Source organism: Mesorhizobium sp. M4B.F.Ca.ET.089.01.1.1 (assembly GCF_004022605.1).
Taxonomy (GTDB): Bacteria; Pseudomonadota; Alphaproteobacteria; order Rhizobiales; family Rhizobiaceae; genus Mesorhizobium; species Mesorhizobium abyssinicae.
The window spans coordinates 1-55,240 of the sequence record NZ_RZOS01000002.1 but is presented as its reverse complement, the minus strand read 5'-3'; the positions used below and the strand labels follow the sequence as shown (position 1 = coordinate 55,240).

General features: G+C 58.5%; 40 protein-coding genes and 10 pseudogenes. 16 read left to right on the top strand and 34 right to left on the bottom strand.

From position 1 onward, the window contains the following. Both EN780_RS00540 and EN780_RS41280 read right to left on the bottom strand, forming a co-directional pair. Positions 1–625 (bottom strand): hypothetical protein (locus tag EN780_RS00540; protein ID WP_133372567.1); only part of this gene is annotated, 625 nt, incomplete at its 3' end. Continuing rightward, on the bottom strand, positions 622–900 hold the full coding sequence (locus tag EN780_RS41280) for an AlpA family phage regulatory protein (RefSeq protein ID WP_063169289.1): 279 nt from the start codon (positions 898–900) through the stop codon (positions 622–624). The genes EN780_RS00540 and EN780_RS41280, both read right to left, overlap by 4 nt. A gap of 975 nt (positions 901–1,875) precedes the next feature. On the opposite strand from EN780_RS41280, the gene EN780_RS00530 reads away from it, so the two are divergent. After that, positions 1,876–3,807 (top strand): potassium transporter Kup, encoded by a 1,932-nt coding sequence (locus EN780_RS00530; protein ID WP_126080677.1) that lies wholly within the window; start codon positions 1,876–1,878, stop codon positions 3,805–3,807. 307 nt (positions 3,808–4,114) lie between these two features. Further along, positions 4,115–4,575 (top strand): annotated as a pseudogene (locus EN780_RS00525) (OB-fold nucleic acid binding domain-containing protein); the annotation flags it as partial. Between the two features lie 512 nt (positions 4,576–5,087). Here EN780_RS00525 and EN780_RS38595 read toward each other — a convergent pair. Continuing rightward, positions 5,088–5,584: pseudogene (locus tag EN780_RS38595) on the bottom strand (aldehyde dehydrogenase family protein); the annotation flags it as partial. A 611-nt stretch (positions 5,585–6,195) separates the two neighbouring features. Between EN780_RS38595 and EN780_RS00510 the strand changes: the two are divergent. Further along, positions 6,196–6,534, top strand: a complete 339-nt coding sequence (locus tag EN780_RS00510; protein ID WP_063169282.1) for a helix-turn-helix transcriptional regulator — start codon at positions 6,196–6,198, stop codon at positions 6,532–6,534. Continuing rightward, a complete protein-coding gene (locus EN780_RS00505; protein WP_063169281.1) occupies positions 6,524–7,840 on the top strand; it encodes a HipA domain-containing protein in 1,317 nt (438 codons plus the stop codon). The genes EN780_RS00510 and EN780_RS00505 overlap by 11 nt, the downstream gene beginning before the upstream one ends. 569 nt (positions 7,841–8,409) lie before the next feature. Here EN780_RS00505 and EN780_RS00500 read toward each other — a convergent pair. Continuing rightward, positions 8,410–8,766 carry a hypothetical protein gene (locus tag EN780_RS00500; protein WP_126080678.1) on the bottom strand — a complete coding sequence of 119 codons (357 nt, stop codon included), beginning with the start codon at positions 8,764–8,766 and terminating at the stop codon, positions 8,410–8,412. Positions 8,767–9,282: 516 nt separating this feature from the next. Between EN780_RS00500 and EN780_RS40315 the strand changes: the two are divergent. The 3 genes and pseudogenes from EN780_RS40315 to EN780_RS00485 all read left to right on the top strand — a co-directional run. Then, positions 9,283–9,815: pseudogene (locus EN780_RS40315) on the top strand (IS21 family transposase); the annotation flags it as partial. Between the two features lie 10 nt (positions 9,816–9,825). Next, positions 9,826–10,139 (top strand): annotated as a pseudogene (locus EN780_RS40310) (ATP-binding protein); the annotation flags it as partial. 192 nt (positions 10,140–10,331) lie between these two features. Further along, positions 10,332–10,961 carry a hypothetical protein gene (locus EN780_RS00485; RefSeq protein ID WP_126080679.1) on the top strand — a complete coding sequence of 210 codons (630 nt, stop codon included), beginning with the start codon at positions 10,332–10,334 and terminating at the stop codon, positions 10,959–10,961. Here EN780_RS00485 and EN780_RS00480 read toward each other — a convergent pair. Both EN780_RS00480 and EN780_RS00475 read right to left on the bottom strand, forming a co-directional pair. Next, a complete protein-coding gene (locus EN780_RS00480; protein WP_126080680.1) occupies positions 10,927–11,172 on the bottom strand; it encodes a tyrosine-type recombinase/integrase in 246 nt (81 codons plus the stop codon). The genes EN780_RS00485 and EN780_RS00480 overlap by 35 nt on opposite strands. Positions 11,173–11,935: 763 nt before the next feature. Beyond that, entirely contained in the window at positions 11,936–12,391 is a 456-nt protein-coding gene (locus EN780_RS00475) for a transposase (protein WP_256748481.1), read from the bottom strand. 793 nt (positions 12,392–13,184) lie between these two features. Here EN780_RS00475 and EN780_RS00470 point away from each other — a divergent pair. Further along, entirely contained in the window at positions 13,185–13,700 is a 516-nt protein-coding gene (locus tag EN780_RS00470) for a DUF2285 domain-containing protein (protein WP_224570032.1), read from the top strand. 786 nt (positions 13,701–14,486) lie between these two features. Here the strand turns inward: EN780_RS00470 and EN780_RS00465 are convergent. The 8 genes and pseudogenes from EN780_RS00465 to EN780_RS00430 form a co-directional block, all read right to left on the bottom strand. Continuing rightward, the gene (locus EN780_RS00465) at positions 14,487–15,962 is read right to left on the bottom strand and encodes an NAD-dependent succinate-semialdehyde dehydrogenase (protein WP_095486045.1); all 1,476 of its coding nucleotides are present in this window, start codon (positions 15,960–15,962) and stop codon (positions 14,487–14,489) included. Between the two features lie 412 nt (positions 15,963–16,374). Beyond that, positions 16,375–17,100 (bottom strand): annotated as a pseudogene (locus EN780_RS41485) (pitrilysin family protein); the annotation flags it as partial. Between the two features lie 549 nt (positions 17,101–17,649). Continuing rightward, positions 17,650–18,954 (bottom strand): annotated as a pseudogene (locus tag EN780_RS00455) (pitrilysin family protein); the annotation flags it as partial. 276 nt (positions 18,955–19,230) lie between these two features. Continuing rightward, positions 19,231–19,503, bottom strand: a complete 273-nt coding sequence (locus EN780_RS00450) for a hypothetical protein (RefSeq protein WP_024505391.1) — start codon at positions 19,501–19,503, stop codon at positions 19,231–19,233. A gap of 1,384 nt (positions 19,504–20,887) precedes the next feature. Next, positions 20,888–22,216 (bottom strand): HAMP domain-containing sensor histidine kinase, encoded by a 1,329-nt coding sequence (locus EN780_RS00445; RefSeq protein ID WP_128271527.1) that lies wholly within the window; start codon positions 22,214–22,216, stop codon positions 20,888–20,890. Beyond that, positions 22,213–22,872 (bottom strand): response regulator transcription factor, encoded by a 660-nt coding sequence (locus EN780_RS00440; protein WP_024505389.1) that lies wholly within the window; start codon positions 22,870–22,872, stop codon positions 22,213–22,215. Before EN780_RS00440 ends, EN780_RS00445 begins: the two co-directional genes overlap by 4 nt. 619 nt (positions 22,873–23,491) lie before the next feature. After that, positions 23,492–23,924 (bottom strand): annotated as a pseudogene (locus tag EN780_RS00435) (helix-turn-helix domain-containing protein); the annotation flags it as partial. A 244-nt stretch (positions 23,925–24,168) separates the two neighbouring features. After that, complete coding sequence (locus EN780_RS00430) at positions 24,169–24,627, bottom strand: response regulator transcription factor (RefSeq protein WP_224570033.1); 459 nt, start codon at positions 24,625–24,627, stop codon at positions 24,169–24,171. Between the two features lie 760 nt (positions 24,628–25,387). On the opposite strand from EN780_RS00430, the gene EN780_RS00425 reads away from it, so the two are divergent. Beyond that, positions 25,388–26,503 carry a DUF418 domain-containing protein gene (locus EN780_RS00425; protein ID WP_245454732.1) on the top strand — a complete coding sequence of 372 codons (1,116 nt, stop codon included), beginning with the start codon at positions 25,388–25,390 and terminating at the stop codon, positions 26,501–26,503. 794 nt (positions 26,504–27,297) lie between these two features. Here the strand turns inward: EN780_RS00425 and EN780_RS40305 are convergent. Continuing rightward, positions 27,298–27,514 (bottom strand): annotated as a pseudogene (locus tag EN780_RS40305) (transposase); the annotation flags it as partial. A 524-nt stretch (positions 27,515–28,038) separates the two neighbouring features. On the opposite strand from EN780_RS40305, the gene EN780_RS00420 reads away from it, so the two are divergent. Then, a complete protein-coding gene (locus EN780_RS00420; RefSeq protein ID WP_008874821.1) occupies positions 28,039–28,251 on the top strand; it encodes a cold-shock protein in 213 nt (70 codons plus the stop codon). Between the two features lie 228 nt (positions 28,252–28,479). On the opposite strand, the gene EN780_RS00415 is transcribed toward EN780_RS00420, so the two are convergent. The 6 genes from EN780_RS00415 to EN780_RS00390 all read right to left on the bottom strand — a co-directional run bounded on the left by EN780_RS00415 (position 28,480) and on the right by EN780_RS00390 (position 34,388). After that, on the bottom strand, positions 28,480–28,950 hold the full coding sequence (locus EN780_RS00415; RefSeq protein ID WP_024505385.1) for a MucR family transcriptional regulator: 471 nt from the start codon (positions 28,948–28,950) through the stop codon (positions 28,480–28,482). Between the two features lie 894 nt (positions 28,951–29,844). After that, positions 29,845–30,387, bottom strand: a complete 543-nt coding sequence (locus EN780_RS00410; RefSeq protein ID WP_081714429.1) for a tetratricopeptide repeat protein — start codon at positions 30,385–30,387, stop codon at positions 29,845–29,847. Positions 30,388–30,440: 53 nt separating this feature from the next. Next, entirely contained in the window at positions 30,441–32,504 is a 2,064-nt protein-coding gene (sctV, locus tag EN780_RS00405; RefSeq protein ID WP_024505383.1) for a type III secretion system export apparatus subunit SctV, read from the bottom strand. Positions 32,505–32,736: 232 nt separating this feature from the next. Further along, complete coding sequence (locus EN780_RS00400) at positions 32,737–33,627, bottom strand: hypothetical protein (protein WP_024505382.1); 891 nt, start codon at positions 33,625–33,627, stop codon at positions 32,737–32,739. A 117-nt stretch (positions 33,628–33,744) separates the two neighbouring features. Further along, a complete protein-coding gene (locus EN780_RS40300; RefSeq protein WP_224570034.1) occupies positions 33,745–33,987 on the bottom strand; it encodes a nodulation protein NopA in 243 nt (80 codons plus the stop codon). Positions 33,988–34,058: 71 nt separating this feature from the next. Further along, positions 34,059–34,388, bottom strand: a complete 330-nt coding sequence (locus EN780_RS00390; protein WP_081714433.1) for a hypothetical protein — start codon at positions 34,386–34,388, stop codon at positions 34,059–34,061. Between the two features lie 1,348 nt (positions 34,389–35,736). Between EN780_RS00390 and EN780_RS00385 the strand changes: the two genes are divergently transcribed. Then, positions 35,737–37,851, top strand: a complete 2,115-nt coding sequence (locus EN780_RS00385; protein WP_245454733.1) for a hypothetical protein — start codon at positions 35,737–35,739, stop codon at positions 37,849–37,851. Positions 37,852–38,376: 525 nt separating this feature from the next. Here EN780_RS00385 and EN780_RS00380 read toward each other — a convergent pair. From EN780_RS00380 to EN780_RS00325, 12 genes are all read right to left on the bottom strand, one after another. Continuing rightward, positions 38,377–39,180 carry a hypothetical protein gene (locus tag EN780_RS00380; RefSeq protein WP_024505378.1) on the bottom strand — a complete coding sequence of 268 codons (804 nt, stop codon included), beginning with the start codon at positions 39,178–39,180 and terminating at the stop codon, positions 38,377–38,379. A gap of 356 nt (positions 39,181–39,536) precedes the next feature. Then, the gene (locus EN780_RS00375; RefSeq protein ID WP_024505377.1) at positions 39,537–40,574 is read right to left on the bottom strand and encodes an EscU/YscU/HrcU family type III secretion system export apparatus switch protein; all 1,038 of its coding nucleotides are present in this window, start codon (positions 40,572–40,574) and stop codon (positions 39,537–39,539) included. Further along, entirely contained in the window at positions 40,571–41,389 is an 819-nt protein-coding gene (sctT, locus tag EN780_RS00370; RefSeq protein WP_024505376.1) for a type III secretion system export apparatus subunit SctT, read from the bottom strand. Before sctT ends, EN780_RS00375 begins: the two co-directional genes overlap by 4 nt. A gap of 8 nt (positions 41,390–41,397) precedes the next feature. Then, entirely contained in the window at positions 41,398–41,673 is a 276-nt protein-coding gene (locus EN780_RS00365) for an EscS/YscS/HrcS family type III secretion system export apparatus protein (RefSeq protein ID WP_024505375.1), read from the bottom strand. A gap of 2 nt (positions 41,674–41,675) precedes the next feature. Continuing rightward, entirely contained in the window at positions 41,676–42,341 is a 666-nt protein-coding gene (gene sctR, locus EN780_RS00360; protein ID WP_029354851.1) for a type III secretion system export apparatus subunit SctR, read from the bottom strand. Continuing rightward, positions 42,334–43,362 (bottom strand): type III secretion system cytoplasmic ring protein SctQ, encoded by a 1,029-nt coding sequence (gene sctQ, locus EN780_RS00355; protein ID WP_095769044.1) that lies wholly within the window; start codon positions 43,360–43,362, stop codon positions 42,334–42,336. The genes sctR and sctQ overlap by 8 nt, the downstream gene beginning before the upstream one ends. Before the next feature lie 89 nt (positions 43,363–43,451). Continuing rightward, a complete protein-coding gene (locus EN780_RS00350; RefSeq protein WP_032899688.1) occupies positions 43,452–43,964 on the bottom strand; it encodes a hypothetical protein in 513 nt (170 codons plus the stop codon). Further along, a complete protein-coding gene (sctN, locus tag EN780_RS00345) occupies positions 43,940–45,298 on the bottom strand; it encodes a type III secretion system ATPase SctN (protein ID WP_024505372.1) in 1,359 nt (452 codons plus the stop codon). Before sctN ends, EN780_RS00350 begins: the two co-directional genes overlap by 25 nt. Continuing rightward, positions 45,295–45,918, bottom strand: coding sequence for a type III secretion system stator protein SctL (gene sctL, locus EN780_RS00340; protein WP_024505371.1), 624 nt, complete (start codon positions 45,916–45,918; stop codon positions 45,295–45,297). The genes sctN and sctL overlap by 4 nt, the downstream gene beginning before the upstream one ends. Beyond that, the gene (locus EN780_RS00335) at positions 45,915–46,601 is read right to left on the bottom strand and encodes a nodulation protein NolU (protein ID WP_269470858.1); all 687 of its coding nucleotides are present in this window, start codon (positions 46,599–46,601) and stop codon (positions 45,915–45,917) included. The genes sctL and EN780_RS00335 overlap by 4 nt, the downstream gene beginning before the upstream one ends. Then, positions 46,546–47,409 carry a type III secretion inner membrane ring lipoprotein SctJ gene (sctJ, locus tag EN780_RS00330; RefSeq protein ID WP_024505369.1) on the bottom strand — a complete coding sequence of 288 codons (864 nt, stop codon included), beginning with the start codon at positions 47,407–47,409 and terminating at the stop codon, positions 46,546–46,548. The genes EN780_RS00335 and sctJ overlap by 56 nt, the downstream gene beginning before the upstream one ends. 9 nt (positions 47,410–47,418) lie before the next feature. Beyond that, positions 47,419–47,928 carry a nodulation protein NolB gene (locus EN780_RS00325; RefSeq protein ID WP_024505368.1) on the bottom strand — a complete coding sequence of 170 codons (510 nt, stop codon included), beginning with the start codon at positions 47,926–47,928 and terminating at the stop codon, positions 47,419–47,421. Positions 47,929–48,115: 187 nt separating this feature from the next. On the opposite strand from EN780_RS00325, the gene EN780_RS00320 reads away from it, so the two are divergent. Both EN780_RS00320 and EN780_RS00315 read left to right on the top strand, forming a co-directional pair. Further along, positions 48,116–48,814 carry a secretin N-terminal domain-containing protein gene (locus EN780_RS00320; RefSeq protein ID WP_024505367.1) on the top strand — a complete coding sequence of 233 codons (699 nt, stop codon included), beginning with the start codon at positions 48,116–48,118 and terminating at the stop codon, positions 48,812–48,814. A 301-nt stretch (positions 48,815–49,115) separates the two neighbouring features. Next, a complete protein-coding gene (locus tag EN780_RS00315; protein ID WP_024505366.1) occupies positions 49,116–51,050 on the top strand; it encodes an HrpF/NolX family T3SS translocon protein in 1,935 nt (644 codons plus the stop codon). A gap of 1,137 nt (positions 51,051–52,187) precedes the next feature. Here the strand turns inward: EN780_RS00315 and EN780_RS38585 are convergent. Beyond that, the gene (locus EN780_RS38585) at positions 52,188–52,388 is read right to left on the bottom strand and encodes a hypothetical protein (protein WP_024505365.1); all 201 of its coding nucleotides are present in this window, start codon (positions 52,386–52,388) and stop codon (positions 52,188–52,190) included. A 100-nt stretch (positions 52,389–52,488) separates the two neighbouring features. Between EN780_RS38585 and glyA the strand changes: the two are divergent. The 3 genes and pseudogenes from glyA to EN780_RS40295 all read left to right on the top strand — a co-directional run. Next, positions 52,489–53,809, top strand: a pseudogene (gene glyA / locus EN780_RS00300) (serine hydroxymethyltransferase). Between the two features lie 57 nt (positions 53,810–53,866). Next, entirely contained in the window at positions 53,867–55,042 is a 1,176-nt protein-coding gene (gene metK / locus EN780_RS00295; RefSeq protein WP_063169265.1) for a methionine adenosyltransferase, read from the top strand. A 100-nt stretch (positions 55,043–55,142) separates the two neighbouring features. Next, positions 55,143–55,240: pseudogene (locus EN780_RS40295) on the top strand (adenosine kinase); the annotation flags it as partial.

Here is a 55,240-nt window from a genome sequence, read left to right as displayed (position 1 = left end):
GCTGCGGATGACGCTCTGGCGGCGTAGCTGCTGGCATGGGCGGAAGATGCGGCGCAACAATCGTCAGAGCCTCATCGAATTGGAGATCATGCTTGACCAGCAAATGCGCGGCCAATGCTTCGATGGCTGACCAGTGATCGAGTACTAGCCGGGCCGTGCGATCTTCGATCCGCCTCCAACGGGGGCGGCGCGGCATCAGGAACCGCAACTCACCATAGATTCGCTTGGCATCCGCGTAGTCGCTGCTCCCCTCATTCCCATCGGACGCATTCATCGCCATATCGCGCGGGTCCAGATAGCCTTCGAATGCGGATTCTGCAAAAGGACCTGCCAGACACGCAACTATCTCTTGGATCGCTTCATCGCGTTGGAAATGTCGATCCATATCGTTCTCGAAAATCGGCTTTAGCTCCGAGGTGAATCCTTGCGCTGAATAGAAAACCGTGCCTTCGACAAAACCACCGCACTCTCCGTCACCGGCGTCGGGGTAAATACTAACACTTGAGAAAGCAGGGAGTTCACGGTCGTCGTCGAACATCTGACGGTGCAAAACGATGGCGGCCACCGCGTGCCCGGCTTCGTGATGCGCCACAGACGGGAGAAGATATTGGGAGGCTACATTCATGCGGTGCGGCTCTCAGATCTAGTTTCCATCCAAGCCCTGATATCGGATTCAAGCCATGCGACTCGGCCGGGGGAGATGCGACGCCGCTTAGGGAACAGGCCTGCCTTCAGAGTCGCGCGGTCGCGCTCGAACTGCGTTCCACTGAAGTGCTTCAGGGTCTTTGCCGACTGGCCGGCGGCCCAGGCAAGTGCCCGCTCGCCTTCCACATCTTCAAGCCAAAGATAGAGATCGTCGTCGGGAGCATCCAGCGTTGGACGGACATCAAATGCGTTCATGTCCGGACAGCCTTCAGAAAGAAGGGATAGAGGCTTCCGTTTGATCGGGAACGCTTAGTGTTGGTAGCGGCGCCCACATGTTCGAAAAGCGTGATCATTGATGAGTTCTTCCAGTCGGTGCGGCATCGCAGTGCTTTTGCGCATAGGACCGCAATTGTCGTGCCAACTGGGAAAATCGTTTCGGAACAACGTGATCGCTCTGGCAGCGTTGTGTCAGATGTCCGACATCGTCGAGAATCCGACAACGAGTGCTCCTCCTAATCACCGGATCAACCTCCGGCGCCAGTCGGTGACACCGCATTCCTCTGTCTTTCCAGGAGACGGCGTGGACATCAATGCCGTTCCTCACCGAACCCGCCTCCTAGCCCTTCGCCCATACGTCACGGCCGCCCCCCGGTTTGGCTTCAACCTGAAGGATTACGGCGTCCTCTTCGCAGAGAAGATCGGGTTGTTCGTGGCGCGCGCAGCGGAGCCCAAGGAGCTTTTCTGGGTTGCGGATACTGGCATGTCGATATTACGACCGTGTGTCCTTCGACAAGCTTGGTGGCTTCTTCAACCAGAATCTCGCCGCGGAGATCGAATCGTTATCTGCGCCGCAAAGTGCGGCCGGTGAGCGGCGTGGCCCTGCGTTCCAGTTGGCCACGGTCCTCGCTGGGACGAGCAAGTAAATGGCTTGCGCAGCAACGGTGCGATCACACCTGGAGCACGGCGTCATCAGGAAAGCGCCATCCTTGTGCGCCCACGACACCCTGGTCGCCATCGGCCGCATCGCGGGGGGGCACTGTGGGCGATAACCATTCATTGATCTGGGCGATTGAGGGTTCTGCCGGGGCGCTATTGCTGCTCGGTAGGGCTGCGGGCTGGCGAGTCTACCAAGGCGAGCAACGACAGGCGAGACGGCAGACATTACGTGACGGAACTTGATATTGCAGTGCAGCAAGCGTAGAGCACCGCGCGCTTATCGGAGTGTCGTCCATGGCCCTTACCAATGCTGGTAACGAGGCAGAACCTGTCGAACAATCGAGCCATTCTGAGGTCGAGCAGCACAGCACCAAGGCGCTGATGTCGGGCGCACTAGGTGTCGTTTATGGCGATATAGGCACCAGCCCGATCTATGCATTTCGCGAGGCGTTGCATGCATCAGCGGGTGGCAACGTCGCCAGCCGTGGCGACATCCTCGGCGTACTCTCGCTGATCATCTGGTCCCTGACGATCACCGTGACGATCAAATACATCATGTTCGTGCTCCGCGCCGACAATCGAGGCGAGGGCGGAGTGCTGTCGCTTATGGCGCTGGCGCGCAACAGTTTCCCGACCTGCTCTGCGGTGATCCTCGGCATCGGCATCGGCATCGGCATCGTCGGCGCGGCGCTTTTTTTTGGCGACGCCGTCATTACGCCGGCAATCTCGGTACTGTCGGCGGTCGAAGGTATGAATGTCGTCACGCCGACGTTCCAGCCCTATGTGGTGCCGCTGACACTGGCCATCCTGGCGATCGTGTTTGCGGTACAGCGGTTTGGCACCGGCGGCGTAGGATTGGTGTTCGGACCCGTTACCGCGCTGTGGTTCCTGGCCATCGGCCTTTCCGGGCTCAACCACATCATGGACGACCCGGAAATCCTGCTGGCAATCAGCCCGCATTACATCGTGTCGTTCCTGGTCAACTCGCCTGACGTCGCCTTCGTTACGGTTGGTGCAGTCTTCCTCGCCGTCACCGGAGCCGAGGCGCTCTACGCCGACCTCGGCCATTTCGGCCGCAAGCCGATCGTGCTCGCCTGGCTGGCGATCGTGTTCCCTTGTCTGTTGCTCAATTATGTCGGGCAAGGCGCCTTCGTGCTGGCAAATGGCGGCGTTGTCGGTCATCCGTTCTTCGAGATGAACCAGGGCTGGACGCTTATTCCGATGGTCGTGCTTGCCACGGCGGCGACCGTGATCGCCTGCCAGGCGGTGATCTCCGGCGCCTTTTCGCTGACCAGGCAAGCGGTACAGCTCAACATGCTGCCGCGTTTCGTCATCCAGCACACGTCGGAAAAACAGTCGGGCCAGATCTATCTGCCGCGCATCAACCTGATGCTGGCGCTGGTGGTGATGCTGCTGGTGGTCGGCTTCGGCGAATCCAGCCGGCTGGCCTCGGCCTACGGTATTTCGGTGACCGGCAATATGCTGGTGACGAACATACTGCTTTTTGTTGTGATGACGCGCATCTGGAAATGGCCGCTCGGCGTCGCGATAGCCTTAATGGCGGTGTTCGTCTTCATCGATACCGGCTTCTTTGCAGCTAACATCGTCAAGGTATTCGAAGGCGGCTGGGCCTCGCTTGCCATTGCCGCAGTGATCGTGATGACCATGTGGACTTGGATAAGAGGCAGCAGGTATCTATTTGACAAGACGCGCAGGAACCAGATTCCGCTCGATTTCCTTGCGGGCAATCTGTTGAAGAAGAAACCGCAGCTGGTGTCCGGTACGGCCGTGTTCCTGACCAGCGATCCCGCCAGTGCGCCGACCGCGTTGATGCACAGCCTGAAGCACTACAAGGCGCTGCACGAACAGAACGTCATCCTCTCTGTGGTGACGGCGCAGCAGCCCGTGGTGCCCGACAGCGAGCGGATCAAGATGGAAACGATCAATGAGCTGTTCATGCGGGTGACACTGACCTTCGGCTACATGGAACAGCCTAACATCCCGCGTGCGCTGGCGATCTGCCGCAAGCAGGGTTGGAAGTTCGACATCATGACGACGTCCTTCTTCCTGTCGCGTCGCTCGCTCAAGGCGTCACCCAACTCCGGCATGCCGGTGTGGCAGGACAAGCTGTTCATCGGCTTGGCGCGCACGGCCGCCGACGCGACGGAGTATTTCCAGATCCCGACCGGACGTGTGGTCGAGATCGGAACGCAAGTGGCCGTTTAGGTATGCCCGGTTAAGCAGAATCAATTGGCATTTCGCGAGCCGGTGAATGCCTGACCGGGCGGAGGCCACGATGCTTGCGCCAAACTGGGGTCCGGTTCCAGGCCTGAAGCTTCCGGCCCCGAAAGCCGTCCTTTACGCCTGCGATCATTTCCGTTCCGCATTGTCTTGCCGACCCACCAGTCGAGATGCGCTGAAACGACCTCGCCGGGCAGCAACTTATCATTTGAACCTAATCGATGTGCCGCAAGTCCGACCTTCATTCTTCAGTTCACAGGCTAGCGTTGCCAAAATCGGCGTGCCGCCTAACCGGCGCCGCACCGTGACCTGTCAGGATGCTATGCAGGCGCGAGGCAGAAGCTGGCTCGAGGCCGCCGGCCTGGTGCTGGTCCGGCAGCGGCCGGGCTCGGCCAAAGGCTTCATGTTCCTCTGGAGGATGAGACGGGTGCGGCAAACGTCGTCGTCTGGGTCAAGATCTCTCGAGAAATTCCGGCGCGTGCTTCTTGCTTCGGCCATGCTCGGCGTCCGCGGACGCATCCGACGGAAGAGGAGGTGGTGCACCTCGTCGCCCACGAGCTGACCGATCTGTCGGCCGGGCTGGCCAGCGTGGGAAACCGCAAGACGCCGTTTCCGTTGCCGCACGGCCGAGGGACGAGGCTCATCACGGCGGATCGGGCATCGATCCGCGCGGCATGCCGAAGGGGCGCGACATCGTCGATGCAGTATGACCATATCGACCCTATCAAGTTCAAGACGCGTAACTTCCGGTAGCGCTTCCGGAGGCCACTTCAGCAGCATGTTGTGCACACTTTTGTCGGACCCTGTTAACTGCCGATTGGCAGCAGGTCACCCCGTGCCGGATCCCAAATGTCGTCGCTCTCAAGCGCAACGACTGCCCGCACCCTTTTTAAGTCAGCGAGCACCTCCACCGCCGGACGCCGCCCCGTTTCCTGAGCCGCGGCGTAACGGGTGTATTTGTGACTGTCCGGCTCAAACCACTTCAACGATTCCAAAGTAGCCATGGCATCGCCCTTGCGGCTGCGCGCGATGCGAATGATCGTGATCCCATCCTAAGCGCTCGCGTCGAATGGAGACACGCTGCCAACGCTTCATCTGCTCTACCCCATCTTTGTTCCAAGGCGGTCGGATCATCTCAATGAGCCCTGCCTCGGGGTGGCCAAAGCATGCATATTTATCGTTCGGCCCCGCATCGAATTATCATCTGCGATGTGGGACTCGATCTTGGGTTGGCGACGGCTTCGCTCCGGGAGTAGACGTCGGACCACTGATAAGTGCCGGACCTTCTCCACAATTTCTCGGCGGACTCATCGTGAACGCTCGATTGGACGTAAATGCGGTTCGCGGAAACGCAGGTCTGGCCGGCATTGCGGAACTTCGCCTGGACCGCACCGTCAACAGCACCGTCAATGTCGGCATCATCGAAGATGATGAAAGGTGCATTGCCGCCGGTTTCAAGGCTGACCTTCTTGATCTGGTCAGAGCACTGACGCATCAGCAGCCGTCCGACCTCGTTCGAACCGGTAAAGCTGATCTTTGGAATTGGTGCAGAGTTCACGGCCCACGCGATCACCTTCGGACGCATAGATCAGGTTGACCACGCCATCGGGAAAGCCGGCCTGATGGCGAGAGCAAACATTGCACCTAGCCACGCCACGATAAGATCGAGCGCGGCTTCGTTGCGTGCGGGTCTGTGGTCAGTGGAGGGCGGAGGAAAAGCGCTCGGCGTGCTCGCCCTCGCGATACCACTGGTTCGCGCCGGCAAGCGCCAGTTTCTGAGGCAAATCGCCGAACAGCTGGTAGAGCCTTACTCTCAGGGCTTGGCATCTATGTCGCCTACGACCGCCACATGCAGCCCGTCGCGTGCGAAAGCGGCTTTGTGGAAGGCGCTTAGATCGGAGGGCGTTACGCTAGTCAGCCTCCCTTGGGCGGTCTCGAATACGGATGCGTGCGTAGATTCCGCGCCGCCAGGCCAGCTCGGCGATCGCATGAGGTTCGCGCTCATTGGCAATGATTTCGGAGAGAAGCTGGGCGCGTATGCGGTCGAAAAGTGCTGGTGTAGCCGGATGCGGGTCCCGCCGCCGAGAATGTCGGCCAGCAGTCGAGCGCCGCGGCCCCGCACCAGGGACCGCCCATGAATGACTCATGCGAGGCGTCTCAAGGCTGTCCGCGATCCAGCGCCAGATCTCCGCCTCGCCCGAGACGCGCAGAGCTGGCCGGTTGTGCAGGAGCCGTCGGCAATATCCGCCTTCCTCGTTCGGATGGGTAACGCTTGCGATACGGAGTCTTGACTTTGGCAGTCGCTCTGTGACATTACCTATATAAAGTTCGAAAGAAGGCGATATGGATCATGCATAGGTCACAGAGACCCGAATGAAGGCAACGTATAAACGCACCTATTCGCGCTACGCGATGGAAGCGCTTGGCCTTTTCGGTAAGACCATCCGGCTTGGCCGGATGCAGCACCGGTTAACCGCACAGGAGTTAGCCGAGAGAATCGGTGTTTCACGCAGCACCCTGCAGCGCATCGAGAAGGGCGATCCCAAAGTCGAAATCGGACTGATGTTCGAAGCTGCTGCCATTGTCGGTGTGAAGCTGTTCGATGCCGACGGCAATGGCATCACAGCCCTCACAGGCCGCATGGACGATCGCATCGCGCTGCTGCCGAAGCACGTCTACAAGGCCGGCAAGCAGATCGTCGATGAGTTCTAAGGTCCCCAAGTACGACGAAGCCTATGTCTGGGTCTGGCTGCCGGGCGAGACCGCGCCGGTTGTCGCCGGGCGGCTATATGCCCATGACGGACTCGTCAGCTTCAACTATGGCAGGAGCTTTCGTGAACTGGGAAGCGCGATCCCGCTTTATCTCCCGGAACTGCCCCTGAAGGCAGGCGAATTGCCTTTGCTTCCTGGCCTAACCATGCCGGGATGCATCCGCGATGCTGCCCCTGATGCCTGGGGACGACGGGTTATCCTAAACCGCAAATTCGGTGTGAAGGGCGATGAAATCGCGCGGCTCGATATTTCAGAACTGACGTTCTTGCTGGAATCAGGCTCGGACCGCATCGGCGCGCTCGATTTTCAGTTTTCGCCAATGCATTACGAGCCGCGCGCACTGGCCAATGCCACTCTCGAAGAGCTTGTCCAATCGGCGGAGCGGGTAGAGAAAGGTATTCCGCTCACCCCCGAATTAGATCAGGCGCTGCATCACGGCAGCTCGATCGGCGGCGCAAGGCCAAAGGCGCTGATCGAGGGTGACGCCGTCAAGCATGTCGCGAAATTTTCCTCGTCTGCCGACCTTTACAGCGTCGTCAAAGGAGAATTCATAGCCATGCGGCTTGCCGCCTTGTGCGGCATCAGAGCGGCATCCGTCTCGCTCGTTCGCGCCGCAGGCAACGACGTGTTGCTCGTCGAGCGATTCGACCGGATCAAGGTCACGGGCGGCTGGCAACGCAAATCCATGGTCTCAGCGCTGACGATGCTCGCGCTCGATGAGATGATGGCGCGTTACGCCAGCTACCAGGATTTGGCGGAGATCATTCGCCACCGATTCACCGCGCCGTCGGAAACTCTGCGCGAGTTGTTCAGCCGCATTGTCTTCAACATACTTTGCGGCAACACCGACGATCATGCCCGCAACCATGCGGCATTCTGGGACGGCGCTAAGCTCACCCTCACGCCTGCGTACGATATTTGTCCGCAGGCCCGCAGTGGCCAGGAGGCCAGCCAGGCCATGCTCATCAGCGGCAATAACCGCATGAGCCGGATAGCGTCCTGCCTTGAAGCGGCGCATCACTTCCTGCTCAGCGCGCCGGAAGCTCTTGCGATTGTTGAAGGCCAGCTCCGATGCATTGCGGAGAATTGGCCGCGTGTCAGCGAGGAAGCTACGCTATCCGGCACAGATCGCAATCTGTTCTGGGGCCGACAGTTCCTCAATCCCTACGCTTTTACGGCGCTGGAAGGAAGCGCCGACGTTCTCCGCGCTCTGGCTGACGAACTACGCAACAGTGTTCACGCCTGATCCGGCGCTGGATTTCGGACAAGCTCGGCAAGCGCAAGACGCCCACAATATCGACAACCCTTGCCGTGCCAGGACGAAGATTGAACAAACGGCTCTTCAACAGTGACAACGTGCACTGCGGAGAGATGTGGAGCTGACACCGCAAAAGCCCAAGACGCGCGACTTCCCGCGATACAACTCCACATAACTGAGCGTCTACAAGCGGTGCAGCCAGCCAAACATCCAGCCATCAAAGCGATGATCGTCTGATCTTTTGCCGATGACATCACGTCGGGGAAGCCTTGTTCGAGCGCTTGCCGCTTCATATCGATACCGGCCTGGGCGTAGCGCATCGTTAGTTCAGCCCGAGTGGCCTGGCCATCGACTGATGGTGGCGATGTCAACACCCGCCTTGACGAGGTGGATGGCCGTCGTGTCCCGCAAAGGGCGATGATGGATGCTTTTTTCCGCCATGGTGGTTCCTTCGCCCGCAGCCATGTGTGCGCAGCAAGTATGGAACACCGAACCGGGTGAGCAGTGTGGGGCGGTCGTTGCTTTGCTCAGCGGGACAGGGCGATACCAGACGAAGGTCACAATCGAAGATTCAGGATCCCTGAACTCGTGCATCCGTATTGAACATCAGCGAAAACAGAGCGTAATCCCGCTGTCCAGAAGGCGTGCGGCGGACGATACGCGCCAGGACGCTCTTGATTTCCGGGCTCATCGAGATATTCGACAGGTGCCACCCACGCGCCCTCTTGAAGGGAAGTGTCACCACCAGTTGCAGCGTATCCTAATATTCGGGGTGCTCCGAAATCAGGAACCGCGCAAAGGCATCCATCGCCGCCAGCCTTGCATTGCGGGTCGCAACTGCCACGCTCGACCTCAAGTGATGTGAGAAAGCTGCCCATCCTGTCGGTATTGATGTCGGAGACCGCTTCTTTCAAGAATATCTTCCCGCTCTCCCGCGGCATGAGCCCGTGGCATGCTTCGGCCCAATGCTGTGGATTGATGTTTCTTCATGCCACAACCTCGCTGACGAGACCGCCGAAAGCCCCTTCAAAGCGGTCGGTGGCGATCTCTCGCAGCTTTGGAAGGTAGTGCATTGATTTTTCGTGGAATGGGGACCCTGTTTAAAGGGTGATTTTCGTCCAAACGGGACCCTTTAACGATGGGGTCATCAAGATGCCTCCGGCTTGATCGGAGGCATTTGTGTTTTGGATGTTGGTTTTAGAGACGATTGCAAAGATACGTCGGCTGTCGCTGGTCCAGGGGAAGTCGATCAAGGCGATCTGCCGTGAGCTGAAGATCTCGCGCAAGGTGGTGCGCAAGGTCCTGCGTTCTGAGCAGACGGAGTTCCGCTACGAGCGCAAGCACCAGCCCTATCCCCGCATGGGAGCTCGGCGTGAGACGCGGGACCGGCTGCTGTCGGCGAATGCGGCCAAGCCGCAGCGGGAGCGGCTGCCGGTCGCTTCGACGGCTTCCACTGCATTCCCCCGTCGGTGTCGAAGACCTGCACGGTGCGCTTCGACAACAACAAATACTCGGTGCTGTCGAGTGCCGTCGGTCGGCCCGTCGAGATCCATGCTTATGTCGATCGGATCGCATCCGCCAGAGGATGGCGTGGTCGTGGGAGAACACGTTCGCTCCTTTGGCCGCAACGAGGTCGTCTACGATCCCTGGCACACGGCGCGCGCCGTTCCTTAGCTGGGTCGTGCGGTCGGCAATGGAGAAGGTGCGGCGCAGCTCAAGGCGGTTGATGACGTCGACCGGCAGATGGTGTTGATCCTCACCTGGGTGCTGACCGACGGATTGAGCGCGGTCGAGGCCGCCTGTCAGGAAGCCATCGAGCACGGTGCATCGTCGGCGCCGGTGATCCTCAACATCCTGGCCCGCAGCCGCGATCCGGCGCCGGGCACGATCCTTTCCATTCCCCAAGCGCTGAAGCTAGCTCACGAGTGTCGCCGACTGCACCCGCTATGACAGTCTCAGGAGGACAAACAGCCATGGAACGCACCGAGGTACTGGAACTGATGGGAGCGCTGAAGCTCTACGGAATGCGCAGAGCCTATGACGAGATCATGGGCGCGTCGCCATCAAGCGACGGCACGAGCCGCCCAGGATTGTCGGTGATCTCTTGCAGGCCGAGATATCGGAGAAGCAGGCCCGCTCCATCAAATACCAGTTCGCTGTCGCCAAGTTGCCGCTGGCCAAGGACATCGACGACTTCGACTTCGCCGACACGCCGGTCACCCCCTGATGCGCGATCTCGCCCGGCCGCGCCTTCGTCGCCGATCAGCGCAACATCGTCCTGGTCGGCCGCCTTCACGGGTCACCCAACTCGCGCGGAAGGTCGACCGCATTGCGACGGGCGCGTGTCGACTTCCCAACAATGTCAGACAGGAGACGCAACGCTATCGGAGCGATCGCATTGCCCGAAACGATTTTCCCAGTTGGCACGACAATTGCGGTCCTATGCGCAAAAGCAAACTAGACCTGAGAGCCGCACCGCATGAATGTAGCCTCCCAATATCTGCCGCTTGTGGCGCATCACGAAGCCGGGCACGCGGTGGCCGCCATCGTTTTGCACCGTCAGACGTTCGACGACGACCGTGAACTCCCTGCTTTCTCAAGTGTTAGTATTTACCCCGACGCCGGTGACGGAGAGTGCGGTGGTGTTGTCGAAGGCGCGGGTTTTTATTCAGCGCAAGGATTCACCTCGAAGCGAAAGCCGATTTTCGAGGACGATATGGATCGATGTTTGGAACGCGATGATGCGATCCGGGAGATAGTTGCGTGTCTGGCAGGTCCTTTTGCAGACTCCGCATTCGAAGGCTATCTGGACCCGCGCGATATGGCGATGAATGCGTCCGATGGGAATGAGGGGAGCTGCGACTACGCGGATGCCAAGCGAATCTATGGTGAGTTGCGGTTCCTGATGCCGCGCCGCCCCGATTGGGGGCGGATCGAAGATTGCACGGCCCGGCTAGTACTCGATCACTGGTCGGCCATCGAAGCATTGGCCGCGCATTTGCTGGTCAAGCATGATCTCCAATTCGATGAGGCTCTGACGATTGTTGCGCCGCATCTTCCGCCCATGCCAGCAGCTACGCCGCCAGAGCGTCATCCGCAGCCTGCTTGATCAGCCATTCGATGTGATTTGACCACATCTGCAACACCTCGCGCTTCTCCTTGACTTTGCTATAGAGATTGTAGATTTCGCCAATGTCTGTCAAGGACGCCGCCTTGTGATTCAGTATGTGCTCGATGACGTGTGGCAATACCTGCCGCCTGCCGAGATTTGTCGCGAGCGTCCTGCGCAGATCGTGAAGGGTCCAGTTCTCCAAAGCCACCCCGTCAGTATTGACCTTGCCGTCTAGAGCCTTCTTGCCCTTCGCGTAGCCTGAGAAGTGGCTTCTTTCGTTGCCCCTCGCAGGGAAAAAAACGTGTCATTGGTCTTCGGTACCGTCTGGGGGACCGACACCGCCAGTGTGGGCAGCGGAATAAGCGTAGGCTCTTCGTTCTTCGTGCGGTCACCCGATAGTTCCATGTTCCGGCTTCAAGGTTGAGGACCAACGCATCGCGGCAACTTCCGTACGCCTCTGTCCGGTCAGAATGAGCAGCTTGACGATGGAGCCGAACGAATAGCCGATATCGCCCGGTTCGGGCTCACAGCCCGTTCATATAGCCGCCAGTTCGGCATCGTTCACCACTCGCTTGCGCTTGACGATCGGGGCCGGATCCGGATTTTCCAATCCCTCGCGGGGAAACCGCGGATGAGCCGTTGCGGCGGTTTGCGACACCAGTTGAAAAATGCCCGCATACACCAGAAGGCCGTGTTAGCCGCTTGCGGGTGACCCCCGGCGACGATCTTCTTGGTGACGTTAGCAATGTCGGTGTCGATCACATGGTGGATAGAGCGACTCCCGAGGGCAGGCACAAGATACCGGTTCAGGCTGGCCTCGACCAGTGCGGTGTTTTGAGGGTCGTTACTCGGCGGCCTGGAGGTGACCGCCATCGCCGTCCTCGGTATCGTCAGCGCTGATATGCGCCTGATCGGCAAGGAAGGCTGGCAGTTCCGATGGAGCTATGCTGGAATTTGGGTGACGAGGCTGATCAAGCGGCGCTCTGCGGCTTCGTTTCGATGACCTGGATTCCGTCCAGGAACCTGGCACCTGCGATGAGTTTCGGCAACTGATTTTGTCCTTTCAATCGTCGCCACTTCCTGGCCGCGGCCAACAGCTTGAAGACCATCAGCTGGGCGGTTTTCGAGGATAGCGAGCCCTTGGTACGCACCGTGCGATAGCGAACGGTTGCAAAGACGCTTTCGATGGGATTGGACGTTCGCAGATGATCCCAGTGTTGGGCGGGGAAATCGTAGAGCGCCAGCGACGCAATATGATCTTTCGTCAGGCAGTCGACCGCCTTGGCATACGCCTCGGCCTCCATCTCGATCGCATGCGCAAGCAATTTGCGCGCGCCGCTGCGAAGTACATCCGTCAGGGTATCATCGATTTCGTCGGGCTGACGAAGGCGAACAATGTGTTGATAGTCTCGTTCATGGCGTATCACTCTCCTTGAGAGGTACTGGCAGGCTTCATCACCCGCCTCGATACGCCGCTCTCCTCAAGCCGCCATCATCCAGTTTCCGCCATGGCTCCCCCTGATTGATCCGCTTCACCTGTGCAACTGCACAGGCTGCCCTAGCGGGGAGATTGGCCTCCAATGGCGAAAGCTTGCCGCAGGAGACCCTCCGATGACCGTGCCTATGGCGCCGCCGCTACGACAACTTGCCGACAAGCAGCGTGCGATCCACTGCCGCGCTACTGCGCCTTCAAGGGACGTCTGGATCGCGACGCAGGAGCCGATGACTGTTACGGGATCAATTCCAGGTCGCGCTGGCCGTCGCTGTGCCAGTTCGACGGTCTGGTGGCAATTTGGGCACATCTTCTGTCGCCGACAGTGGCGATGGCTGACGCTTCAACGAAACGGGGTCTTCGACGTCTGCTGCCTACGCCGATGCTTTGCGAAGTGGCATAATGTTTCGACGCACGCAGGCGCGGGCAGGGGATGTCAGTCATGAATCTCCTGACTGGCGCGGATCAGGCCGATTGGCGGGATGAAAGATCATACGACTACACCGCTGGCCTGACGCTGCGGGAGTGGGCTTGGGAGTTCTTACGCCGCAATCCAGCGTTCCAGCGCGATCTGACCGCTGCGCGCCAGCATTGCAAGACTTGGTCTCTCCAATCCTTTCTCGATATGGTCGCGTCGGCCGGCGACCTGTCACGCTGGGGTGTTCTGTTTCGCGGAGTCTTGTGGCCGCGCTTCGGTCGTATTCTGGTGTCCGCTCTGGTGCGTCCATGTGCTGCCGGTCATTGCGGAACGGTTGCCTGCCTCGTCGCCGACACCGCCGTTCGAACTCTCGGCATTGCCCTGTCGTGCAATCGTCCTGCTGGCGCCCGACAAGAGCCAGCATGTTCTTCTTCGCAATGCGGACCACGCGCTGCAGCTCGCCGTCTCGGGCGCGAATATCCTCCACCCTGTTTGCCTGCATACGCAAGCCATCTGGCCCGCGGTGCTTTTAAAGCATCGACTGAGGGGACTGGAGTGCCTCAATGCTCTCAGTCTAGGGCAACAGTTGCCCCCCCGCTTGTTTGCGCCGGAAAAGCGCGGCGTTCGTTTGTCCTTCGTTCTTCGTGCGCTCGACGGTTCGCTCGCCGGAGCACCACATCGCGAGCTCGCCGAAGTTCTCATCGGTCAACGGCGCGTCCATGCCGACTGGGCGGATCCTCGCGATCATCTGCGCGACCGCATCCGTCGGGCCGTCTCGCGTGGCCGCGCGCTCATGAATGGTGGCTACAGAGATTTCCTAATTTGAAAAGCGACAGTCCGCGCTGTGCGTCGGTGGATGAACGTTCGCTCGCAGCTGTACCCGTCACCAACAGTTCGCCCGCCGACAGGACTGCATGGCGCCTTGCAAGTGCGCTCTGGTCTAGCTTGTCGATGCCGAAAATGAGATGGGCGAGGGTGCCAAGGCGGTGGTTCATTAGGGCCGGCCTCGACCTGGACGCACATCATTGGTCGGAAAGCGGCGTGCACCGCAATGTCGCCATAGCAGCCAAGATCCTTTGAGTCCGGACCTGCAGTCCTGTTGGACCGGCGGGTGCAACAATATGGAGGGATTTGAGGCCTCACACCGTTCCCTGGTCGACAGCTCGGTCAGACATAGCACCCACCGCTTGATTATGGAAATGGTGTGCCTGGAGTGCAGCGAGTAGCGGCTTGCTGCGCACTGTCCTAAGAATAGCAGTCATGACCCGTCTGGGGTTCTGCAACACGACGATTCAACCGCTTGGGCATTGTCGCATATCCCACAATGTAGAATGCGCAACAGGGCAAAAGCTGATCCATCGGCGGTTTATCAATGCTTTTTGGCTTGGCACGGCACATGCAACGCAATCGGCAAAAGGCGCACGAACTGAGTGGCCCATCGGCCCTAGGAGCGCTGATTTATGCCCTCCCAAGGCATGTCCGGCCCGGCAGCGAGCTCAGTCTCCTGCCGGGCATCCGTGTTTCAGGTCAACGGCGTTTGGAACTTCCAATTAGGTGGCGGCATTGACCGCAGGCCGCCCCCCGGTGGGGCGGAGAGACAGTGCAGCAGGTTTCAAATCCCGCCCATGCAAAGATATTTCATTTCCAGATAGTCCTCGAGGCCATGACGGGAACCCTCCCGCCCGATGCCGGATTGTTTGATCCCGCCAAACGGTGCCGCCTCCGAGGACATGCGTCCCGTGTTGATGCCAACCATGCCATATTCCAGAGCCTCTGCCACACGCCAGACCCGCTTCAGGTTTGAGGCATAGAAGTATGCGGCGAGGCCGTAGATCGTGTCATTGGCCTCGCGCACGACCTGATCCGCATCGTTGAAGCGAATGATCGGCGCGAGCGGCCCGAATGTCTCCTCTTGCGCGACTGCCATGACGCTGGAAATCTCGGTGAGGACCGTGGGTTCGAAAAACGTGCCATTCTTGCCGATACGCTGGCCCCCGCATCGTATTGTGCCGCCTTTCGCAATGGCATCTGCGATGTGAGACTCGATCTTGGCCAGAGCATGCTTGTCGATGAGCGGTCCGATGTCCACTCCGGCATCGAATCCGTCGCCAACCGACAAGTGCCGGATTCTTTCCACGAATTTCTTGACGAACTCATCGTGAACGCTCGATTGGACGTAAATGCGGTTCGCGGAAACGCAGGTCTGGCCGGCATTGCGGAACTTCGCCTGGACCGCACCGTCAACAGCACCGTCAATGTCGGCATCATCGAAGATGATGAAAGGTGCATTGCCGCCGAGTTCAAGGCTGACCTTCTTGATCTGGTCAGAGCACTGACGCATCAGCAGCCGTCCGACCTCCGTCGAACCGGTGAAGCTGATCTTTCGAATCTTGGAATTGGTGCAGAGTTCACGGCCCACGCGATCACCTTCGGACGCATAGATCAGGTTGACCACGCCATCGGGAAAGCCGGCCTGATGGGCGAGGGCGAACATTGCGCCAGCCACAAGCGGCGTCTGTTCAGCGGGCTTGAGCACGATTGTGCAGCCCGCAGCCAAGGCCGGCGAGATTTTGCGCGCCACCATGGAGGCCGGGAAATTCCATGGCGTGATCGTGCCAACAACGCCGATGGGCTGCTTGATCACTAGCATTCGGCGGTCTGTCGAGGGTGCCGAGATCGTCTCCCCATAGACGCGATTGGCCTCCTCGGCATACCATTGCAGATACGCCGCCGCATGCGATACCTCTGAAATGGCTTCGGCAAGCGGCTTGCCCATTTCCGCAGTCAGAATCGCGGCGAGATCGCCTGCATGGTCGATGATCAGCTGATGCCATCGCCAAAGAACGTCGCTACGTTCTCGGGCCGTCAACGCGGCCCATCCCGACTGCGCAACATAGGCCTTGTCTACCGCAGCACGTGTCTCCTCCACGCCCATATCGGGAAGCTCTGCCAAAACTTCGCCGGTCGACGGATTGACGACCTCGAACGTCTTATTGCCAACTGGTCTGCCGAGTGCCGGCAGGCGGTCGATGGCTCCAAACAGGTGCGGGGATTTCAGGCGACGGATCATCGGCAGGCACAGGGGCAATACCGGATTCCTCCTCAACGCAGCGAACATCCAGGTCGACGGGCCGTCAGTGTGTATTCTGCACCAGTGGGTTCGTCGTAGGGCCTCGGCAAAGCAGCTGGTAGACCACGCTAGCCCGATGAAAAGACAGCAGTTTCGTTAGTTTGAGTGCCCGCGGTTCATCAATTGATGGATTAAGCAGTCGGATGTTTGCTTCATCCACCATGCCTGCTGGTGGCGTGCGACTGAATTCTGCAAAAAGGCGGCATACATGCTGAGGAGCGCCATTTCGGCGAGAGGCCGCCGGACCGCCAATGCCGCGCAAGGTCGGCGAAAACGACTCCGCGCGTCTGCATGATCTGCTTGGCCCACGGGCCTCCAACGCTCTTCCCACGAGAAGCCCCGATGAAGAAGGAAGGTGTGATGAGTTTCTTTACTCATCCTTGCCGCCCAGCGGCGGGCCGACCACCAAAATGGCGGGCTCGGCCGAAAGCAGCTTTTTGGCCGCCGCCTTGACCTGTTTGAGCGTCACCCGACCGATGCTGCGGGCGCGACGCTGGTTGTAGTCGACGTCGGCCTTGTGAATCTGCAAATCCAGGAGCCGGTCTGCAATCGAGCGGGTCGAGCCCAGTTGGTCGATGGCATAGGCGCCGATCAGGTGCTTCTTCGCCGCCTTGAGCTCGGCCCCGGTCGGTCCTTGCTGCGCCATCTGCTTTACCACATCTCGCACGATGCTCAGTGTTTGGGCAGCGCAGTCCGAGCGTGTCTCTGTCGTAACCAGAAGCGAGTCAAGGGTTAGTTCAGAGCTGACGTGATAGGCAAGGCCGCGTTTTTGACGTACCTCCTCGTAAAGGCGGGAAGTCAAGTATGAGCCGCCAAGGATGTCGTTCAGCAGCACGGCCGCGTAGAAATCCGGCGCGCTAGGCTTCACGCCAGGCCAGGCCAACGTCAGCGAAGTCTGCGGCAGGTCGTAGTTCTCCTCCACCAGTTGACCGAGTTTCGGCGCGACATCGTAGACGGGGACGAGGGTTTGTTGCTCAGGCAAATCACCAAACAGCTGGTCAAGCCTTTCCCTCAACGTGTTCGCGTCAATGTCACCCACCACGGCAATATGGAGCCCGTCGCGAGCGAAAATGGCCTGGTGGAAGGCGCGGAGGTCGGACGGCGTGATGCCGGGGAGGCTCTCTTTTGTGCCTTCTCCCGGCCTTGAACAAGGATGCGCGCCATAGATCGCGCGCAGCCATGTGCGCTGAGCGATGGCGTTAGGGTCTCGCTCGCTGCCGACGATGCGGGAGACAATCTCGGCGCGGACGCGATCGATCGGCCCCTGCTCGAAGCGCGGCGCGTTCAGCGCGAGCCGAAGCAGGCCGAACGCCGCGTCCTGCTTTTTGGAAAGCATGCACATCGATCCGTAGATGTCGTCGCTTTGCGCGTCCAAACTCATTTCGGCGCCGGCATGGTCGAGCTTCACCTGGAAGGCACCGCTGTCGTAATGGCCAGCGCCTTCGATGAACAGGCCGGCCATCAGTTTGGCCATCCCCTCCTTCCCGACCGGGTCCTGCTTGGTGCCGCCCTTGAAGGCAAAGCCGATGTTGACGATTTCCACTGTGTGGTCCTCCACCAGCCAGGCGATGATGCCCTTTTCGGACTTCACCTCCTGGATGTTCATCGCAGCATGGGGCCGAGCGCCGAGCGTCATCTCTTGATTCTCCGTCTTGGGCAAGAGATAGCCCGTGGTCGAACGGTCGAACGCGAGATAGCGGGCGGCAACTGCTTTGATTTGCTCGGGGGTAACCTTGCGGATGCGATTCGGCCGTTCCTCGACATCCTTCACGGTACCGCCGGTGGCCAGCGTCGAGCCGTAGATGCTGGCGAGCCAGTCCAGGTTGTCTTCCGCAAAGATCATATTGAGCAAATAGTGGTCCTTGGCCTTGCCTAGTTCCTCGTTGCTGACACCATCCTCGGCAATGCGGGCAACTTCGGCAGCGGCCGCCGCTTCGAGATCAGCCAGCTTGGCATCGCCGCGCGGTGCGCCATAGATGGCGAACTTGGTGTCGTCGAGCACAGTGCCCTGGAAATAGACGCGGGCGCTGGAAGCGATACCTTGCTGGACAGCGAGCGCCTGGTAGAGCCGGCCGCGGTTACCGCCGCCGAGAATTTCGGCCAGCAGGTCGAGCGCTTCGGCCTCGCCCGGCTTGGCGGTGTGGTAGGACGGCACCACCCACTGCGTCGAAAAACTGGGCACGCTGACGCGGGCGTCTGAGAGCGTGACGGTGCGCCTGGTGTTCTGCTCGGGCTCAACCGGCCGGATGCGCGGCGGCAGGTCAGGTCCGCGCGCCACCTTGCCATAGGTCTTTTCGGCCAGCGCCCGCACCGTGTCCGGTTCGACATCGCCGGCCACGATCAGCACGGAGTTGTTGGGCCAGTAGTACTTTTCATAGAAGACGGTGGCGTCGACGCGGTTCAGCTGCTCGATCTCCTGCATCCAGCCGATGATCGGGATGCGATAGGGGTGGTTCTGCCACAGCGTCGCGTCGATCTCCTCATGGAGAACGTCCTGCGGGTTGGTGTCGGTGCTTGAGCGGCGCTCCTCGATGACCACATCGCGCTCGGTCTTGACGACATCGTCGGTCAGGATGAGGTTTCGCATTCGGTCGGCCTCGAAGCTCATCATCAGCTCGAGCGCCGACGGCGCCACTGTCTGATAGAAGGCGGTGTAGTCGGAGGAGGTGAAGGCGTTGTTGGAGCCGCCGATCTCGAACACTGCGCGGTCGAATTCGCCGCCCGCATGGTTGGTCGTCGCCTTGAACATCAGATGCTCGAAGAAATGGGCGATGCCGGATTTGCCCGGCGGCTCGTCGGCGCTGCCGATCTTGTACCACACCATGTGGGTGACGATCGGCGCCCGGTGGTTGGGAATGACGACCACCTCCATGCCGTTGTCGAGCACGAAATCCCTCGCCTTGCCGTCCTCCCATGCGACGGGGATCGGAGCCGGCCCCGCGCCGACCAACTCGGACGCAACGGACGTCCTGCGAAGCCCATGAGTGCGGGGCTTGCTTGGTAGTTCTGGTAGGGAGAGTGGGGTTATGGGCTGCGTTCCTGGCAAAGTGATCTGTTCCTCATTTTGAAGGATCTATGTCTCCCGAACGCCTATTGGGAGAAAGTGGATCGGCACGCGACGCCGAGCCACATGAGCCGTCAGCGTGTTGCTGGGCCTGACGCGAGCCTCATCTTTGGATGCGTCCGGGAAACTTTCGGCATGGTGAGGCCATGGGAAGTCTGCTCGTTATCCATTGGGTGTTTGCGGATACCTGAGCATGCCCCGTGCCAAGTAAGAAAGCCCCGATTCGCAAGGTTTGATCCAACCTTGATACTTGCGATATCCGACATTGTCGGGCATCCGACAGAAAGCGCCTTTCGCCGGCGCGCCGGCTATGACGCTCGCCTCCTCCGGCGTGACGACGATCCTTTGGCGGGCGCCGCGCACACCGATCTGCCCGCCTATCAGCACCGCGACATCGAAGGACAGCGCGATCGTGACTGGATGGGTCTTACGCAAACATGCAGCAGTGCCACCGCGATCAGGACTTCATCCGCCCCACAAAGACCCGAGCGCGAGGGACGACGTGTAAGGCTAATGATGCCGCGCATAAAGAGGTAAGGTCCCTCGTCGTACCGGCGAGCCCCTTCGCTGGGTCTCGCGAGGGTCTGGTTTGCGAACGTCGACCGACAGCATCACGGCATGGGCGGCCCCATCGGTAGGCAAGCATTGACCGTGCCATCAGCGTTGAGGCAGCGCAGAGCCCAATTTCCCGGTGCCAGCCGGTACGTTGGAGCTTCAACTGTGGCCAGCCAAGCGGGCCGAGGCCGTGAAACTCCTGATACCCTGGACCGTCCGGATTGCAACGCACGACGCCTTGGTCTCGCGCCAACGTCCATTGACGCTCAGCGAAGCATCATGCGGACGAGCTGGGAAAGCTTGGCCGGGCCGGCGCCTTCCCAGGCGCATGGGACGCGCGACGACCCATGTGGACCTTGGATTTCACTACGCACTTACGCTGCTTTGGCCTTGTCAGCAGCCTGAGCATAAAGCGTGCTCAGCTTTCAGGGCGAGCCTCTTTCATGTTGATAGCATCTGTCGTCATTCAGGATCGCCCCATTTTCGCATGCCGCTTGCAGCTTTCAGACTGTTGTCAGCCAGGGCCGCCATAAAGGGTCTCGTTTAACGCATTCGGGAGGCTTCATCACTCGACCACATTAATTTCGGGCGGTTCGCCGGCGCTCCGAATGGCACTTAACACCAGATCCTCTCCAAACCCGTGATGATCCAAGAGGAAAACGAAAAATCCCTAAATCATAAAAAAGCACCGATACGGTCGGCTCCAGGCTGATGAAATTGCGGTCTCACTGGCCACGCACGATACTTGCGATGGCGATGGCCATTGCAAAGGCCGGTCAAGCACCCAAGACGCTGACAAGCACGCCTCCGACCAAAGCTCGATCGTTGGCAGCCTTTCTAGCCGTATACTTGGGGCATTTTGGGACGGCGATCCGGACGCCGATTAAAACCTGCCGGTCGTCTAAATGGAATGGTTGGTCCGGGTCCTTACTGGACCCCGCCAACCCGATCGGGCCGGCGCACAGGGGCACCCAGACAATTGGACACGTCGCCTTTGCGCGGCGGCTTGCACTTTCTCGGATGGCCTTTTTTCTCCCCGGGCGAAATCGAGCGAGCGGTGAGGCGGAGCCTTCGATTTTGCCGATCATGTCGTGTCGCTTCGATCGAACTGCTCAGACGATGATAGCGGCATTGATTGCCGCGGCCGAAATGCGTTGTGTGAAGTACGATTTCTACGCCGTATACATACTGCCGTACAGTTCGCCCTGTCAGCAGCCTTGCCAGCAATCCGCCCTGTGTCCAACTGTCGTCGAATTCACCGGTGTCATTGAGGAATTCGTATGATCGCCTCGAAACCATCATTGCGACCGCGGGCGGGCGACGCAAGCTCTAGACTGCCACCGATCCGCTGGATAACCATGTTAGCGATATGTAGACCAAGGCCTGAGCCCGCAGCAGGAGTAGCACCACGACTAAATCGCTTTGTAAGCCCTTCGAGGTCGGGGAGGGGCACCACCGGTCCGGCGTTTGCAATAGCGATGGTTCCATCAGTTTGGACGGAAACTGTTGTCGGAACAGTGGGCAGTCCATGTATCAGCGCATTCTCGATCAGGTTACGAAGGAGGATCCCAAACGCATCGACATCCACTTTGCGCATCAAAGTGGTGCAGCCGTCGACGTTAAGATGCAGGCGTCCGGCATATTGCGGCTTTTTCCTCAGGTCGTCGATTTCCAGCCGAACCGATCGGACAAGATCGATCGCGTGATCCGCCATGCCAACCCCCGATTCGGCTTGAGCGAGCTGAAGCACTTTTTCGACAAGGCGGCCAAGGCTCGACAGCGCTTGCTCGATGCCGCGCGCACGCATTTTGGCCGACCCATTGGGAAGCTCGGCCACTAATCTCTGCATCTGAGCGATTGAACCTGCGATCGGCGTGCGCAGTTCATGCGCACTGTTTGCGGCGAACTCGCGTTCGGCCTCGAGAGCCGCCCGCAGACGATCGAGAAGCCGATTGACGGATGCCGCGATTGGAGCCAACTCTGCCGGGAAATCGCCCAAGTCCATTGGTGACAGATTGCCGCCGTCGCGCGATCCGATCTGCTGTCGCAGTACCTCGATTGGCCGCAGCGAGCGCCGGATCACGATCCACCAAACAGCTAAGCTAAAGGGCAGGAGCACGAGTGTCGGAAGGAAGACAAAAAGTGCGCCCTTCGCGATTGTGGTACGGCGGCCATCAAGCGGTTCGGCCAACTGATGATACACGCCGTCTTGGATCTCCTCTGTGTAGACGCGGTAATCAGCGTTTCCCCAAAAGCCGTTACTCAGGGGAGCATCAGGGAAGGGCTGCTGACCCTCTTCCGGTTCGGAAATAAGCACTACCCCGTACTTATTAATAACCTGCTCACGATAGGTCCCGTACTTTTTATAAGTTGGCAAGTGGTTATTGTATTGATCAACGTGTTTTCCATTCAAGACCTTGATCAGCTCTGGTTCTCTGTACTCTGCGCTCGCCTGGAGCAAGTCATCCGAACTTTCGTTTACATTATTGCAAAAAATGAACGCAGCAATGGTTGGGGCGGCGATCCAAACCAGGAGCGTTGCCCCGCCTAACCACGATATCAGCTTTCTCGTCATGCTGTTCGAGTTCGTCATGTGACCACGAGCCTGTATCCGGAGCCACGCACGGTTGCTATTCTATCCCCGCCGATCTTCTTGCGGAGCCGGCTGACATAAACCTCCACTGTGTTGCTCTCGAACTCCGAATTGAATGAATAAAGCGCGTGCTCGATCCTCCCCTTTGAAACGACCGAACCGGGCCGGCGTAGAAGGCAGTCGAGCACCGCCCATTCGCGTCCAGACAGGTGGACCTCCTGCCCGTCGCGGAAGAGGCGTCGCTCGGCTGCCTGTATGGAAAGCGTCCCAACCGAAAATTGCGGCTCCGGAAAATGCCCTTGGCGACGTGCCACTGCACGGATGCGTGCCGAGAGTTCCCCCAGATCGAACGGCTTGACCAAATAGTCGTCGGCGCCAGCGTTGAGCCCCTCGATGCGGTGCGAAATCCGATCGCGGGCTGTCAGAATGATGACCGGCGTTGTATCAAGCCCCTTGATCAGCTCCCGCAGATAGTCGATGCCATTGCCGTCCGGCAGGTGAACGTCGAGCAAAATAACGTCGTAGCCGGCCACAGCTGCATGACCGCGCGCTCCGGACAGGCCCTCGGCCCAGTCGACCGCGTGGCCACCAGCCACCAAATGATCGTGCACAGCACTTCTAAGGTCGTCGTCGTCTTCAATGAGCAGTATTCGCATCAGGCTGCCGAGCTCCGGTATGAGGGCAAGGCTCCTGCCTTATTGATCGAAGCTGACAGTAGGCTGAACCGGCGCCAGCGAATATCTGGGGGCTTTCAGGCTGCTGTCAGCTACAATTGCAAGAAAGGGGTCGTTAACAAAGCCAAACGAAGAGGCCTTATGAAACCCCTCCTGATCTCGGCACTTTTGCTCAATGTGACCACCGGCGGCTGTACACTGGTTGGCGGGCAATTCGACGTGGCGGTCAACGAATGGCAGCCGCGCCACGCGTCAATGTCCAGGCTTGAAACTGACAGGTGTCTTAAATACGAGGGCACCGTAGCGGGTGCCTCCAGTTATCGAACAGTGCCTAGCAGGTCAGAAGTGCACTTTGACCATAGGGGTCGTCCGTATTTTCGGCGCTCGCGAACAGAGTCGACGGTCAATCGATGCGCCACTGCCAGAGTCTGGAACGGTCAAGTGTTTGTTATCCCCCGTCCGGGCCATATTCTCTGCCGAGGACCAAGAAGGCCCTATTTTCGGTGCCCACGAACAGAGCCAACGGTCAATCGATGCGCCACTGCCAGGGTCTGGAACGGTCAAGTGTTTGTGATCCCCTGTCCCGGCCGTGTTCTCTGCCGAACTCGCCCTTGTAGTCGGCACACCAAAGATCGTTAGGGCGACAGCCGTTTGAAAGTGGTGTCCCCGTCGCCCTGTTGCGCCTGCGCTTGCGGCGCTCGACCATGCCGGCGGTCGAGCACGGCATGCACGGTCGAGATCGCGGGCCGGTGCACATCCGGATACAGCCGGGCCAGCCGCTCGCGTATCTTCGGCGCACCCCATGTCGGCTTGTCTTGCTTGAGGCGCACAATCAGCTTCTCGATTTGAAACGGAAGCTGATTGGCGTGGCGATAGGGCCGCCGCGATCGGTCCGTCAGCCCCTCCAGGCCGCTGTCGTTGTAGCGCGTGAGGATCTTGTAGCCGGTCTTGCGCGAGATATCGAACTCCCGGCAAAGCACCGCCATCTTCTCGCCGTCCAGCAGCCGGGCGACGAACTTCAGCCGCTCTTCCATGACGTTACACTCCTTCCAAGGCACCTTGCTCTCCTTGCAAAGGGCCGAAAGTGTAACCCATCTATCCGGAATGAACTGTCACCCATCTTTCGGGAAGGGCAGTCATGGCCAAGGCAACTGGAAGCCGAATTTTCTTTTAGAGTATGAATCAGCGCCGTCTGCCGAAAAGCGCGTCCACGATCTTCCCTTTTGAAACGACCGTGCAGGGCTGGGGCAGACGGTAGTCGAGCACCGCCCATCCGCGTCAAGTCAGGTAGACCTCCTGCCCGTCGCGGAAGAGGCGTCGCTCGGCTGCCTGTATGGAAAGCGTCCCAACCGAAAATTGCGGCTCCGGAAAATGCCCATGGCGACGTGCCACTGCATGGATACGCGCTGAGAGTTCCCCCAGATCGAACGGCTTGACCAAATAGTCGTCGGCTCCAGCGTTGAAGCCCTCGATGCGATGCGAAATCCGATCGCAGGCTGTCAGAATGATGACCGGTGCCGATTCAAGTTCCTTGATCAGCTCCCGCAGATAGTCGATCCCATTGCCGTCCGGCAGGTGAACGTCGAGCAAAATAAGGTCGTAGCCGACCACAGCTGCATAATCGCGCGCTTCGGACAGGTTCTTGGCCCAGTCGACCGCGTGGCCACCAGCCACCAAATGATCGTGCATAGCACTTCCAAGGTCCTTATCGTCTTCAGTGAGCAGTATTCGCATCATGCTGCCGAGCTCCGGTATGAGGGCAAGGCTCCCATCTTATTGGTCGAAGCTGACAATAGGCTGAACCGGCGGCAGCGAATTATTTGGGGAGCTTTCAGGCTGCTGTCAGCTACAACTTGCAAGAAAGGGGTCGTTAACAAAGCCAAACGAAGAGCCCCTATGAAACCCGTCCTGACCTCGGCACTTTTGCTCAATGTGACCCCCGGCGGCTGCATCAGCAAATTGATTTGGGAAACAGGCGCGCCGGTTCTAATGACCGACGCAGGCCGAGGTCTGGAACAGCTGGACCAGCGAACGGCGTCTTCGGTTTTTCAGGCAACAGCCACATGGAAGAATATGATTGGCTCGACCATGCGCCGAGCTTTGTCGAACGGATTGGTCGCGGGCGCACTACCACAGATTATGGCAGGTTTACGCCCTGGCCTTGACACCCGGGGTGATCGTCACCGGCGGAGCCGCGGCGTACTGATCGGATATCTAACGTCGCTGAGTCTCTCGTCGGTGCAGTGGATCTCTCGGCTTAGCCATCATGCAAAAAACGACGGTTCCGCGACACCACTTTTCAGGTCCGTGACACAGGCTTTGTGAGCCGATCTGTTGTTCTTACCCCAGGCTAATGGCTGAACAGCTCTGTCGCCGGCTCGATGCGCCAGATGGCGCGATGTTTTGAACCCTTTCACGAGGCGACGGCAGCAGCCGACCGGCTCTCCTATCGCGGCTCCCGCGATCCACACACCCAGCAAGGGAATCTACCATGGTAATGAAGGCACCGGTTGCCGACGCTAGGAATGGGTCGGTAGTAGATCGGCTGGTCGGCATCGACCTCGCTCGGGGCCTGGCTGTCTTCGGGATGTATGCCGCCCATCTCGGTCCCGACCCCGGCGAAGGAGGACTAGTCGGGTTTCTGATGGAACTAACCCATGGGCGGCCGTCGGCCCTGTTTGCCGTATTGGCCGGTTTTTCAATCCTCCTGATTACAGGTCGCAAGGCGCCGAAGTCGGGGATAGCCGGTAGACAGGCCATCGCCAGAGTCGCAATTCGTGCCCTTGTTTTGCTCGCGCTTGGCTCAATCCTGGGCTGCCTCGGTACCCAGGTCGAAGTCATCCTAGAATACTACGGAATTTGCTTCTTGTTGGTATTGCCGCTCCATCGGCTCAGCGCATATCAGCTGGGCTTGATCGCTGCCGCTACGGCATTAGTTCTCCCGCAAGTCCGTTCCTCCCTTCTGTCGGTTGCCCCCAACCTCCTCGACCCGGTCTTCAACCTCATGGTCAACGGCTACTATCCCGCGGTGACCTGGGTTCCTTTCCTCATCGCTGGCATGGCCATCGCGCGCCTTAATCTTAATACGCTAGCAGCGCATTGGCGCCTTGGTCTGGCGGGGGTCGCGCTGGCCGTGTTGGGCCATGGGGGATCCTTGCTCGCGCTGAGTTCCCGCGCTTTGACTGAAACCTCCTTGTGGTGGTCTGACGTTGACGGCGCTTTTGAGCCTTCCAAGTCGTCATTTATAGTCAAGTCGTCATGGATAGCCGCACCTCATAGCGAAACGACGCTTTCGATCGTGGGCAGCACCGGTTGCGCAATGATCATCTTGGCGGCTTGCATGCTCGCTGTGGATGCGCTCCCGCGTCTGCGAAAGCTGGTCTGGCCAATAATCGCAGTCGGCTCGATGTCTTTGACGGCCTATGTGCTGCACATTGCGGGAATAGCCTATCTTATGAAGATAAACATTTTCAAAGACGAGAGCCTGTCCACGCTCTTTGGCTTCGTTGTGGTTATCAGCACTTTTGCGGTGCTTTGGCTGCGCGTCTTCCAGCGAGGACCGATGGAAGTGCTGATGGGTAGGGTCGCAGATCTCGCGCGTCACATCCGCTGAGCACCGCCGCGCCCCGGCCTCCCGATCACATTACGGACAAGGTGGGGCTTTGTCCAAAGCTTGTTCGCGGCAGGGGAGGGTACTTCCTCCCACCCTGCCGCCTTGTTGATGGAAGCTAAAACGGTCGCGCAGGCGCTAGAGTTGCATCGGCATAATCAGCTTAAACTCGCGAAGTTAAACCCGCGGTTGGTCTATCTCGGCCCGCCTCACCTGAAAGGCTAAGGTATCCGTTTCGGTCAAGGGTTTTAGGGGCCATTTTCGCTGCGCCTTGAGGAGAGCGTTTGCTAGGATGAGGAGCTTTCGCAACAAGATGATGACCTTTGCGGGTTTGCCTGCCGCCTTTAGCGCCTGGTATTTTGCCTTGAGGTCGGGGTTGAAGCGCAGGGCGAAGGGCCGGGCATGTAGAGGGCCTGGCGAACATTGGCCCGGCCGCCCAGGCGCGGCCGCTCCATTTTGCCGAGGCCGGCGAGGCTTGCGGCCTTTGGTTCCGAGTTCCGGCATGTCGATGGTGAGTGTGCAGGCGGTGGCATCCGATGCGCCATATGCTGGTCAGGATTTCGCGGCGCTGGACAGCGTCGGGATCGGCTTTCATGAGGGTAAGCATCGTCTGATCGATATCGCTGAGTTCACGTGGATCTGCTTCCAGCCACTCGTTGTTGTGGCGCCTGAGCAAGGCAAGCGGTCAAGGTCTGGCTCTGGTGCTGGCTGCGGTGCGATCCCCGCACGGGCCAGGTGCCGATCGTGTCGACGATCCACCTCGCCGCGACCAGAGAGCTGCTACTCTCTTCCGCTGTTCATTCTGGCCTCTTCGCAATGAATGTCATAAAATCACCTGTCGCAATTAATGGTTTTTGATTTGGCTCCAGCAGCTGGCAGATATCGCCGAGAGTTCCGCAGAGAGCGTCGAAAGTTTTGGCCGCCTTCTTCCGCAGCCGCGCCTTGAGTTTTGAGCAGACCTGTCTTGATCGGGTTGAGATCGGGCGAGCATGGCGGCAGGATCAGGAGCCAGTGCCCTTTGGCCAACCAGTGGGCGGCGCGTACCTTGCCGACAATCTGGGGTTCCGAACCCGACAGTTGGTTTTCAACCCGACAGTGGCCCGCCTCAGAGCAGGCTACCGCCCTTCGGAGCAGGCAGAAGCTAATCGAGGTTCGCGGGTTCCGGTTTGAATGTGCAGGTCGCTGCGCGCCTGATCTTTCGGTCTGGCGGCACATGACAAAAACCCTCATTTTGGCCGACGATACCCGGTCAGGAGCGGGTATCGCAGTCGAGAAGCGACCCGAGCACGTCCACAAGATGTGCCGAGTTTGCAAGGTGTGTCATTGTTTCTGTCAACGTTCGAGCGACAGCGCACGACGAAACGTCTGGCATACGCCTCGTCTGGCACGCGCCTCGCATATGTTGCAGTTGCTGCTGGAGATCAGGCGATCGAGTGGGCCTTGCAATTTTCCGATTTTGATGCGCCTAAAGTCTCGTGTACAAATCAGGCTGGCGTGAATGGCCTGCCTAAGTTGCGACTTATTACAAAGGAATGGATATGGCGACTGGAACGGTGAAGTGGTTCAACAGCACGAAGGGTTTTGGTTTTATTCAGCCTGACAACGGCGGTCAGGATGTCTTTGTCCACATTTCCGCTGTTGAACGAGCGGGCCTGTCGACCCTTAATGAGGGCCAGAAGATCAACTACGAGGTGGAACAGGATCGCCGCACGGGAAAGTCCTCTGCAGGCAGCCTCAGCAAGGCTGGCTAACGGTCCGGGAAAGCCTTGGCAAGGTTCGTCATCGCCGGAACGCATTGACGGCTCGAAACCCGGGCCGGAGCATGCAAGTTAATGCCGCGGCAGGGATTGCTGGAGCCATCATGAATTACTCTGGAAATGAGGCTCTTGGACGGGAAAGGCGGGGCTCATCCCCGCCCTTTGATTCCGCGCAGATTGGGCCAACGGCTGCTGCGCGTCCGAACGACTGTTGATACGGATTTAGGCTGCGACCTTCTTGCGGGTCCGTTTCGCCGGCGCCGTGGCTGGGGCTTCCGGCTCTTTCGGTTTGCGGCCGAGTCCCATGGTCTTGGCCAAGGCGGAGCGCGCAGCGGCGTAATTCGGCGCCACCATGGGATAATCCGACGGCAGACCCCATTTGGCGCGATATTCGTCTGGGGTCAGACCATAGTGCGTCGCCAGATGGCGCTTTAGCGATTTGAATTTCTTGCCGTCTTCAAGGCTAATGATGTAGTCCGGTTCGATCGACTTTTTGATCGGGACAGCAGGTTTTTTTACAGGCACAGGCTCTTCTGCCGGTATGAGTCCAGCCGTGCCGTTTAGAGCCCCGTGCACTTGGGCGATCAGGGCAGGAAGCTCCCCCGCCGGGACGGGGTTGTTGGAGACGTAGGCTGATACAACATCGGCAGTGAGCTCGATGAGGATGTCGGTCTTGTGGGGTTCTTCTGTCATAAACTTCTCCGGGCAGCTTGAAACACAGTTGGGCGAAGTGTCGCTTCATAGTGGCGGTTGCCGCTGAAAGCAAATGGATCGACGGGTGCGCTGCTCCTCCACCATTGAAGTCTCGGCGACGCATCCCGTCATCGTCCATCGCTAAAGGCAGCGTATTGAATTATGGGAGCGGTCGCGCCCGCCCCACCATAGCGATACAGCAAGACAATCAAAAAAGCCGGTCTTTGCTTGGCCCCAAATCTTTTCTCCTTTCGTGAACGCTGAGCTGCCAAGCTGCTACAGTTCACCTCGCGGGGCAACCGTGCACAACACAGGAGTCGCCCGAGCGATACATTCTTCACTTGCCGCTTATCAGCGCTGGTGATTGCACTTTGCAGCCTGCCTCCGGACCCGCAGCGCTCACGCTGTTGGTTTTGCGCCTGCAGGCGTCGGAAGTCGGATCGCCGCAGCTAATTTCCTCAGGCGGACGAATTCAACAAATCGATTGTTTGGATCGAAGGCATCCACACCATCGATGCCTCTAGAATAGGATCCAGCTACAATCACCGTGCTGTAATGGCAGGGACGGCCAGCACAAGCGCGACACGATCCGGCGGGTCCATCGCTGCGTTACGTATTCATGGCTACTGCATCGGGCGCTCGGTCGACCGCCTTAAGCCAGGTCGCCGCATTGCGAGACGGTGACCGGCGAGGGAGAGGGCGCTCTGGCAACGAAGCGAGGCGGGTGGCCTTGCGGGTGGCCGCGTGATGTCATCCGGCTCTCCTGCCGATCTCTGCCGGCCAGATCTGGAGCAACTGTTTTGCATAGATATGGCTCTCTTCAGGGGGCCATCTATGATGGGAGCCGAGCGCGTGTTCGAGCCGGGGAACAGGCTGCGCATGCACTGTGCCCACCTATTGCGATCGTGCTAACCTTGGTTGTTTGGACTTGCCGTTAAAGGCAAGCGACAGATTGAAGTTATGCTGCACCATCTGATTGCCTGGCTCGTTTTCGAGAGCTCGCCGATACAGGGCCTGTGCCGCGTCATGCCGCCCCTCAATGTCCAAAATCACGCCCTTCGCATTCAATGCACGTACGTTTCCTGGGGCTGCAACCAAGACGCTGTCGAGCACCTCAACCGCTTCGTGCGGGCGCTTCTGGCCCACCAAGGCATTTGTAAGTCGTATCGCCGCATCAACATTGTCCGGGTGCTGCTTCACCTCATCCCGCAAAGCCCGCTCTTGAACATCCTGACCAACTTCGCGCAAAATGCGTTCGCGCATAGCCGGATCGATTTGATCGGCGCTGAGCAACTCGGGGGAAGATGTCTCCTGCACGGAAAGAGCCGGCTTTTGCCAGCTGGCGCAACCGCCCAAAGGCAGAATGGCGAGTACGGCAAAAAGAAGTGAGTTCCGGCGCAGAAACATAGGCGATGGAGAAACTGTATTACTATTCATGTTATCTCTCAGTTATCGGGGAGGCGCGTGGCGTTCAGTTAGGAAAGGTGGGACTACTCTAACAATCCGCTGTTCGATCCGTGCGGGAGTGTGACGGATCCTGCGGGGCGAATTGTAAAGTCGGAGGCGAGGTCTTGATAAGACAGCACGGCGAGATCAACCCCGTTTCGCGTCAGAAAGCCGCGGACGAAACGTCGGACATCCATCGACGTCAACAGAATAGGGCGGGTTTGACCCGGTTCTGCGTTCGAAAGGACCTGACGTATCTGTGATAGCATCGCTTCGCTTTGCCGATCCTCCAGTGCGAGATAGGGGCCTGCATCCGAATCTCGAACCGCGCCACGCATCACATCCTCGCTCTCGCGCTCGACGACCAGGGCGGACACGATGCCCTCCGTGTTGGCATGGCGGTGGCAGATCTGTCGCTTCAAACCAGAACGGACATATTCCGTCAGCAGGGCAACGTTCTGCTCACGCTCGCTCCATTCGGCCAATGCCTCCAACACGAGACGGGTGTGGCGGATTGGGATACCTTCCTCCAGGAGGCGGCGCAGAACATCGGCAATCCGAGGAATCGGCGTCGTGCGTAGCACCTCTTTCACAAGCTCAGAATATTCCTGCTCCATTCGGCCCAGGAAATGTCGGGTCTCTTGGATGCCCACCAATCGCGGTGCGTAGCGGGTCAACGCTGCATGGACGCGCAAGGCGAGGAGTTCGCCGGGAGCCCTATGCTCCGTGCCGGCGCCCGTAAGGGCCTTTGCAGGGGTATGTTCAACCGGGAGTGTGTCCGTTTTCGGCTCACGTCTAAGGGGGACACCGCTCGAGTCGACGTGCGCTACATCGGCTCGGAGCGCCATCTGGTTTGGATCTAAGGCGTCCTGTTCGACTGGCACGCCCTCGACATCAATTCGGAATTGCGATTCAGGCAGCTGCTCGTCAACCAAGACAGGGATGCGAGGAACGATAATGCCCAGATCGGCTGTGACCAGGAGCGAAACGCGCCCAATATGTTTTTGCAATTCGGCTTGATCGACCGCCTGCATAAGATCTGGCGCTAGAAAAAATGCGATCGGGAATTCCTTCGCAGGCGCGGCTTGCTTAGGCTCCGCTGCAGTTCCACCTTTCGCATCGGCAGTGCCGGCGCCCAGCACATCAGCCTTGACAATGCTTACCGCAGCGAACACTGCGGCCAGCATCAGAAAGACGGGGAGGGGAAACCCAGGAACGAACCCCATTACAACCAGGACGCCGGCCGCCAGTCGCAAGGCTCGAGTGCTGGCCGTGAGCTGACTGACCATTTCTGTACCGAGGTTGATCCTCGCCGTCCCAGTCACACGGGTGACGATGGTCGCCGCAGTAATGGAGAGCAGAAGGGCCGGAATCTGCGATATCAATGCATCGCCTATCGTCAGCAGAGTGTAGTGATGCAGTACCTCGCCGAAGGACATGCCCTTGGAGAGCAGGCCGATCGAAATTCCACCCAGCATGTTGATGCAGATAACCACCAGCCCGGCGATGGAATCGCCCTTCACAAATTTCATCGCGCCGTCCATCGCGCCATAGAGTTGGCTTTCCTTCTCCAATTCGGCGCGCCGCCGGCGGGATTCGTTGGCATCGATGTGGCCGTTGCGTAGCTCTGCGTCGACCGCCATTTGCTTGCCCGGCAGAGCATCCAGCGTGAAACGCGCCGCCACTTCTGCCACCCGTTCGGCACCCTTCGCGAGGACCATGAATTGCACCATGGTGACGACCAGAAATATGACGAAACCCACCACGATATTGCCTGAAATGACGAAATCGCCAAAAGTATGAATAATGCTGCCGGCCTCCCCCTCGGCCAGGATCAGTCGCGTCGTTGCGACCGTGAGCGCGAGACGGAATACAGTGGAAATCAAAATAACGCCGGGCAAAGAGGAAAAATCAAGTGGAGTACTGACATACAGGGCAACCATCATCAGCAGTATGGCCAACCCCATATTGAATCCTATCAGGGCGTCGACCACCACGACCGGGATAGGCATGACCATCATCGCGACAGCCAGAAGCAGCATCAACGCAACCATTAAATCCGGGCTGGCCGGCGCACGCTTGATGAAGTCACGCAGGACGTTGGCCATCGAGACACCTTTGCAATCGGTTGAGACTTACTCTGCTGTTACGCCATGAAACGTGGCTTTCGAACTCCGAAGGCGCCTCAGCCTTGGCCAGCGCGTGACCCTGCATGAGAGCCACAAGCAGGCGCGAAATGGCTGGGCAGCAAATGTTTCCAACGCAGCCAGCTTGTCAGCACCGAGCGCGACAGGATGTTTGGCTGGCCATAGAGTGCTGCTTGATGGGGCCTGCGAGCTTTCAATATTGGAGAGCAGCAATGCGGCCATTCCTGCTCAGCAGCACACGGCTGTCCTCAATACGTTCGACCACCCATCCATCAGCCAAAATGGCGCCGACAAAATACTTCTCGCTGTCGATGACAATATATGGTTGGACCCCATGCCACACAGCTTCGACCGCGATTGCGGATGGCGCCTTCTCCTCTTTGATGAGCACTCCGTTCACCAGTGTTAGAGTACCCTTGGTGCGACGATCGAACGATTGCTGAAGCTTCTGCCAGCTGATGACCGATTCAGACGTGACGGTGCCTTCGGCGGTCACAACACCCTTTGCCGACCCAATCTTGACGTCGAGAAGACCCGCTCGATCGACTTCCTCCTGCAGCTCTTGGGCCGCTGCCTCCGTAAGTTCATTGTCAGCGCGGTGACTGATCGTTCTGGACGCGACTTCAGCCCGAAGTGAATTGGGGCTCGATCCACTTGCATTGCCAAGATAGGAGATCGTGCCTGAAAGCGCGCCGATCCCGAGTGAGCTGATTATGACCATGGCGAGCACACCGATCGGTAGGCGCGGTATGCCGGTCGAACCAGGCGGCTCTGCATCCTGCACGGACAAAGCAATGGACATCTCGCCTACGAGCAGGACGACAGGAAGGGGCACAACAACGGACTGGCCTGCGGCGATATTCCGGTTGCCCTCGATACTGAGTCCGGGTGCAAGCGCCTCCAGTTCGATCGACTTGCCAAGAAGAGTTACACGAAGGTGATGCGGTGCCAGTCCCTGCTCGACAAAGACCAAATCGGCATCGAAGCCGCTGCCGATTAAACACTTTTGAAGATCCGTCTTGCCGGTCAGACCGCAATAGTGCCCCGAACGCACTTCGAAACGGAGGGAAACGGCGTCATCCACAGAGCATCTCTCAAACAGGATAGAAGCCGCATGGCAATTGCCATGCGGCTCATTTCGGGACTACGTCGCGTCAATAAGGAGACGCGCTAGGGGGCAGTCTAAAACCCGCTTCCGACATTACGAAACGCGTTCGTCGGCGGCCTTCTTGATGGTCTGGAGATTGGTCGTTAGAGTGCGCAACTGGACACTCCTTTTCGTCGCCTCCAAGCTAACATTGGTTAGTTCCTGCACTTGCGCCTGAAAAGCAGTAGCATCAGCTCCGCTTGTATTGCCGGGAGTGCCACTGTTAGTTTTATCGGTATTGCCGGCGCTACTGGTATTGGTATTGCCTGATTTTTTATTATTATCAACTGCAGCCATGATCATTCCTTTTTCTGTTGGAGTTGTGCCGTCAATAACGGCCTGTATGACCTCACGCCGGATTTCCCGCGTCAGGCATCTTCTGTGTCATCCAAAGCTTCATCGGCCTCAGCCATCGCATCGTTCGCGAATTGGAACGCGAACGATCGCAGGATACTTTGGAAGGCTTCACTTTGTGCTGCAGACTGTGAGTTGTCTTGAAGTTGATCATTTGAAACGGTCCGGTTATCCGCCCGATCGTTCCCGCCAGCTGCCTTGCCATCATTCCCACCAGCTGGCTTGCCATCATTGCCATCAGCCGGCTTGCCATCACCAGAATGCTCGGATTTCGAATCCCCATGGCCCTTTCGGATCAAGGAAGTCCCGAGGTTGCCAACTCCACTCCCAATTGCTGCTATCATCAGGTACTCCGGCATTTGCCATTGGCGGCGACGTGTTAAAGGTTAGCCTCGATCAAGCTAAGGGCGGGAGCTTTCGAGAACCTGACGGCTTTTGACAAAAACCGGCCAGCGCAAAAACGTATGCTCTGCAGGATGTTGCTCTCGCATCGAACAGTCGACCACGATCTCGGCTGTTCGGCCAATCCCGCCGTCCACGCATGCCGCGACCGAATGGCAGCCGCAGCAGCTCGTTTGCATCCTCGATGCTGTGGTGTCGAACAGGAGACACGGTCCACGTGCTGCATGACCGCAATGACCGTATTCTTGCTGGCTCCACGGGCGCACGCAACGAGCAGGAACTCGGTCTTTGCATCACCATTCTCTCGCCTGCACATCACGGCCCGGCGCGGTGAGCTCATTGGCTTCGAGAAGGTCGGCGACCGTACGAACATGGGATGGTCTGCCGGCTTTGGGAGGCCGGTGCGGATCCTCTTCTCACCATATCGAAAGCTTGAAGCGGTCGGATTTTCTTGCCCTGTTCGTGAGAACTCCCATCGTCAGCTAATCGTCAGCCAAGCGGTCTATCTAGGCCGGCCGTGCCTGACCTTCGGATCCAAAGGTCCCGTCTCGACACTTTTTGTAACTATAGATCGAAATGGTCCGCGTGATACGCAACGCACACGCTTCTCTGAAGCAAATGTGTGACTTTGTCGGTGGCGAACGAGAGGAGTGACGCATCAATAAAATCGTCAGGCACGTGTCTAGGAAGGGGAGCTAGCCGAGTTGGTCTGATTTCATTCGCTGTTCCTGGAAATCGGCGGACTGAAGCGCTGATAATCTCAGGACATCGATGGCAACGTTGCGAAAGTCCTGTGAGCTCGGGCCAATCTTGGCCTGCTACTGAGAAGCACTTTGGCGGGAACATTACGCCGTCGCGGGTCTGGCTGACCGTGACGTTAACCGAAAGATGCCGCTGGTCTCGTCAGCCGCCAGCACAATAGCAGCACATTCTCGCCTACTACGGAGACGCAATATGAAGGGCATTGGCCGACCACGGAAATCGCAGGCTGAAACTGGAGCCAGCCGCGCGGGGCGGGCGAGCAGTTCCCTTTCGCAATCAAGTCTTGCTGCGGGAGAAGGTGGACAGTCATTCGATTCCGTTGTGGAGCAGATGCGCTCTGGGGACGCCGATAGGAGGCCCTCCTCCCTTCCAGTTGCGCGCGGTCCAGGCGATGCCCGCGAAAGTCTGCCAGGCGCCTCGATTGGCGAAGATCAAATCCTGAACACACCGCGACGTGGAGCCGCTGCGCCACCACGCGGAACCGTAGCGCCACGTGGCGCAGCCGCAAGGCGGCGCGGTTCTCCCTCCATGTCTGAGGGCGAAGCCATGGCGCCGGTCGGTAGCCAACTATCAACCGCGCAGGTGGAAGGCACCAGCTCATCGTCAAATGAAGATATCAGTCCGACACAGCTCAGAATGAACAGTCTTGTTCAACAACTGACTGATTGCGAGGCTGCGGCCAGGAAAACCGACGTCCCCGAGGAGGCGGTGGAGCTGATCAGTCGGGTCGTCGATGCAGCCTCAGCAATTCTGGAGTACCGCGCTAGCCTGCCTGCGGCTGAGGCGCAGACAATTATGCCAGACGACAAGGTGCGTAGATGTTGCCAGATCGTGTGCGACGCCGCGAATGAAGTAGACAAACTTGGCCTGTCGACGATCACGAAATTGGACAAAAAGACCAAGAAAGCGGCAGGTATGGTCGATAAACTCTACTCCTACTCCCAGGCGGACCGGCAGGAGCTGTTGATTTTAAATGTGGAGAACCACCATACGGCGGCAATTAAGTGGTGGGAAAAAAAGGCATGGCGCTCCGAACGGCAGCGATCCGCCTGCGCTGCCACCGCTAGCCTATCCAGTGGAACGCCCGTGATGCGGGAAGCCGAGCGGTGCGCACTGCGGCTGCGTGCCGGCTCGGTACTGAGTGTCAGGATCTGGCTGGTCCGTGAGCGGATCGGTCTTGCGCGGGCCAAGATTGAACTGCGGGCGAGCAGGTTCGAGCCAGATTTGAAGGAACTCCTCGTCGGTCGAAATGGAGTGGTGCAGCTGATGGCAAGCGCCGCTCAAGAAGCTCTTCGCGCCCTCTCTTTGGCGAAGGGCATAATGGATGATGGCAAAACACTCAACGCTCATGATTGCGCGGTTGTAGAAAAAATCATGGAGCGGCTTTCGGATTTTGGATTGGCGTTGCACGAGGTGCATACCAAGCTAAGCCATACCTACCCAGATGCCGGCCTCCCATTGAAACTGTTCGAACGGATCGTGGACGATGCATGGATCACTGCGCACGATGCCATGCACTTGTTGAACCTGCAGTCTCCGCCGTCAGCCATCATGGCGCCACAGGCCCAGGCGGGCGCTGCGATGCCGGCCAGGGCAGGCGCTGCGATACCGGCTGGCACTGCTGGTACGGCTGCAGTGTCAGAAGGCACTACAGCGCGAAGGAAAGGGAAGTCAAAGCATAAGTCGGCAGCTCGCGCCGGGACTTCTGCCGCCGGGCAGCCATCAACACCAGTCGCTGCGAACGCCGGCACAGTGCCAGCAGCCAAGGTTCTCGCGCGCTCGGATCAAGTTGCGAGTACACAGGTGAGAGCGCAAGAGGTGGCTGCGAGTTCGTCGGGGGCAGGCTCGACAATCGGGGGCGCCGCGTTGTCAATGGAGGTATTGACGGAGCGGCTCAAACGATTGGACGAACTTTTGCAGTTCGATCTGGCCGGTCAGCAAAGCGTCGTCTCCCAAGTGCGCCAGATGAAGCCTGAGGAGGCCGGTAAGGTCGTGGACGATGTGGCCCAGTACCTGCGAGCCCAGGCCATTGAGATGCAAACCTGTCTCGCCGGGTTGCAGGGGCGTAATGTACGCCTGCTACTCACCTCCACCCAGCTACCCAAAGTGCACGAACGCACAGACCAGCTCAAAGGGTTGCTGAACATGGTGCTGGGACAGGCCAACGCATTGAATGAAGGAAAAGCCGGCATTACGACTGATTGCATGAAGACCTACGCATTTCCGGCGCAAAAATACCTGGAACATTTGTGCAATGCCGACGAATTGATGCCGCCGGAGGCACCGGTCGCGCTGCGTGGCGAGCCAGGAAAGCTGTTTGAGATGAAGCTGCAGCCCAAGATGCTGGTCAATGGTGCGATGCCGAGCCCGATGTGGGTGCACATCCACACGAGTCGCCCCGTCATGGCCAGAAACTTGGAAGGGCTGGCTGATTCCGAATTCACCGCTTGCCACGTGAAATCCAACGAACAGCGCGGCTACAATCGAGAGCGAGAGGAAGCCGATGCTAGGTCCGGTCGCGAGAAGGTCATAATTCATCGCGGCAAACTCACCCCCGCTTTCTGTAAGTCCTTGTTGACCTCAGGGCTTGGCCGCCAACCACGCCATTCGCGTGCCGAGCTCCCGTCGGCGCAGGCTGCATGACAGGGCACTCAGAATGCGGCCGGCCACGCTGTGAGTCAGCGAGCATTTCTCCTGGCCAAACCGCGAATGCCGCTGCGCGAGTTGCGGTCCGGCGATTGGAGTCGATCGGCTACCGTCAGGGCCGATTTGCGATGTCGCGTTACCGGCTGTTGACGTGGCGGCGTATCTTGCCTCCCATCCAACTTATCGCCGAGATCGCGCCGCCAAGATCGAGGCGGAAGGTCTTCCTGCGAGCGCGGAGCAGGCATAGCCGATCCGATCGGGATCGGCGCATCGCAACGACCCAACGGTGTGGTGGAGAAAATTGGATTCGGGAGAGCTCGGTTCCAAGAGGCGGAGTTCCGGCCCGAATACAATCCGCTCGCAAGCACCCACGATGCGCATCCGCAGTTTATTGTCTGGGAGATGGGCTGGATTGCTCGGCGGCGCTGGCGCTAAGGCGGGGCTGTCGCCGGACAATTAGCATTCACTGCCAACAGCCTTGCAACCGTCACCAGTTGCAAGGCTCGGCGGCGGGTCGACAAATCACATGAAATCGTCGTCGGACCCGCTATCGCTGCTGTCGCTATCCTCGGTTTTGTGGAGATAGAGTGGAGGTTTGCCTGCACGCTGCCACTCACCGGCACTGTTCTTCGTCCATTTGTCGGGATGCTGCGTAGGGTCAAGCACCAGGTCGCCATGATCCACTTCAACAAACCCCATCGTCTGCGCGCGCGCTTGTGCTTCCGGATTAGCCGCACGCCAATTCAGCAACGGTCGGTCGCCGTCTATCCGAAGTTGATGCTCCAGCAGAATATCGCCCGCATTTTCGACGAGCGGATGGGCGACTTGAAGATCCACTATGGAAGTGACCTCAGTTCGACCAGGAAATTGTTCCCGCCAACTTTCCGATTCGAACTCGTTCATGCTGAATCCGCCTTCCATTCTCAGCAGTCCGGCACTCCGGTCTCCCAATTGGTAACTGAAATATCGCGCGTGCTCCGTATCTCGACGGATGCCATATTGCTGAGCAACGTCCGCGGTGCGCCTGGCTCGTGACGATACGAACTCCGAATACTCTTGAGGATTGTCGGCGATGTGCGTGATTTCATCACCATGAAATTGCCTCACCTGTCTCCTGAAGGAAGTCCTGTTGATCTCCACCACAGGAGGTCGGGAATTGAGGGAGTATGCTTGGGGAGCCGCCGATGATGAGGCGCCGCTACCTTCCGATCCGGATAAGTGCATTCGGGCAAATGTGTCCGCGAACCCTTCGCTTCCTGCATCCGATTGCTCGCCGGCATTATGCGCGCGGTAACTATCGGATGAGCCACCAATTCGACCATACATGACGATTCGTACTCCTATGTTTCGCAACCGAGCTCAAGTTAGCACGGCTGTTCAACATAGGGCGCTTAGTTGACGACTAGCTGACGAGGGCATTCCAACGGCTGCACCAATCAAATCCGCACTGCCGGCCTCAAAACCTCGGACTGCGCCACGCACCGGCCAGCAGAGGCTGCAAGGTCATGCCCGGAGGACTTGCCGTAGTTGCTGGGTGGCAGATCCGAGGGGAGTGATTGCCCCAGGCCCGCGGTTGCGCGGTTGGCCTGACAGAGACACTGGGGCACGGATGGCCAGCCGACATTTGCCACTAGCATGGAGCCAGGTCAGTTTTGAACTGGGCAGTCGTGGACTTCCAATGACTAGGCCAAGCCTGCGGCAAAGAATGCTTTCGCGACAGGCTGGAAATATTGCATAGGAACCGCGTGGCCGAGTTTTGTAGTGCCTATCAGCTGACGCGCTAAGACATGGTCATGGACGATCGTCAGGCGTAGTGCCCGCGCCTCGCTCAACACATGTGAAACGCGCTCACCTTCGGCACGGCAAACTAAGAACGGCACCCCGGTTTCACCGCGAACGTAACGCAGACCGATCAGGACCGCCCTTCCTGTTAAGACCAGCGTGGCGCGATGCACGCCAAGCGCAGGCTCGTCGGCCGCCTCCTCGCGGATGCGACGCTGTTCACCTTTCAACTCTGGCGCTCCTTGCTGATCCTTCGACTCGCGCGTCACTTCGGTATTGGTCATGCGCATTTCGCGCAGATACAACGCGCGCTGGAGCAGAAGATCGATCAGTCCGCCGACCAGCAGTGCGCCGGCGCCAATTCCCATCAGCAATTTTGTCTCCATAAAGATGAGGCCAACACAGCCCATGCCGCAGATCGGCAGAGGGACCATTGTCTTCCACATCCCGAGAAGGACAATGGAAAAGGTTGCGCTGAGAACCAATACCTTGAACATGGTCTTGCAGACTTCGACCATGGAACGAGCAGACCCCAAGCGCTTCAGCCCTTCAAAGGGGTCAATTTTCTTAAAGCTGAGCTTCATCGGCTCCAGAGAGAAGACAAATCCACCATTGGCTAGCAGGCTGGCCAAAATCACCGCGGCGACAAGGGTTCCAAGCAGCGGGCCAACAGCCGCGACTGTGAGTTGGACGAGCACAACCAATGCCTGCGGCACCGCGGTATCGAAAGGTAGGCTCTGCAACTTGGTGGCTAATAGGAGCGCTTCCCGGCATTTGTCCTCGATCACGCTGCCTCTTAGCCAAAGGTAGCCGAGCCCAGCGCAAGTCCCGACCGCGCGGACGAAATCGGAGCTACGTGGCAGCTGTCCTTTTTTGCGCGCTTCACTTAACTTCTTCGGGCTGGCGGCGTGTGTCTTCTCTTCACTTGTGTCGCTCATGGCAGCAATTTGTCGAACCACTCCAGCACGCCGTTGGCACGTGTGACCTCCAGTTTCATGCTCTCCACCAGATAGGCAGCGTAGGTGACCATGAGAACTGGAAAGACAATGTTCTTGATTGCCGGAGACAGTTGGCTCGCCTTAAATTGCGGGGCAAAGCGACGCAGCAGCATCATCGATATATCAATCAGTATCAGGAAGAACACGACAGGCCCCGATACCAATAATGCCGTGCGCATTATGCTGTCGAGAAGCCCCAACAACTCCATTGCTCCTGGCCCACTCAGTGTCGGGTGAAACTGATACACCGGCCAGATCAAGTAGCTGCGGTACAGGACACTGATCAAAGTTTCCAGGCCTCCTGATCCGACGAATATGGCAATCGCAGTGATCCCCAGAAAAACGCCCATCGCGGAAGCCTGACTGTTCGTCGCGGGATCGGCCGAAGCGGTCGGGCTGCTGATGCCGCGTTGGTTGTCGATAAGCTCCCCGGCAGCCTGAAGGCCCCAAAGCGGAATGCCAAGAAAAGTGCCAAGGAGTACACCGACAAAAACTTCCTTGAATCCGAGCAGGGTTAGCTGGATCAGGCGCGTATCAGGATCCAGCGCCGGCAATCCGCCGCTGACGTGTGCCAGGCATGGTAGTGCGAAGCCAACAGCCAAACAGCCCCGGATCAGCCCACTGATCTGCGAGCGTGTGAATACGGGAAAGATCAGCATGATGCCCATCGCGCGGGCTGCCCCAAGACCTGCCGCAACGACGAGTTCGAGAGCCGTCTGGATCAGAATTTGAATATCGGCCGATGGCGCGTCCATGGGGCGGACTAGTAGCTAAGTGTCATTGCGGGAAACTCGGTGAAGATCTGATCGGCTAGCTCTATGAGCGGGGCGCTTAGCACAGGAGCAAACAGCCCAATCACCGCGACAACGACCAGAAGCTTCACGGTGAGCGGCAAGCTTTCATCCTGGATCTGCGTCGCCGCCTGGAGGATGCCGATGACGAGGCCGACAACCACTGATGCAATGAGCGGCGGTAGAATCCAGATCATGAAAACCACCAGTGATTGGCTCATAAGAGTAATGATGCTGGATTCAGTGATGATCAGCCTCCCGGTAACGTATAACTCAGCACAAGCCCATGCATCAATTTTGACCAACCATCAATGGCAACAAACAAGAAGATCTTGAACGGGACAGATATAACAGTTGGTGAGACCATCGACATACCCATTGCCATCAAGATAGTTGTCACTATCAGATCTATAACAATAAAAGGCAGATAAAGTAGAAATCCTATCTCAAATCCGCGCTTCAATTCTGATAGCAAGAAAGATGGTACAAGTATTGCAAAGTCATCAGGCGTGGCTGCAGCGTGCATTTCCTCTGGCCAGACCTTTTCTGTCGAAGATAGGAAAAATCGCCGCTGCTCTTCATTTGTGAATTTCTTGAGATGCTCGCGCAAGGGCTCACTTCCGGCTTTAGCGGCGCTTACCCAGTCGTCGAATGTCTGATAGTGGAGCTTGGGATCCGACATGCGGTCATAGGTCTGCTCAGCAACGGGCGCACTAACGAACATAGTGAGGATCATCGCCGCGGCGTACAGCACCACATTGGGTGGTATGGTCTGGGTCCCGAGCGCATTGCGGACGAGGAAAAGAACAATTGATACCTTTACAAAGGCCGTTGTCGTGGCAACTGCTAAAACCAGCAGACCGAGTCCGGCGGTAACCGCAAGAAGCGCCAGGATTGTCGGCTGAGCTTCACTCATTGCATGCAAACCCGCCACGGAGCCTGATGCCCAGCTCTTCTCCGATGCGGACAATGTCGCCACGCCCGATACGCTGACCATTGGCCACTATGTCGACCGGGCCGTCGATCGGCCATCCAAGTTCAAAAATATGCCCTTCGCCGGCACTTCTTAATTCCCCAAGAGAAATAGGCCAGCGGCCGCATTCAAAGACAAGCACGATCTCGACATCGTCGAGATCCTTAGTAAGCTCCAGTTGCGATCCGGGTTGTGTCATATGCGCACTCTCCAAAGGACACGGTCGCGGGCGGAAAGGCCCCCGCAAGATTAATTCATCGCCGTCAAGATCCGCCTCGGCGCACAACTGGCCGACAGCTAGGGTGATCTGGCCGCGGCCGAACGGCGCAATATCGGGCAACAATGCATCACCGACACATGCGCTTCGAAGAAGCGCCGCAGGAAGGCGAAGCGTGCCGACCTCTCCTGCAACAATGAGCGGGAGCTCTGGAGGCAGCCCGCCCAGCTGCCGCGGCAACTGGGCAAGCAGTTCGCCTAGCGCGCGAAACGCAGGCGGTACTAAGCCGTCAAGTGGCGTGAACAGGAATAGACGGCCCTTGCCCTTGACCGCGCCGAAAATGATGTCGAGTTCAAGATGAGGAGCCAGCATCGTGGCTTCGCATACCCGCACGAGTTGCACGTTCAGACGCGTCGTCTCCTCCAGTCGAGTGACAAGCGGCTCCAGAGCGAGTTCGAGAATTAGCGAAGCAGTTGGCTCGGAAGGGAAGGCCAAGCCGTTCTGCACTGTCGTGATGAACTCCTCTACGAGCGGGCGCGACAGTGACAAGATGACCGTTTCGGCTCCCACTCTCCAGACGCAGTCAAGCATCGGAATGGCAGCAGGTTCCTGCTGCCAGACAAGCCCTGCCGTTCGCACCGATAGCGGCACCTCGTTGATCCGGCTTTGAAACGGCGTGCGCGGCGCTGCTGTATCATTGAGCCACGAGACAACCGTGTGGGACAGTTTCAGAACTGGTTCGAACATGGCGGGTGTGACCGCAGCGCCTATCAAAGACTGCACGGTCGTGTCATTCGGACGACCTCTTGCGACCGTCGGATCCGGTTGCGCGGCATTTAGGCAAGCGACCCCCTCGCATATTTCAGCAGTATCTCATCGTCGGCCTCGATCTCGGCTGCGGCCTCCGAATGAGTCTCGACGGCGCGCCGCACGTCGTCCTCGATTTGTTGCCATTTGTCCCTTGCCGCCGAACATATGACCCATAGCTCCCTCGTCCTGGACGCCGCCATCTCAGCCTCCTCTTGAGCGATTTGGGTATCATCAAGCATCTGCCGTCTGGAATTGATCTCAGCGGCAAGTTGTTCAGTGTGAAGGCGGTGACGGTCGAGCGCTGCGCTAGACAAGTTGTCGAGTGACATCAGATGCTGATAGAGCGCTGCTTCTTTTCTTGAACAATGTTGCTGTATCATTGCAAGCTCCCTAGAGGCATTTTGTACGGCTGAGGCGGCCACATCGCGCTGGGCTTCCTTCTTGGACAGCTCGCCAAGGGCACGACGCTCTTGCATTTCCTTCAGAAGCCGTAACCTCGAAGACTGAATCCAGTTTACGCGGTCAGACGCGACATCCATGCGACCGTCTCCTCGAAATCTGACGCGTCATCTTCGCTCTGGCGCAGAAACTCCCTCAGTTCGTCGATTGACGCGACAGCCCGGTCAGTCAGGGGATCTCCACCTGGCTTGTATTCGCCAACATTGATCAAGAACTCGGTCTCGGCATAGCGCGACAGGAGCTCGCGGAAAATGGATGCTGCCTTGCGATGTGTCCCCGAAACGACTGCATCCATGACGCGGCTGCGACTCTGCAGCACATCAATAGCGGGGAAATGCGATCGCGCCGCAATAGCGCGTGAGAGGATGACATGGCCATCGAGAATACCACGCGATTCCTCGGCGATTGGATCACCCGTGCCATCACCCTCTACAAGCACCGTATAGAAGGCCGTGATTGAGCCCCGCTCACCCATGCCGGCGCGCTCGAGCAGGCCTGGCAGCATGCCAAAAACGGAAGGAGGAAAGCCCCGTCGCGTCGGCGGCTCACCCGCAGCAAGGCCTATTTCGCGCATAGCGCGGCAGAAGCGCGTCAGCGAATCCAGCATGAGAGCAACGCGTAGGCCTTGATCGCGGAAATATTCCGCGAGCGCAGTCGCCATTGGAGCGCATTGCGCACGCTCTACCGCCGAGCGGTCGGATGTTTCAACCACGACGACCGTACGGAGAAGGCCCTCTTCACCAAGATTCCTTTCGATGAATTCACGAACTTCCCGTCCACGTTCGCCTATGAGCGCCACTATGACGACGTCAGCGGCGGCACCCTTTACGATCTGTGACAACAGCGTCGACTTGCCACCACCTGGCTCGCCATAAATCCCGATCCGCTGGCCCTCGCCGCACGTCAGCAGACCATCGAGGACACGGACCCCAAGCGGGAATGGCCGCTCAATCATGCGCCTCGTCATCGGATTGGGGGCTCTGCCATGCAGGGGCCGAGTTTCGACGGTCTTGATTTCGCCTTTGCCGTCCAATGGGCGGCAACGACTGTCGATCACGCGACCGAGCAAATCGCCGCCGACGGGCACCTCACGCATTCGGCCAGTGGCCACGACCTCTGCGCGGCTGGATAGGCCCACCAAGTCCCCGATCGGTGTCAGCAATACACCATCACCCGACAGGCCGATCACCTCGGCCTCGAGCGACAGCCCGGTTCGCGGGTCCTCTAGGAGGCAAAGTTCCCCAATACGAGTGTCTGGCAAGACGGCATGAACCAGTGTGCCGATAGCCCGCGTGATCCGACCGCGCACCGCACGCGTGTCAATTCGCTTGGCCGCAGCCCTCAAAGACGAGATTGCTGGAACGAGAGCTCGAGTGTCGGCGTCAGCGTTATGTTCTGGGACGGGCTTTCTCATAGCTCGCCTTTCTCACAGAGCGTCCCGAAACCAAGGCGCAGCGCGCGCATCTGGGCGTCAAGTCCAAGGTCAACATTGCCGTACTCGCTCCACAGCACGCAGCGTTGCGGCGACAATGTCGGGTCGGGCTCGATCCGCACCCTTGGTCGACCATCCTGGCCGTCGCATCGAGCAAACTCTCGTGCAAGCATGTCGACTTGCATGGGAGAAACATGAAGGCAAACGTCGGCGCCGCTGTATTGACACTCTATGGCGTGACGAACAGCCCTCACCAATAGCTCGCCCGGATCGAAAGCGCCGATAAGATCGCTCAATATTTCCATCACGAGCTGCGGCAATTCCTGCTCCAGAGCCGCCTTTCGTCGCGCGATTTCGGAGATTGTCTCCGCAATCAACCCTGCCATCTCCTCGGTGCCTGCATTCGAGCCCTCCATGTGGCCGCGCGCCCACGCCCGCTGGTAAACCGCGCGTGCCCAGTTTCGAACGCGCTGCCGATGCCGTTCTGCCGCGGCAAGGGCTTGCGCGGCGCTGTGCCAGGTTTCGAGCTCGCTCGCGGGTATCAGTGGTCCGACTGGACGCATCTGCGGCGCTATTGGCCCCTCGGAAAGTTCGACTGTCATTTCACCGGGGTCTCTGTCTCAAAATGAGCTACTACAAGTGAAAGCAATTGGCCGGCGGCGGTCCAATGCTCATGTGCTGGAGTCTCCGCGGCAGTCCCCTCGGGCAATCGAAGAAGCACGCGGTTACGCTCGGTCGCTGAACTGTCCTGGAGCCAAGCTCCAAGACATGCGTGTCCATCGTATTCGATTTGCTGAGCGAGTTTTTCTGGGTCCGAGATCAGTCTTTTGTCAACAGCATGCAGCAGGTGTCGGATTCCGAATGCGTGTGCATCCACGCCGATGCGTTTAACAAGGATGGCAAGCTCAGGCTGAGAGACAAACGCGACCAGCGAACGGGCATGCCAGATACTACCAGCAAGAAGGGCCGCTCGATATGGATCATGCCCGCGTAGAAGGTCCGGCCTGCAGCCGATGTGGTTCAGATCCACGTCATCGTTGCCCAGCAATTCTGCCAGCCTTGGATGCAGTCTGGAACACTTCTGCAACTTCACTAACGTTTCGGCCGATAACGCTGGATCAAGACGCGCCGCAAGACGGGTTGGATGGGCCGAAGCCGCAAGCTCGCTCGCGCCCGGAAAGTGCGGACCATCAGGTCGGGCGGTCTGTATAGGCATTGGCAATGAGATGTCACCCACGTCCAATTGCAGGCATTCTTTTGCGAATGGCCTCGACAGCAGAAGCATCCCGGCGCCCCTCGACCTTGGAAACGCCGGTTGATTGCTTGCGCCGACGCGTAACAACGCCGATCAAGAGATAACAGGCCACGGCGAATACGGCTGCGGCAAAACCTGTTACGGTCGCCAGAAGTGGCGCAGGAAGAGGTAGTGATGCTTGTGGCAAAACAGCAGTCGGATCGGGCCGTTGCTCGTGTGCGGACCGTTCTACCGGCACCAAAACCACTTCCACCTTATCGTAGGACAGGCCTTCGATGCTGTCGGCTACAAGCATCTTTATCTTTGGCAGCAGAGCCGCGACATTTGTTTTTGCGTCGTGCCTGATAAACACCGAGGCCGAGGATGGCGTGGCACCGGCTCGCACAAGGTCGTTATGCGGCAGCACGACGTGAACACGTACAGAAAAAACGCCATCGATATCGCTGATCGTCCGCGACAACTCTTCGCTCAGGGCATACACGTAACGGGCACGCTCTTCGGTCGGCGAGGCAATCAGGCCTGATCCTTGGAATATCTCACCGAGGTTCTTGAAGGATTGGCGCGGCAGCCCCTTGGCGTTCAGAAGGTTGATTGAGAAGGCGAGCAGCTTTTCGTCAACCTGGATCGTGCTGGTTCCATCCTTGGCGACCACCCGGATCGCGGCGACCCCGTTGTCTTCAAGAAGTGCGAGCATTTCATTTGCCTCACGCTCTTGCAATTGCGTGTAGAGGTCGGCTTTGCAAGCAGTGAGGGCGACGAGAACTGGCAGCATGACAAGTCTAACCGACCGCCACCCTGACAGGCCACGCATGATTTCGCCCTCGGCCAAGCCAATCATGCGCGCGGTTCAGCCTTCCTTCAAAAGTTTATTCACGGATGATGTGACGCCGCTGACGCCTTTGGAGATAAGCGCCACCTGGGTGACGCCGTTGTAAACATCCCGAAGACCAGCCATCATCGTTTCGAAGTCTTGCCCTTGTTGGGGAATGCCCGAGATTCCGGTTCCCGCCTCACCTGGAACGGGAAGCTTCTGCGCCGGTCCCGGTAGAGCGCCCTTCGAAAGGGCTATGTCATGGTCGAGCGCGGGGAAGGAAACAGTGTTGTGTGGATATAGGGAGGAAATCGTCTGCAACACGCGATCGCCCATGCCGCTCGTCGGCGCAGCCGCGCGCTGAACATCCATCGCCGCAGCAACTGGCGCCGCACTCGCTGGCCCCGCGGCGGCATCGTTTTTCAGCGAGTCGGCTGCATGCCCTAAGGCGCGCTCAAACTGGGCCTGCTCGACAATCGACGGTGATCCGACCCTGGGGAGGCCAGCCGTTAGAGTGGCAGAGATCGACGTGACAGGCATCATCATGTAAGGACTCGGTTGCTCTCTCTGACCGGGCGAGCCCCGCCCATTCATCACCCGGTGTCGGCGCAACACTCCTAGGGGGGCAAGCTGACAACAAGCTGACTAACGGCGGCGTCATTTCGACAATCTAAAATCTCTTCGGCAATTTAGTCACTTGTGATGATTTCAGCGTTTGGTTTATCAGTGCGACATGCCGAGAACGCTTATCCAACCCGTCACCCTGCATGTTTTGAGACTTCTTTGTGCCGGGTTTTTTCTGTCCACCGGGATTCACCCGGCGCATGCAGTCCCGCTGTCCCTTCCGGCGACACCCTATAGATACACGGTTCTGGATCAGGAGCTCGCTGCAGCGTTGCAGGAATTCGGCAACAACCTGAATATCAGGGTCAACATCAGTCCTGCGGTGAAGGGGCGAATTCGCGGACGTATGCCTGATTTGCCACCGCGCGCGTTCCTCGACCGCTTGACGAACCTTTACGGTCTACAATGGTACTATGACGGCCTTGTGCTCTATGTGTCTGCTGCACAAGAATCGCAAACTCGAATGCTTTTGATGACGTCGATTCGCTTCGATGCGTTCAAGGGGGCTCTCGACAAGCTTGATATCTCCGACGAGCGCTATGTGGTCAAACCCGTGCCAGGCAATGGCCTCGTCTTCGTTTCCGGTCCACCGCGCTTCGTCGCACTCGTGGAGCAGACCTTTAACGGCTTGGTGGCGCAGGCGCAGGCGCAGACTCACATAGCGGCAACGCCAAAGGAATCAGTGCTGATCTTGTTTCGCGGCTCCTCCACTACGGTCGTTCGCGACGGACGACCGGATGCTTCTTATTCTTCTGACATCCCACAACAGGATAGCGTTGGCGGGAAGCCTGAGCTGGGCAAGAAATGAACATTGAGGATTTCCCGCAGCTCTGAAGAACATGACTGCGGCTACCCCTTTGTGAACTCTTCGCAAACTCGTCAGTTTCTCGAAAGCTAATCCGCTCATGATGAGTCCCGGCAGCTCTCGCGGTGACTCCGGCCATTGTGTTGGACCGAACCTTGGAGCCGGCCCGGAACACAGCAATTGAAGGCAGGGCAGGCGCATTCGTGACCTGCCGACGCTTGGAATTGTCGAATTTTGTGAAACGCAAGGGATCTTCTGTCGGGGTCTCTTGTGGGGATTTCAACGTCACGTCTGAGGATGCATAATGTCGGCCAGTAATCTTTCAACTTTCTACCGCTCAAATTCGCTACAGTCCGCAAGGGGTTGGCCGGGCCTGAAAGTTTCCCATTTTGCGACCCAGCATCAGCAAAGTGCATCGTGCTTCGAAGCGATGCTGTCCACTTGTGTGCTGGCAGACAAGCCCGGCTCTTTCGCGCAAGGGGATCTGCCAGCGTCGAATCTTGATTCGACAATGGATAAATTGCGGCAGGACCCTTTGGGCCATCTGGCACCGGATGTCTTGACATTGAATGGCTTGGAGCAACACCCACTGGATCTGCTGCCGCCAAATATGAGGGCGGCTCTCAAGGAGGACCAATCGCAACGCTCCAAGGCGACTGAAGCCCAACATCTGCTCGGCGTCACTCCGAAGATCGAGCCGGCTCCCAGGCCGAGCCCCGGAATCACGTGGAACGGTGGGTCGCTGACCACGGCTGAGTTGCAGATTGTTGCGGTACTCAACCGTCACAAGGACCAATGCCCGCTTACTTGGAAGTCGTTGACCGACAAAGCCAATGATCCCTCTACGCCACCGGATCTGAAAGCGGCGATCCAGGGACTGCAGCAGGATTCGGGACTTTTTTATGCGATTGGCTCGCAGGGCGACGGCCGCTGTGGAGGCAAGATCAACGCCAAGGACTTGGCCGGATTTTCAAACCACCACCCACAAGTTGCTGCATTTCAGGAAGCCCAAGCGCGAAGCTACGAGCAGAACTACATACCATCCGACGGCAGCGGAGGTTTGCAGCCTTCGGTCATGACCTTGAGCGATGCCTTGCGGGAGTTTTACCGGTACTCCGAAAATCTGTCCAAGGACCTGAGTCTGGATGAGTTCAAGAAAATGGTCGGCGGCGAATCGAAAAACGGCAAATTTCCGCCCCAGGTCATTGCGGCGGCGCAATATTTCCTCGATCACCCCGATGCTTGGAACCAGTTGTGCGGTGGCTCGAAAGGGAAGATGCACAAAGAGGATTTCCTGCAAGTCGCCTCATCGTCGATGAGCCTCACGCAAACTGAGCTGAATACGGTCGAGATGATCAAGGACCATCAGGACACGTTCTTTGGAAGCGGTGTTCTGACTCGCGACAAACTGGCGAAAATGAAAGACGACAAGAGCCTTGATCCGAAAGTGCGGGAAGCAGCCTCTCAGCTCCTTTCAGATCCTCTTCTGTTTGGCCTCCTGAACAATTCGATCACGGGCTATAAGACCCATCATAAATTCTTCGACTTTGGCGGCGGGCATACGGTTGATTCCGGCAATATCAGCAAAAAAGACTTTGCCCATTTTTGCACAAACATGTCGTCTGCGAACCGCAACGTTCAGCAGCCAATCACCCACGGCGCCCAAACCGCAGAAGAGCAGAATGCCGTCGCGGACATGAAGATGGGCCTGATGGACCAGCCTGACATTAAGTCAGCCAAAAAGAACGGCGGGGCCGTCATGCACGTCGTCGACTCCGTGCTCAAAATCGAGACGAAAGTGCTCGACTTGGCGGCAACGGCGGTGGGACTGCTCAGCTTCATTCCGGGCCTCGGACAAGTAGCCGATCTTGCCTCGATGGTTCTCGAGGCTGAGTCGCAAGCAGCCAATCTCCTGCGTACGGCCATTAACGGAGGCGATATGAAGCGAGCGCTGGAGGAAGCTGGCCTCAATATGGCCGCGCAGGCGATCGGCCTTATCGCAGGCCCCGAGGTCAAGCTGGCCATTCGAAATGGGCTCGTAAAGCACCTGATGGAAGAGGCCTTGGCGGCAGGCATTGATCTTTCGGTCTCGACGGCGCAGGACTACGCAGAAGGCTATGTGAATAACCTCAAAGCGCGCCTTGCAGGCGGCCCTGAGCAAAGCCTAGGCCTTCCGAGCATGCCATCATTCCAGAGTGTGGCAAGCAATGTGCCCTTCGTCGGCATTGCCTTATCCTAGCCGTCGCCTTGCGCGGAAGCTTTGGCTCGCGCGCTGACATAAGGGTCATTGTGGCACAAGCAGGGGTTCATCCGCATCAACGCAGCGGTGTTCCTGACGCCATCTGGATCGGACTGTGAGGGGGATGTCCGAAGTCTGTGAAGGCTTCGGTATATGACGACTTCAGAGTTACGCTGAGCCCAGCCATCTCGAGCCGGTGCGCCGGGTCGAGGTTTTCACGGGCGCCGGCCGGCAGCGGGAATGGTCTCCGGAAGGCACGGCGCGGATGGTGGCGGAGCGGCGCAGCCGAAGGAACGGCTGTCGCGCGCCCAGGGCGGCCTCCCGAACAGCAGACGATGATCTCCTGCCTTGGGCCTATATCCTTGTGCCCACGCTCAAGGCAGTCGGCTGAAAACAGCGCTGATTTAAAACAGCATTATCCTGCACTGCACCCTCGATCCTTGCGCTCACCGATCGCTCGTCGACACGCACGCGGTCAAGTCGTTATCGGCGCTATGCCGATGGGCTTCGAGAGCAAGGTGGACGCTGAGCGGTGCGTCAGCCTCAGGGCGCGGCTGGCCAGCTTTGGGTCTCACGCTCTATGACGGCAACACCCGGCTGATCAACTTGGCCTGTTCGCGGGCTCCCGGCAGCGGCGCGGAAGCCACGGTCCGCCTTCCTCGGCTTCAGGCCAAAGATACCGCAGCATGCTCCAGAGCTATGTCTGCCGCCTCCGCCCCATCGTCGCTGGTCATGTGGAAAGGACAAGCAGGCTACGCACCCCATAATCCCGTCGGGCAGGATTCGACAGTCGACGGCGAGACATTCGCCAAACCTCACCCTTGATTCTCAGCAACGTTAAAAAAAATTCACATAATGTTCGTGAGTGTAGTCTCCTGTCAGGTGGTACATTAGCCCCAATATCTGGCGTCTTAGTCGTAGAAAGGACTGTGATCCATCTTCCATTAGCATCCATACCAGCGGATTTACAGCAAATGACGAGAGAGGTCTCATGCGGATTGATGGGGATAGAAGGGCTAGCGGCTTGCTGCATCCCGTCCGGGTTGATGCCAACCAATGTTGACACTGGTAAATCGCCTAAGGACGGCAGCGCATCTTGATCGCCTTCGAATCCTGGGCCTTTGCGCGCATGCGGATCTAACCGTCGGCGAGCTGGCCGATATTACCAGTCTGCCTCGCGAGCAGGTTCGACGCCACGTTCGGCGGCTGGGCAGAGCCAACTTTCTTTGCTGCAACGAACAACGTCCGCAGTCTTCGTACCATATGCAAGCAGGAGGCAAGGATGGCGGGCTGGCTCAATTGGTGGTCGATCTCCTGCCCCACGATGATGGCCATCATAAAAGAGACCTACAACGCCTGGAAGCAATACAAGACGCGCGGTTGAAGGGACCGCCTGCTTGATCGTGAAATAGATCAGTCCAAATGGAGCGCGACTACCATGGATAACTCCGCCGGCGGCGCCATCGCGCAGCCCGACACTTACGGGCGGCCTCACTTAGCCGCCGTCGACTCCCGCGTTCACGAACTGCTTCTAAGACAGGAGCGTCAGGAGCGGACAACTCTCAAACTGATCGCCTCCGAGAACTTTGCCTCCTCGGCGGTGTTGGAAGCGACCGGGTCGATTTTCACCAACAAGTATGCCGAGGGATACCCCGGTGCGCGCTACTACGCCGGAAACGAGATCGTCGATGAGCTTGAGACCCTCGCGATCGAGCGCCTGAAAGCGCTATTTGGCAGTGAACACGCCAACGTCCAGCCTTATTCAGGCTCGCCAGCCAACCAGGCTGTCTATCGCGCGCTTTTGAGCCCCCGTGACAAAGTCATGGGCTTGCCTTTACCCGAAGGCGGCCATCTGACTCACGGTTGGTCCGTCAATTTTTCCGGCAGCGATTATCAGCGCGTCCCGTACAGGCTGCACGAAAAGACACAGCAAATTGACTATGACCACTTGCGCGAGACCGCCAAGCGGGAACGCCCGAAGCTAATTTGGGTCGGCGGAACTGCTTATCCGCGTATTTTTGACTACGCGGCAATGGCCGAAATTGCTTCGGAGGTGAACTCGTATCTGGTGGCTGACATCGCCCACATCTGCGGCCTGGTTGTCGCAGGAGTGCATCCGAACCCCGTGTCCCATTGCGATGTGGTCACCAGCACCTCTCACAAGTCGATCCGCGGTCCCCGGGGTGGCTTCATTTTATCAAGGAATGAAGACCGTTATCAGCCCCTCCATCATCCGAAGAGCAAACACAATCTGCGCCGTGTTCCCTCTTCTGCAAGGCGGACCGCATATGAATACTATCGCCGCGCTTGCCGTCGCTTTGCAGGAAGCAGCGAACTCGTCCTTTCGTGTCTACGGTCAGCAGATCGTCCACAACGCCAAGGCTCTGGCCCAGGCGCTTCTGGAGCGAGGTTATGAACTCGTCACTGGGGGCACTGACAATCACATGCTGATCCTTGATCTTCGGGACCGGCCGCTGTCAGGCAAAGCCTATGCGGAGCGCTTATCGCGTGCAGGCATCATTGCGAATTTCAATATGGTCCCGGGCGACCGGCGGCATCCGGCGCTGACAAGCGGCATCCGCTTAGGGACACCAGCGGTGACGTCCATGGGCATGCGCGAAACGGAGATGGTGCAGATCGCCGCTTTCATCGACTCGGTCTGCCGCCAGCCCGATGACCAGGAAGTTCATGCGAGCGTACGAAGAGACGTTGCCGACTTCTGCACTGCGTTCGATGTTCCCGGCATCCGCGACCGATAAGCCACCCCAATCCAGAAACTCCTCACTAACTCCAGCACTTGAAGCGAGGGCATTTTTATGACCAGGCAGTTCGTGTTCTCTTCCGAATCCGTCGGCGCGGGACACCCCGACAAGATGGCAGACAACATCTCCGATGCCATTCTCGATGCGGTCCTGCGCACCGATCCGAAGGCGCGCGTCGCCTGTGAAGTGTTGGTGAAGACGGGGATGGTCGTTGTGGCTGGCGAGATCACCAGCCATGCCCACATCGATTACAGCCAAGTCGCCCGCGATACGATACTCGATATTGGCTACGACGATGATGCGATTGGCTTTGATGGTCGACGTTGCGCCGTCGTTCTGGCCCTCACCGAGCAGTCGCCCGACATAAGCCAGGGCGTTGATGAAGGACGAGGGCAGGATCTCGGGCAAGGGGCAGGGGATCAGGGCATCATGTTTGGATTCGCATGCAACGAGACGGATACATTGATGCCCCTGCCGATCCAACTCGCTCACCATTTGACGAAAAGACAGGCCGAGGTCCGGAAAGCGGGACAGCTTGGCTGGCTGCGTCCGGACGTGAAATCTCAAGTGTCGGTACGCTACGAAGGGCTCCGCCCGGTGGCGCTGGATACCATAGTCCTGTCAACGCAGCATGACGAAGCGGTCTCACAAGCCACGGTCCGCGAAGGCGTCATTGAGGAGATCATAAAACCGGTCCTGCCGGCCCACCTGGATACTTCGGGGATCAGATTTCTGGTCAACCCAACAGGGCGGTTCGTGGTCGGTGGGCCTGCCGGCGACTGCGGCCTCACAGGACGGAAGATCATCGTCGATTCCTACGGTGGGACCGGGCGTCACGGCGGCGGTGCCTTTTCGGGCAAGGACCCATCCAAGGTTGACCGCTCGGCGGCCTATGCCGCCCGGTATGTCGCGAAGAACATCGTTGCCAGCGGCCTTGCAGAGGTCTGCGAGGTTCAGCTTGCCTACGCGATCGGCGTGGCCAGTCCGGTTTCTGTCATGGTCAATACCTTCGGAACCGCAAGGATCGAGGAAAAAAGGATCGAGCGCCTTGTTCTCGAGGTTTTCAATCTCCGACCGAAAGGCATCATCAAGATGCTTGATCTCTTACGGCCGATATACCGCAAGACGGCGACATACGGACACTTCGGGCGTGAAGAGCCTGAGTTCACTTGGGAGAAGACGGACAAAGCTGACGATTTGCTGCGTGAAGCCGGACCGGCAGCTGCGTGAGGGCGGCTGGATCAAGCGCATGCGGCAACCCATTTCAACTCGCGAGACCACGCCCGGCCGGCGTGGCAAGAAGCCGGCTCGGGTTTTGGCGGAGATTTTGATGCCGGATTATGACGTGCTTTGCATCGGCAATGCCATTGTCGACATCATCGCCCAGTGCGACGAGGAATTCCTCGAGACCAACGGCATCATCAAGGG

What these genes read in the sequence shown, in the direction of transcription:
- EN780_RS00430 (WP_224570033.1), bottom strand. Translation starts at nt 24,627, where the DNA reads ATGATGCGAATACTGCTCACTGAAGACGATAAGGACCTTGGAAGTGCT.
- EN780_RS00380 (WP_024505378.1), bottom strand. Translation starts at nt 39,180, where the DNA reads ATGTATGGTCGAATTGGTGGCTCATCCGATAGTTACCGCGCGCATAAT.
- EN780_RS00315 (WP_024505366.1), top strand. Translation starts at nt 49,116, where the DNA reads ATGTCGGCCAGTAATCTTTCAACTTTCTACCGCTCAAATTCGCTACAG.
- EN780_RS00320 (WP_024505367.1), top strand. Translation starts at nt 48,116, where the DNA reads ATGCCGAGAACGCTTATCCAACCCGTCACCCTGCATGTTTTGAGACTT.
- EN780_RS00485 (WP_126080679.1), top strand. Translation starts at nt 10,332, where the DNA reads ATGAATGTAGCCTCCCAATATCTGCCGCTTGTGGCGCATCACGAAGCC.
- sctR (WP_029354851.1), bottom strand. Translation starts at nt 42,341, where the DNA reads ATGAGTGAAGCTCAGCCGACAATCCTGGCGCTTCTTGCGGTTACCGCC.
- EN780_RS38585 (WP_024505365.1), bottom strand. Translation starts at nt 52,388, where the DNA reads ATGATGGCCATCATCGTGGGGCAGGAGATCGACCACCAATTGAGCCAG.
- EN780_RS00510 (WP_063169282.1), top strand. Translation starts at nt 6,196, where the DNA reads ATGAAGGCAACGTATAAACGCACCTATTCGCGCTACGCGATGGAAGCG.
- EN780_RS00505 (WP_063169281.1), top strand. Translation starts at nt 6,524, where the DNA reads ATGAGTTCTAAGGTCCCCAAGTACGACGAAGCCTATGTCTGGGTCTGG.
- EN780_RS00385 (WP_245454733.1), top strand. Translation starts at nt 35,737, where the DNA reads ATGTCTGAGGGCGAAGCCATGGCGCCGGTCGGTAGCCAACTATCAACC.
- EN780_RS00425 (WP_245454732.1), top strand. Translation starts at nt 25,388, where the DNA reads ATGAAGGCACCGGTTGCCGACGCTAGGAATGGGTCGGTAGTAGATCGG.
- sctN (WP_024505372.1), bottom strand. Translation starts at nt 45,298, where the DNA reads ATGAGAAAGCCCGTCCCAGAACATAACGCTGACGCCGACACTCGAGCT.
- EN780_RS00375 (WP_024505377.1), bottom strand. Translation starts at nt 40,574, where the DNA reads ATGAGCGACACAAGTGAAGAGAAGACACACGCCGCCAGCCCGAAGAAG.
- EN780_RS00325 (WP_024505368.1), bottom strand. Translation starts at nt 47,928, where the DNA reads ATGATGATGCCTGTCACGTCGATCTCTGCCACTCTAACGGCTGGCCTC.
- EN780_RS00410 (WP_081714429.1), bottom strand. Translation starts at nt 30,387, where the DNA reads ATGAATAGTAATACAGTTTCTCCATCGCCTATGTTTCTGCGCCGGAAC.
- metK (WP_063169265.1), top strand. Translation starts at nt 53,867, where the DNA reads ATGACCAGGCAGTTCGTGTTCTCTTCCGAATCCGTCGGCGCGGGACAC.
- EN780_RS40300 (WP_224570034.1), bottom strand. Translation starts at nt 33,987, where the DNA reads ATGGCTGCAGTTGATAATAATAAAAAATCAGGCAATACCAATACCAGT.
- EN780_RS00420 (WP_008874821.1), top strand. Translation starts at nt 28,039, where the DNA reads ATGGCGACTGGAACGGTGAAGTGGTTCAACAGCACGAAGGGTTTTGGT.
- sctV (WP_024505383.1), bottom strand. Translation starts at nt 32,504, where the DNA reads ATGGCCAACGTCCTGCGTGACTTCATCAAGCGTGCGCCGGCCAGCCCG.
- EN780_RS00390 (WP_081714433.1), bottom strand. Translation starts at nt 34,388, where the DNA reads ATGATAGCAGCAATTGGGAGTGGAGTTGGCAACCTCGGGACTTCCTTG.
- EN780_RS00440 (WP_024505389.1), bottom strand. Translation starts at nt 22,872, where the DNA reads ATGCGAATACTGCTCATTGAAGACGACGACGACCTTAGAAGTGCTGTG.
- EN780_RS00445 (WP_128271527.1), bottom strand. Translation starts at nt 22,216, where the DNA reads ATGACGAACTCGAACAGCATGACGAGAAAGCTGATATCGTGGTTAGGC.
- EN780_RS00415 (WP_024505385.1), bottom strand. Translation starts at nt 28,950, where the DNA reads ATGACAGAAGAACCCCACAAGACCGACATCCTCATCGAGCTCACTGCC.
- EN780_RS00350 (WP_032899688.1), bottom strand. Translation starts at nt 43,964, where the DNA reads ATGGATGTCGCGTCTGACCGCGTAAACTGGATTCAGTCTTCGAGGTTA.
- EN780_RS41280 (WP_063169289.1), bottom strand. Translation starts at nt 900, where the DNA reads ATGAACGCATTTGATGTCCGTCCAACGCTGGATGCTCCCGACGACGAT.
- sctJ (WP_024505369.1), bottom strand. Translation starts at nt 47,409, where the DNA reads ATGATTGGCTTGGCCGAGGGCGAAATCATGCGTGGCCTGTCAGGGTGG.
- sctL (WP_024505371.1), bottom strand. Translation starts at nt 45,918, where the DNA reads ATGACAGTCGAACTTTCCGAGGGGCCAATAGCGCCGCAGATGCGTCCA.
- sctQ (WP_095769044.1), bottom strand. Translation starts at nt 43,362, where the DNA reads ATGTTCGAACCAGTTCTGAAACTGTCCCACACGGTTGTCTCGTGGCTC.
- sctT (WP_024505376.1), bottom strand. Translation starts at nt 41,389, where the DNA reads ATGGACGCGCCATCGGCCGATATTCAAATTCTGATCCAGACGGCTCTC.
- EN780_RS00335 (WP_269470858.1), bottom strand. Translation starts at nt 46,601, where the DNA reads ATGCTTCTGCTGTCGAGGCCATTCGCAAAAGAATGCCTGCAATTGGAC.
- EN780_RS00530 (WP_126080677.1), top strand. Translation starts at nt 1,876, where the DNA reads ATGGCCCTTACCAATGCTGGTAACGAGGCAGAACCTGTCGAACAATCG.